This is a genomic window from Promicromonospora sp. NPDC052451, assembly GCF_044547525.1.
Taxonomy (GTDB): domain Bacteria; phylum Actinomycetota; class Actinomycetes; order Actinomycetales; family Cellulomonadaceae; genus Promicromonospora.
This window is the reverse complement of record NZ_JBIUAP010000004.1, coordinates 57672-114632: the sequence shown is the minus strand read 5'-3', so window position 1 is coordinate 114632 and position 56961 is coordinate 57672. Positions and strand designations below refer to the sequence as shown.

The window sequence follows — 56961 nt, the reverse complement described above, 5'->3', positions numbered from 1 at the left end:
GTGCGCCACATCCGCAGCTCGTGGTCCGTGCGGAGCACACCGTACGGGTCGCGGTACAGGCGGAAGGTCTCGTGCAGGGGGATGCGTGCCGCGAAGTCCCGGCCGCCGTCGCGGACGGTGACGTACGCGCCGTCCTGCCCGAACCGGCCCGGGGGCGACTCCAGGATGAGCCCGCCCTCGTCGGTGACGGCCGGGCGCAGGAAGACCTGCACGTTGCCGGACTCGAGCGGGAACGCGACGTGGACGCTCGGCCCGGCAGCGCCGGGGAGCCGGCGCGCCGAGTAGCAGCCGCTGAACACGTAGCGGCCCGACGGCCGCAGCGTGCGGAGCCACGCGGCCCCGACCTGCGCGCCGTGCCGGTCGCGGATCACGCGCACCCTGCTGTCCATGCCGTGTGCCACGTCGAGCGGGCGCATCGGGAGGGAGAGCTGCTCGACCCGGCGGCCGAAGAACCGCGCGACCAGCTCGCCGGCCGGCCAGAACAGCGGGGACCAGCCGGACCACACCTCCATGCGCCAGGCGGCGGTGTGCTCGTAGAAGTCGCGGATCCGGGGGTCGAGCCCTGCGGCGTCGAAGCCTGGCCCGTCGAGGACCGCCATCGTCGGCAGGAGGCCGGGGGCGGGGACCGCCGCGGTCGCGTCGTCGTCGACCGTGCCGCCGTGGTGCGTGGCCTCGGCGGCGAGCCAGCCGTCCGCGACCGTGGCGGACCGGCTCGTCGGGGCGCGCAACCAGGAGTGGTCGCCCGCTAGGTCGACCGGCCTGCCGGTCAGCCGCCAGAACTTCCGGGACCCGAGGTCCAGCAGGTGGTTCACGAGGACGCATTCTCGCAGGGGCTTCGTCGGTTACGGTCGGGGCGTGCTGCTCCCTGACTCGTCGGTGCCCGGGGCGGACCTGCCGGTCCGGGCGGTCCTGTCCGCCACGGTCGACGCCGTGCGGTCGCGCGGCGCCGCGGTGCTAGTCGCGCCGCCCGGGTCGGGCAAGACCTCGCTGCTGCCGCTCGCGCTGGCGGACGCCCTCGGTGGCACGGTCGTCGTGGCCGAACCGCGCAGGATGGCGACCCGAGCGGCCGCCGCCCGGCTCGCGGACCTCGTCGGCGAACCGCTCGGGCAGCGGATCGGCCACGCGATGCGCGGCGAGCGCAGCGGCGGCACGGGGCTGCGCGTCGAGGTGGTGACCACGGGCCTCCTGGTCCGGCGCCTGCAGCAGGACCCGGAGCTGCCGGGTGTCTCCGCGATCGTGATCGACGAGTGCCACGAGCGGCACCTCGACGCCGATCTGCTGCTGGCGCTCGCCCTCGACGTCCGGACGAACCTCCGGGACGACCTGGCGATCGTCGCGACCTCCGCCACGGCGGACACGGTGCGGCTGAGCCGTGCGCTGGGTGCGGAGGAGCCGGCGCCCGTGGTCACCGCGTCCGCCGCGCTGTTCGACGTGGCCGTCGAGTGGGCCCCGCCGCCGGTCACCACCCCGCTGCTCCCCGGCGGGCGGGTCGACCCTCGCCTGCTGGACCACGTCGCCGCCGTCGTCCGGCGGGCGCTGGCCGAGAACGAGGGCGACGTGCTCGTGTTCGTACCGGGGGAGGCCGAGATCCACGGGGTGACGCGCCGGCTGGCCGACCAGAACGTGCTGCCCCTGTTCGGCCGCCAGTCCCGCGCCGAGCAGGACCGGGCGCTCGCGCCGTCCGCCGTGCGCCGGATCGTGGTGACGACGTCGGTCGCGGAGAGCTCGCTGACCGTGCCCGGGGTCCGGGTCGTGGTCGACTCGGGTCTGGCCCGGGAGCCGCGCACCGACCAGTCCCGTGGCCTCGGTGCGCTGGTCACCTGCCGGGTCTCGCGGTCCTCGGCCGAGCAGCGGGCGGGTCGTGCCGGGCGTGAGGCGCCCGGGCGGGTCTACCGGTGCTGGTCCGCGACGGATCATGCCCGGCTCGACGACCATCCGGCGCCGGAGATCGCGATCGCGGACCTGGCGTCCTTCGCTCTCGACCTCGCGGCCTGGGGTGCGCCCGGGGGCGCCGGCCTGACGCTGCTCGACCCGCCGCCGCCGGCGGCGATGACCGCGGCCGGTGAGCTGCTGCGCCGCATCGACGCCGTGGACGAGGAGGGCCGGATCACCGGGCGGGGCCGGCGGATGGCGGCGGTGGGGGCGCACCCCCGGCTGGCCCGCGCGCTGCTGGACGGGGCAGCGCGGGTCGGTGCCGACCGGGCGCGCGAGGTCGTCGCGCTGCTCTCGGACGACTCCGGCCGGGGCTCCGGCGACGACCTGCCCGCTCGGTGGCGGGCCCTGCGTCGCGGCGACGACCGTGCGGCCACGGCGCGGTGGCGGGAGGAGGTGAGGCGGCTCGGCCGGGGTACGCCGGGTGGCTCCCCGGTGGGCGGCGAGGCGGGGTCCGGCCGCGAGGAGCATCGCGTCCCGGACGATCTCGCGGCCGGGATCGTGGTGGGCCTGGCGTACCCGGACCGGATCGCGCGCGCCCGGGGGAGCGACTCGGCCACCTACCAGATGTCGGGCGGCACGGGCGCCGCGCTGGACCCGCAGTCGCCGCTGCGGACCACGCCCTGGCTGGCGATCGCGGTCGCGGACCGGGCGCCGGGCCGCGCCGACGCCCGGATCCGCGCCGCGGCGCCGATCGACGAGGCCACGGCGCGGGACGTCGCCGCCGAGCTGGTCTCGAGGGCCGACCAGGTCCGCTGGGCCGACGGGCGGATCGTGACGCGGCGGGTCGAGACGCTCGGGGCGATCGTCCTCAACGACGCACCGCTGGCGCAGCCGGACCCGCTGCAGGTGCAGGCGGCCGTCCGTGACGGTATCCGGCGCAGCGGCCTGTCCGTGCTGCGCTGGTCGGAGGCCGCGGTCGCGCTGCGCGACCGGCTGGCGTTCTGCCACGCGCACCTCGGCGCCCCGTGGCCGGCCGTCGACGACGACGCGCTGCTGGCCGGCCTCGACGACTGGCTGGGTACCGAGCTCGCGTCGGTGCGGGCCGCGCGCGACCTGTCCCGCATCGACGTCACCTCGGCCCTGCGGCGCCTGCTGCCCTGGCCCGAGGCCGTCCGGCTCGACGAGCTCGCGCCCGAACGGCTCCGGGTCCCGTCCGGCTCCGAGGTGCGGCTCGCGTACGACGGCGCCGGGCCGCCGGTCCTCGCCGTGAAGCTGCAGGAGGTGTTCGGCTGGACCGTCACCCCGGCCGTCGCGGACGGCCGCGTCCCGGTGGTGCTGCACCTGCTGTCGCCCGCGCAGCGCCCGGTGGCGATCACGAGCGACCTCGCGTCGTTCTGGAAGCAGGGCTATCCGCAGGTCCGGGCCGACATGCGGGCTCGTTACCCGCGGCATCCGTGGCCGGAGGATCCGCTGACGGCGGTGCCGACGAGGAGGGCGAAGCCGCGGCGGTGAGCCGGGTGCCTGCAGTGGCCGGCGGGAGCACCGGGGGCGAGCGCCCCCGGCGTCCTGCCGGGCGGGAGGCCCTTACGCGATGGTGATGATCGTCTTGCCCGCGACTCGCGCCGTCGGGTTCAGTGCCTCGACCGCCTCGGCGAGCGGCCGCACGGCCGCGACGTTCGTCCGCAGGCGCCCGTCGCGGACCCGGCGGACGATCTCGACGAGCTGGGCGCGGTCGACCTCGACGACGAAGAACACGGACCGCCCGCCCTCCGGCTGCCGGGCGGGCGGCTCGGCGATCGACACGAGGGTGCCACCCGGCCGGACGAGGTCGATGGACCGGTCGGCGATCTCGCCGCCGATGACGTCGAGGACGAGGTCGACGTGCCCCACGGCGGCGAGGTCGTCGGTGCCGAGGTCCACGAAGTCGTGCGCGCCGAAGTCGGTCGCCGTTGCCCGGTCGGCCGTGCGTCCGGTCCCGATCACGTACGCGCCCGTCTCGCGGGCGAGCTGGGTGACGACCGACCCGACGCCGCCGGCGGCGCCGTGCACGAGCACGGTCTGCCCCGCCTCGAGCCGTCCGTGGTCGAACAGGGCCTGCCACGCGGTGAGCCCGGAGATCGGCAGGCTCGCGCCGGTGACGAAGTCCACGTCGGCCGGCAGCGGTGCGAGGTTGCGGGCCTCGACCGCCACGTACTCGGCGAGCGTGCCGTCGCGCGTCCAGTCCGCGAGGCCGAGCACGCGCTGTCCCACGCTGATCCCGGTGGTCCCGTACCCGAGCCCGGTGACCACGCCGGCGAGCTCGTGGCCCGGGATGCTCGGCGTGCGGTCGTGGCCGGCGCGGTCGGTCCACGTGGCCGGCCAGGTCAGCTCGCCCGGCGTGAAGCCGGAGGCGTGCACGCGCACGACGACGTCGTTCTCCGCCGCGCTCGGTTCCGGCTGGTCCGTGAGCCGCATCCCGGCGGTGCCGGCGTCCCGGTCGGTGACGGTGATGGCTTTCATCTGATGTTCTCCCGTTCGGTCGTCTCGTCCTGTGGGCGAGGTGTGCTTCACCGGGTAGACGAGATGCGGGGCCCTGGCGTCAGGTTCCGGTGGAGTCCCGCCAGAGCGTGAGCTTGTGCGGGTTCCACTGGATCAGCACGTCGACCACGGCACCGTCACGGACGACGAGCTCCAGCACGCCGCTGACCGAACCATCGTGCTCGAAGGTCAGGACCGGGCCGGCGTCCGTCGTCCGGCTCACGAGCCGCACGGGGCTCTGCCGCGCGAGCACGCCCACGACGAAGCGCGCCACCTTGTCCGGGCCGTGCACGGGGTTGAGGGCGGCCCGGACGATCCCGCCGCCGTCGGACCGCAGGGTGACGCCCGGGTGCAGGAGCCGCACGAGCGTCGCGACGTCGCCGGTGTTGGCCGCATGTCGGAACGCCGCCGTCAGCGGGGCGCTCGCCTCGCCGGCCGACGGCTCCGGCCCGTGCGCGGCCACGCGGGCACGCGCGGACGACGCGAGCTGCCGCACGGCGCCCGGGGAACGGTCCAGGATGTCCGCGACGTCGGCCACCGGGTAGTCGAACACGTCCCGGAGCACGAAGGCGACACGTTCGGCCGGCGTCATGCTCTCCATCACGCTCAGCAGCGCCATGCCCACCGACTCGGCCGCCAGGGCCCGCTCCGCAGGGTCGCCGCCGGACGGTGCCGGCCCCTGGAACCGGCCGCCGGGGACGGGTTCGGGGAGCCAGGGGCCGGTGTAGAGCTCGTGGCGCCGACGCGCGCTCTTCAGCACGTCCAGGCACACGCGGCTCGTCGTCCGGGCGAACCAGCCGACCGTGTTGCCGACGTCCGCCCGGGCGCCCTCGTCCAGCCGGTACCAGCGCACGAACGCCTCCTGGACGGCGTCCTCGGCGTCCGCGACCGTGCCGAGCATCCGGTAGGCGAGCCCCACCAGACGGTCACGATCCAGGCCCGTGACCGGCCACACCTGCGTCATGCGCCCATCATGACCCCGGACCGCTGCGGTTATCCTGGCCCGCATGTCCCTCACCTCCGCGCTCGGCGACGACTGGGTCCCGGCGCCGGACGGCGTCCGCGAGCGCTCCGCGGCCCGCGTCATCCTCGTCGACGGCGCCGGCCGGGTGCTCGTGGTGCGCGGCCACGACGTGAACCAGCCGGAACGGTCCTGGTGGTTCACGGTGGGCGGCGGCATCGACGCGGGAGAGACTCCCGTGCAGGCGGCGCTGCGCGAGACCCGTGAGGAGGCAGGCGTCGTGCTGGCCGCCGAGGACCTGGTGGGCCCGGTGCTGACCCGGACGGGCATCTTCGACTTCTTCGCGGAGACCTGCCGTCAGCACGAGGTGTTCTACCTGGCCCGGGTGGCGGACGCCGTCGCGGTGTCGACCGACGGCTGGACGGCGGCCGAGCAGGAGCTGCTGGACGAGATGGCCTGGCTCACCCCCGCGGAGCTGCGGGAGCAGCCGCTGGAGGTCTTCCCGCCGGAGCTGCCCGACGTCGTCGACCACCTGCTGGCCGGCTGGGACGGCGAGGTGCGGCACCTGGGCGTGCAGCTCGACGACTGAGCGCCCCCGGTGTGCGCGAGCGTGCTTGGAATGGTGTTCGGCGCATTTTCTCTGTGATTTATCATGCATTGTTGGAGCGTCTTATATGCCGATGCATGGGCGTCCGAACTGCACAAATGCAACGCCTGCCGTGCAATCCGGACGCCGAAGAAAAGTACTGCGGGTGAAAACCAGGAATGCGCGCTGATATGCCGCGCGCATCGCAATGAAGCCTGTTTAGCGTGGTGGCGCAGGGGCACCCACCACGGAAGGTTCCAGTCATGGAGAGACTCACCAAGGCCGCGCTCGCGACGGGTGGCGCCGCCGCACTGCTGCTCGGTGGTGCCGGCACCCTCGCGTTCTGGACGGACGACGGCCTCGCGACCGGCACGGACGTCACCTCGGGCACCCTGACCATGACCGACGGTGCGTGCGGCGACTGGACGCTCGACGGCGGCGGTGCCGTCACCGAGGGCATCGTGCCGGGCGACACCGTGACCACCGACTGCGCCCTGACCGTGGGTGGCACGGGTGACCACCTCGCGCTGGGTGACATCACGGTGACCGCCCCCACCTGGGCGGAGGACAACGCGCTGACCGCCGTGCTGGACGTCGCCGTCTCCGGGGCCACGCTGGACGGTGCCCCCGTCACCCTTCCGCTGGCCGAGCCGGTACCCGTCGAGGCGGCCTCCGACCTCGTGGTCACGGTCGCGGCCACCTTCCCGGACGACGCCGGCAACGAGACCCAGGCGCTCACCGCAGCCCTGGAGGACGTCACGGTCCAGGTGACACAGGCCCACCTCGTCCCCGCACCCTGACCGGTGGTGCCGAGACCGTGCGGACAGCAGCTCGTCTGACGGGGCGTGCGCTCGCGGCCGTGGTCGTGGTCGTGGCGGGCGCCGCGCTCGTGCTGGGGGTGATCGTGCCCCGGGCGGCCGGCGCCACCCCCTTCGTGGTGCTCACCGACTCCATGGAGCCCACGCTCCCCGTCGGCACCCTGGTCGTGTCGCGCCCGGTCGACGCCGGGCGGATCGGCACCGGCACCGTCATCACCTACCAGCTCCGGTCGGGTCGGGAACGGATGGTGACGCACCGCGTCGTCGGCGTCGGTTCGACGGTCGGTGGCGAGCGCACCTACGTCACTCAGGGCGACGCGAACGATGTGCCCGACGTGGTGCCCGTCCGGGACGTCCAGGTGCGTGGCGCGGTCTGGTACCACGTGCCCTACCTCGGGTACGTGGCCGGGGTGTTCACCGGGCAGCGTGCGGCGGTCGGTGCCGTCGTGGCCGTGCTGCTGCTCGGCTACGCGGGGTGGCAGGTGTTCCGTGCCGTGCGCGAACGGTCCGCGCGGGTGCCCGTAGGCCCCGCCGCCGTCGGCCCTGGGGTGGCCGACGGCGGCGGTCCCCGCGAGGGGCCGGGGCGTTCCGAGGAGGGGCCGGTGGTGCGCGAGCACACCGCCGCGGGCGGGGCCGGGGGAGAGCCATGAGGTGGGCGGCGTCGGTGCTCGTCGCCGGGCTCGTGGCCGGGTCGGCCCTCGGGGGACCGGCCGGGTCGGCGTCCGCGGTGCCGGACGGCGATGCGGAGCGGCTGTTCCTGAGCGTGGACGGGAACACCTGGGCGCCCGTCGTCACGGCGCCGCTGCTCGATCCCGGCCTGGTGTGGGTGCCGGGCGACGTCGCGACCGGCACGCTGTACGCCCGCAACGGGTCCGGCGAGGCCGCGGACGTGGCGGTGACGGTACGCCTGGACGGTGGGCCGGCCGGCGCGGGCCTGCCCCTGGCGGACGCGCTCGACGTGCGCACGCGCCTGGGGGACGGCGCGTGGACGGACGGCCCGGTCTCGGCGGTCACGAGCCTCGCACCTGGCGAGGAGCTGCCGATCGGGATCGAGGTGGGGTTCGATCCCGCGGCCGGCAGCTCGACACAGGACCGGACGGTGCACCTCGACCTCGTCGTGACACTCTGGGGCGTCGGGCCGGGCGCGGGCGACGGCGGTGCGGGCGGTGGCGCCGTGCCCGGGGCGGGCGGCCCGGGGACGCTGCCGCGGACGGGCGCGAACCTGCTGTTGCCGACCCTGCTGGCGGCCGCCGCGGTCGTCCTGGGTGTGCTGCTGCGCAGGGGAGCGCGCCGTGGGTGACCGGGGCGGGGCTGTACCCCGCGCGCTGTCGCGGCGACGGCGCATCACGGTGGCCGTGCTCGTGGCCCTGGCGCTGTGCACGGGCACAGGGGTCGCGTGGGGAGCCTGGGCGGCCGGGGGCACCACCACGGGCCCGGCGGACGCCGTCACGGCCTGGACCCTGCCGGCCACCGCGACCACCTGCACCGACACCGACGGGCAGGTCTTCGAGACGGCAGCGGTCACCTGGCCGGAGACCAGTACCCCGCATGCCCTCGACTACACGGCCACGATCAACGACGTGGCGGCGCCGGTGACGGACGACGGCGCCACCCGCACCGTGGTGATCGACCAGGCCGTGCTGCAGCAGCTCTTCGGCGGGCTGTTCGGCGGCACGCTGACGGTCCGCGTGACCGCATCGCTGCCCGGCACGTCGTGGACCGCGCCGGTGGCCACCGAGACGGTCCAGGCGGGGGTGATCGTGGTACCGCCCGGGCTGACGCTGGAGTGCACCTCCTGAACGCCGGGAGCCCTGCGGGCCGCGCCGTAGGATGGACGGCTGTGAGCATCCCGACCATCGGCGTCCTCGCCCTGCAGGGCGACGTCCGCGAGCACCTGGTAGCCCTCGAGTCCGTGGGCGCGTGCGCCGTGACCGTGCGCCGGCCCGCCGAGCTGACCGCCGTGGACGGTCTCGTGCTGCCCGGCGGCGAGTCGACGACGATCGACAAGCTGCTGCGGATCTTCGAGCTGCGCGACCTGTTGCAGACCCGCATCAAGGAAGGCCTGCCGGTGTACGGCTCGTGCGCGGGGATGATCCTGCTCGCCGACCGGATCCTGGACGGCACCGCGGACCAGCAGACGGTCGGCGGGATGGACGTGGTGGTGCGGCGCAACGCGTTCGGCCGGCAGGTCGACTCGTTCGAGACGGACCTCGAGTTCACGGGAATCTCGGACGCCGGGGACGGCGGACCGGTGCGCACCGCGTTCATCCGCGCCCCCTGGATCGAGGAGGCCGGAAGCGACGTCGAGGTGCTCGCGCGGATCCCGGCTGTGGATACGCAGGGCCGTCCGGTGGCGGCCGCCGGTAGAATCGTCGCAGCACGGCAGGGGCCGCTGCTCGCCACCGCGTTCCACCCCGAGATCACGGGGGACACGCGCGTGCACGGGTTGTTCGCCGGCATGGTTGCGGGCGGCTGAGCGGTCGTCCCGCTACCGTTCGACGCCACTGCACCAGTCACCGCACACGAGTCACCGCAAACGCAAGGAGTCAGGTAAAGGCATGTCAGGTCACTCCAAGTGGGCCACGACCAAGCACAAGAAGGCCGCGATCGACGCCAAGCGCGGCAAGCTCTTCGCCAAGCTGATCAAGAACATCGAGGTCGCGGCGCGCACGGGCGGCGGCGATCTCGCCGGTAACCCGACGCTGTTCGACGCGGTCCAGAAGGCGAAGAAGTCGTCGGTCCCCAACGACAACATCGACCGTGCGGTCAAGCGCGGCTCCGGCGAGGGCGCCGACGCCGTCGACTACCAGACGATCATGTACGAGGGCTACGGCACCAACGGCATCGCCGTCCTCGTCGAGTGCCTCACCGACAACAAGAACCGCGCCGCCTCCGAGGTGCGCCTGGCGTTCTCCCGCAACGGCGGCAACCTCGCCGACCCGGGCTCGGTGTCGTACCTGTTCTCCCGCAAGGGCCTGGTCGTGGTGCCCAAGGCCGACGGCGTCACGGAGGACGACGTGATGCTGGCCGCCCTCGACGCGGGCGCCGAGGAGGTCACGGACCAGGGCGAGGTCATCGAGGTGCTCAGCGAGGCCACCGACCTGGTGCAGGTGCGCACGGCCATCCAGGAGGCGGGCATCGAGTACGACTCCGCCGACGTGATCTTCCACCCCTCCATGCAGGTCGAGGTGGACGTCGAGGGTGCCCGCAAGATCATGCGCCTCATCGACGCGCTCGAGGACAGCGACGACGTGCAGAACGTCTACGCCAACTTCGACGCGAGCGACGAGGTCATGGCGGCCCTCGACGACGAGGAGTAGGCGAGCCTGCAGGGCCCCCGGGGGCGCGCGTGAGAGGGTTCCTCCGTGCGCGTTCTCGGTGTTGATCCCGGTCTGACCAGGTGCGGCGTCGGCGTCGTCGACTCGCTGCCGGGTCGCCGGGCCAGGATGGTCGCGGTCGGGGTGATCCGCTCCGACGCGGACCTGTCCACCGATCTGCGGCTGCTGAAGGTGGCCGAGGGCCTGGACGCGTGGCTCGACGAGCACGTCCCCGACGTCGTGGCCGTCGAGCGGGTCTTCGCCCAGCACAACGTCGGCACGGTGATGGGGACCGCCCAGGCGGCGGGCCTGGCCATGGTGGCCGCGGCCCGCCGCGGCGTGCCCGTCGCGCTGCACACGCCGTCCGAGGTGAAGGCCGCGGTGACCGGCTCGGGCCGCGCCGACAAGGCGCAGGTGACGACGATGATCACCCGCATCCTCGACCTGGAGGAGGCGCCCCGCCCGGCCGACGCCGCCGACGCCCTCGCGCTCGCCGTCTGCCACCTCTGGCGGCCGTCCGGTGCCCTCCAGGGCGGCGACCGGCACGAGCTCACACCGGCCCAGCGGGCCTGGGCCGCCGCCGAGCAGGCCGCCCGGCAGCGTCCGCGGCGCTGACCCGGCGTGCCTCCCCGAGGAGGCACACCCGCGCTTGTTAGGCTCCTCGCACGAACGTTCGATCGTGAAAGGGGAGCCCGTGATCGCCTCGCTGACGGGGACCGTGGCCCACGTGGGCCTGGACCGCGTGGTGGTGGACGTCGGCGGCGTCGGCTACCTGGTGCACGCCACGCCCACCACGCTCGCCGGGCTCCGCGTCGGCGAGACGGCGGGTGTCGCCACGAGCATGGTGGTCCGCGAGGACTCGATGACCCTCTACGGGTTCGGCGACGCCGACGAGCGTGACGTGTTCGAGGCGGTGCAGACGGTCTCCGGCGTCGGGCCGCGCCTGGCGCTCGCGATGCTCGCCGTGCACACCCCGGACGCGCTGCGCCGCGCCGTCGCCACCGAGGACCTCGCCGCGCTGACCCGCGTGCCCGGCATCGGCAGGAAGGGCGCCCAGCGCATCGTGCTGGAGCTCGGAGACCGCCTGGGCCCCGCCTCCGGCAGCGCTCCGGCCGAGGCCGCGACCGCTGCGGCGACCGTCGCCGGCGACCACACCGAGCGGGTCGTCGAGGCACTGACGGGCCTCGGCTGGCCGGCCAAGCAGGCGGACGACGCCGTCGCGAAGGTGCTCGCCGAGGCGGGCGCCGAGGTCGTGGCCGCCGACGAGGTCGCCACCACGCTCCGCGCCGCGCTGCGCCTGCTGGGAGGCCACCGTGGCTGACGTCTCCACCGAGACGGAGGGCCCCGGCGGCCGCATCGTCGCACCCAGCGCCGACGAGGTGGAGCGGGCCGCCGAGGCCGCGCTGCGCCCCAAGCGGCTCGACGACTTCGTGGGCCAGCAGGTGGTGCGCGACCAGCTCTCCCTCGTGCTCCAGGCCGCCCTGGCCCGCGGCAACCCGCCCGACCACGTGCTCCTGTCCGGCCCGCCCGGCCTCGGCAAGACCACCCTGGCCATGATCATCGCGGGCGAGCTGGAGTCCCACCTGCGGCTCACCAGCGGGCCGGCCATCCAGCACGCCGGCGACCTCGCCGCCGTCCTGTCCTCCCTGGAGGAGGGCGACGTGCTGTTCATCGACGAGATCCACCGCCTCGCCCGGCCCGCCGAGGAGCTCCTGTACGTCGCCATGGAGGACTTCCGGGTCGACGTCGTGGTCGGCAAGGGCGCCGGTGCCTCCGCGATCCCGCTGGCACTGCCGCGGTTCACCGTGGTCGGCGCCACCACCCGGTCCGGCCTGCTGCCCGCCCCGCTGCGTGACCGCTTCGGGTTCACCGGCCACATGGACTACTACTCGCCCGCGGAGCTGGAGCGCGTGATCCTGCGCTCCTCCGGCCTGCTCGGCGTCCACCTCGAGCACGCGGCCGCCCACGAGATCGCCGGCCGCTCCCGCGGCACGCCCCGCATCGCCAACCGGCTCTTGCGCCGGGTGCGCGACTGGGCGCAGGTGCGCGGCGACGGTCGCCTCGACCTGCACGCCGCGAGGTCCGCCCTGGAGGTCTACGAGGTCGACCCCATCGGCCTGGACCGCCTCGACCGCGCCGTCCTGACCGCGCTGTGCACCCGGTTCGGCGGCGGACCCGTCGGCCTGTCCACGCTCGCCATGACCGTGGGCGAGGAGGCGGAGACGGTCGAGACCGTCGCCGAGCCGTACCTCGTGCGCGAGGGACTCGTGGGGCGCACGCCGCGCGGCCGCGTGGCCACGCTCGCGGCCTGGGAGCACCTGGGGCTGAAGCCGCCCGCGCAGCCCGGCGCCGCCGCGGCAGGGGGCACCGCGCCCGAGGACCAGGGAACTTTGCTGGATCCCTGACGTTGTCCCTGTGGCGCCGTCCGCCGCGATCCGAGGATCAGCCCACCGCGCACTACACTGGGTTGGATCCTCGTCGTACCTGTGCGTGACGTGCGTGCGTGGCACACCCGACCCAGCAATCGAACAGGACCATCCACTGTGGACCCCTCATTCCTCATCCTCATCGCGATCCTCCTCGTGGTGATGTTCTTCATGTCCTCCCGTACCCGCAAGCAGCAGCGCGAGGCCGCGGAGTTCCGGAACAACCTCACCGTCGGGACCAAGGTCATGACCGCCTCCGGCATGATCGGCACCGTCATCGACGTCGACGAGTCCACCGACCAGGTGACCATCGAGTCCTTCCCGGGCAGCCCCACCACGTGGCTCCGTGCCGCCATCGCGAAGAAGATCGACGAGCCCGTCGCCGACGACGCGGCCGACGACGACGCGGCCGATGAGGCCGACGTCACATCGAACGGCGAAACGGGAAGTACCATCAGCCCGGACGCGAACGACGTTCCCGACGACCTGTCCGGCCTGGACACCGCTCAGCGCGAGTACCGGGAGCAGCAGCGACGGGACGCCGACGCGGACGGCAAGTGACGGCCGCGCCGTCCGGTGACCCCGGACGGCGCCGAACCCGCGCCGGACGTACCCCGGCGCGCACACGAGAAGAGACAGACGTTGGCGACTGACACCCGGCGCTCGCGGCCGGTTCGCACGATCGTGCTCCTCACGATCCTGACGATCCTGCTGCCCTTCGGCGCCCTCTTGGCTGGTTGGCAGCTCGACGGCAAGTCGAGCGACAATCCGGACGGCGCGAGCCTCGCACCTGGTCTGGCCCTCGACCTCCAGGGCGGCACCCAGGTCATCCTCAAGGCGGTGACCTCGGACGGCTCCGAGATCACCCCGGAGGCGATGGAAGAGGCCATCGGAGTGATCCGGCAGCGGGTGGACGCCAACGGCGTCACCGAGGCCGAGATCTCCAGCCAGGGCACCGACCAGATCGTGGTCGAGATCCCGGGCGAGGTCGACGACGAGACCGTCGCGCTGATCTCCAAGGCCGCGCAGATGAAGTTCCGGCCCGTGCTGACGATCGGCAACCCGACCCCCACGGCGCAGCCCTCGGCGAGCCCGTCCGCGTCCGGCGACGCCGCCGACGAGGAGGCCGCTGACGGCGAGACCGCTCCGGGCGGGTACACCGAGGAGGAGATCGCCGAGCAGGAGGCGGCCGTCGAGGCCGCCACGGACCCGTCGGACCTGGCCCAGATCACGCCGTCGGTGCAGACCGCGTTCGACGAGCTCGACTGCACGGACCCGAAGAACCTGCAGGGCGGCGGCGGTGACCGGCCGGACCTCCCGCTGGTGACCTGCGACCAGACGGGTGTCGCCAAGTACGTCCTCGGCCCCGTCGAGGTGGACGGCACAGACCTCAGCTCGGCGACCTCCGGGCTGATCCCGAACGCGAACGGCACCGTCTCGAACGTGTGGGGCGTCAGCCTCGACCTCAACTCCGAGGGCGCACGGGCGTTCCGGACCACCACGGAGCGGCTCGTCTCCCTGGAGCAGCCGCGCAACCAGTTCGCCATCGTGCTGGACAGCCTGGTCGTCTCGGCGCCGAGCATCAACGAGCCGATCACCAACGGGCAGGCGAGCATCTCGGGCTCCTTCACGCAGAGCTCGGCGGCGACGCTGGCCAACCAGCTCAGCTTCGGCTCGCTGCCGCTGACGTTCGAGGTCGAGGGCCAGAACCAGATCTCGGCCACCCTGGGCTCCGAGCAGCTCCAGCGCGGCCTGTTCGCCGGCCTCATCGGCCTGGCGCTCGTGGTCGTGTACTCGCTGTTCCAGTACCGCACGCTCGGCCTGCTCACCGTCGCCTCGCTGGTCGTGGCGGCCGCCATGACCTACGTGGTGATCGCCCTGCTGAGCTGGGGCATCGGCTACCGCCTGTCCCTGCCGGGTGTCGCGGGTCTGATCGTGGCCATCGGCTTCACCGCGGACTCGTTCATCGTGTACTTCGAACGTATCCGTGACGAGCTACGTGACGGCAGGTCGCTGCGCCTGGCGGTCCAGCGCGGCTGGCTCCGTGCCCGCCGGACGATCTACGCGGCCAAGGCCGTGAACCTGCTGTCCGCCGTGATCCTGTACTTCATGACGGTCGGCGGCGTGCGTGGCTTCGCGTTCACGCTCGGCCTGACCACGATCATCGACGTCATGGTGGTCATCTGGTTCACGCACCCGGTCATGGAGCTGCTCGCCAAGGTGCCGTTCTTCCGGGACGGGCACAAGGCCTCGGGCCTGTCGCCCGACCGGATCGAGGTTACGCCGCGGTACCGGGGCGCCGGCCGGTTCTCCGGCCCCGACGCCGCTCCGGCCGGCGGCGCCGACGCCGAGGTGCCGGAGCGGGAGCTGGTCACGGCGCAGTCCGTGTCGCCCGCACCCCGGATGACCGAGGACGGCCGCAGGATGACGATCGCGGAGCGGCGTGCCGCCGAGCGCAAGGCTGCCGCGGGGTCGGTCGAGTCGACCCAGCAGGCTCAGAACGAGGAGAAGCACTGATGGCTGCAGGCGGCTTCGCTCAGTGGGGCAACGACCTCTACACGGGACGCCGGTCGTACCCGATCATCCAGAAGCGCGGCATCTGGTTCTCGATCGTCGGGCTGTTCTCGGTGGCCTCGATCCTCGTGCTGGTCTTCCAGGGCCTGAACCTGGGCATCGACTTCCGCGGCGGGTCCGAGTTCACCGTCTCGGGCGCGTCGACGACGGACGAGGACGTGGCGATCGACGCGGTCGCGACCGTGGCCCCGGGGGAGGAGCCGCACGTCTCCACCGTCGGCGCCTCCGCGGTGCGCGTCCAGGTCTCCGAGCTGGACAGCGAGCAGACCGACCGCGTGGCCGAGGCGCTGGCCGACGCGTACGGCGTCCAGGTGGGTGAGGTCACCTCGAACTTCATCGGCCCCACCTGGGGGCAGTCCGTGAGCCTGCGGGCGCTGTGGGGCACCGTGGCGTTCGTGGCCGCGGCCGCGATCTTCATGGCGCTCTACTTCCGGGCGTGGCGCATGTCGGTGGCCGCGATCGTGGCGATGCTCGCCGACGTGCTGGTCTCGGCCGGCGTGTACGCCGCGATCGGCTGGGAGGTCACCCCGTCCACGATCATCGGCTTCCTGACGATCCTCGGCTTCTCGCTGTACGACAAGATGGTCGTCTTCGACAAGGTCCGCGAGAACACGGACCACGTCCTGGAGCAGACCCGCAGCACGTACGGCGAGCGCGCCAACCTCGCGGTGAACCAGACCCTGGTGCGGTCCATCAACACCTCGGTGGTGGCGCTGCTGCCCGTCGCGGGCATCCTCTTCGTCGGCGGGTTCCTGCTGGGGGCCGGCACGCTGAAGGACATCTCGCTGTCGCTGTTCGTCGGTATCGCCGCGGGTGCCCTGTCGTCGCTGTTCCTGGCGACGCCGCTGGACGTGGCGCTCCGCGAGCGTGAGCCCAAGATCGCCGCCCACACCAAGAAGGTCATGGACCTGCGGGCCGGCCTGATCGCCGAGGGCGCGGACGAGAGCGTGCTGGCCGCCGCGGCGTCCGGCTCGGCGCAGCTCGTGCCGGGGCATCACCAGGGGCAGGCCGCCCAGCCCAGGCGGCGCCGGTAGGCTCACGCCTCGTGACAGATGACATGACCGACGTCGCCCTCTCCGGACTGCTGCCGGAGAGGGCGACGCGCGTCCGCGAGCTGATCGCGGACGTCCCTGACTTCCCGTCCCCGGGCATCCTCTTCAAGGACATCACGCCCCTCCTGGCCGACGCCGAGGGGCTGGCCGACGTCGTGGAGGCGTTCACGCGGCTGGCGCTGGCCGACGGCGTCGACGTCGTGGCCGGCATGGAGGCCCGCGGGTTCCTGCTCGGCGCCCCCGTGGCCCATGCGCTCGGCCTCGGCTTCCTGCCCCTGCGCAAGGCCGGCAAGCTCCCGCCGCCCACCCACAGCGTCTCGTACGACCTGGAGTACGGGTCGGCGTCGATCGAGCTGCGGTCGGGAACACTCGACCCCGGTGCGCGTGTTCTCATCATTGACGACGTCCTGGCCACCGGTGGGACCGCGGCGGCCGCGGCACAGCTGGTCGAGAAGTGCGGGGGAGTGGTCGCGGGGCTCGCCTTCCTGCTGGAGCTGGACGCACTCCACGGCCGGGACAGGCTGACCGGGCACAACGTCGATACCCTCCTGCGAGTGGGCACGCCGTCCGACGGATGACCGTGCCGGACGGGGAATAGAGGTCCAGGGCTAGACTGGCGACTCCGGGGTCGGACCCGGGGAAGGAGGCGCGTACATGGCTGAGAACACGGTGTCACGCGCTCCGGTGCCCGAGAAGAACCCGCCGACACCGCCCGGCGGCAACCGGATGCGCAACCGGCTCGCGCGCCTCGGCGTGCGCAACGTCGGGGGCGGGACGCCCGCCGCCATCGAGCCGCTGCTCCAGGCGATCCGCAGCAACCACCCCAAGTCCGACGTCGCGCTCATCGAGCGGGCCTACGTGGTGGCCGAGAAGGCTCACCGCGGGCAGATGCGCAAGAGCGGCGACCCGTACATCACGCACCCGGTCGCCGTCTCCACGATCCTCGCGGAGCTCGGCTTCGAGGGCACGACGATCGCGGCGGCGCTGCTGCACGACACGGTGGAGGACACCGACTACGCCCTGGAGACGCTGCGGGCCGACTTCGGGGACGACGTCGCGCTGCTGGTGGACGGCGTCACGAAGCTCGACAAGGTCAAGTACGGCGACGCGGCGCAGGCGGAGACCGTGCGCAAGATGGTCGTGGCGATGGCCAAGGACATCCGCGTGCTGGTCATCAAGCTGGCCGACCGGCTGCACAACGCCCGTACCTGGAAGTACGTGCCGTCCAAGTCGGCCGAGCGCAAGGCGCGCGAGACCGTCGAGATCTACGCGCCCCTGGCCCACCGGCTGGGCATGAACACGATCAAGTGGGAGCTGGAGGACCTCTCCTTCCAGACCCTGTACCCCAAGGTGTACGACGAGATCGTGCACTTGGTGGCCGAGCGGGCCCCGGCGCGCGAGGAGTACCTCGGCGTGGTCAAGGGCCAGATCGAGTCCGACCTGCGCAGCGCGAAGATCAAGGCCACCGTGACGGGCCGGCCGAAGCACTACTACTCGATCTACCAGAAGATGATCGTGCGCGGGCACGACTTCGCGGAGATCTACGACCTGGTCGGCACGCGCGTCCTCGTGGACACCGTGCGCGACTGCTACGCGGCGCTCGGCGCCATGCACGCGCGGTGGAACCCGGTCCCGGGCCGGTTCAAGGACTACATCGCGATGCCGAAGTTCAACATGTACCAGTCGCTGCACACGACGGTGATCGGCCCGGGCGGCAAGCCCGTCGAGATCCAGATCCGCACGCACGACATGCACCGCCGCGCCGAGTACGGCGTCGCCGCGCACTGGAAGTACAAGGAGAAGACGCCGGCGGGCGGCGCCGACCCGAAGAACCAGGACATGGCCTGGCTGCGCCAGCTCGTGGACTGGCAGCGCGAGACCGCCGACCCGGCGGAGTTCCTCGACTCGCTGCGCTTCGAGATCGGTGGCGACGAGGTCTACGTCTTCACGCCCAAGGGCCAGGCGATGGCCCTGCCGGGCGGCGCGACGCCGGTCGACTTCGCCTACGCGGTGCACACCGAGGTGGGCCACCGCACCATGGGCGCCCGCGTGAACGGCCGCCTGGTGCCGCTGGACTCGCCGCTGGAGAACGGCGACGTCGTCGACATCCTCACCTCCAAGTCCGAGACGGCGGGGCCCAGCCGCGACTGGCTCGGGTTCGTGAAGTCGCCGCGTGCCCGCAACAAGATCCGGCAGTGGTTCACCAAGGAGCGCCGCGAGGAGGCCGTCGAGACCGGCAAGGACTCGATCGCCAAGGCGATGCGCAAGCAGGGCCTGCCGATCCAGCGCCTCATGTCGCACGAGGCCCTGGTCGGGGTCGCGAACGAGATGAACTACCAGGACGTGTCCGCGCTGTACGCGGCCGTCGGCGAGGGCCAGATCTCGTCCGCCCACGTGGTGGAGAAGCTGGTCCGGGCGCTCGGTGGCGCGGACGGCGCGGAGGAGGACGTCGCCGAGGCCGCGCGGCCGGGCGGACTCACGGCGCGCCGCGTGCGCTCGGGCGACCCGGGCGTCGTGCTCAAGGGGTCCGAGTCCTCGGACGTCTGGGTCAAGCTCGCCAAGTGCTGCACCCCGGTGCCGGGTGACGACATCGTCGGGTTCGTCACCCGCGGCCAGGGCGTGAGCGTGCACCGCACCGACTGCGTCAACCTGGACGGCTTGCGCAAGCAGCCGGAGCGCCTCGTCGAGGTGGAGTGGACGCAGGGCGCCAACACGATGTTCCTGGTGCAGATCCAGGTCGAGGCGCTGGACCGCTCGCGGCTCCTCTCGGACGTCACGCGCGTCCTGTCCGAGAACCACGTCAACATCCTGTCGGCGTTCGTCTCGACGTCGGACGACCGGCTGGCGGTCTCGCGGTTCATCTTCGAGATGGCCGAGCCGGCCCACCTGGCCACGGTCCTGTCGGCGGTCCGCAAGGTCGAGGGAGTGTTCGACGTGCACCGCATCACGGGCACGAAGCCGGTGGAACGCCCCCAGCTCCCGGTCTAGTCCCGCACTCAACGAGCGGTGGGGCGGCCGAACCAGTGGGTCAGGGTTGTCTCCAGGGACGGCCTCGCCGTGCCGGTCCAGACGACATGGCCGTCCGGTCGCAGCAGCGCGGCCGGGACGTCCGGCCCGGCCGCGCCGGGGTCGGCGACGTGGTCCACACGGCCGGCCCAGCCTGCCACGGAGAGCTCGCCGGTCCGGTCGAGCAGCAGCCCGCGGCCGGCGTGCATCCGGTCGTAGAGGCGGCCGGTCGTCAGGTCGACGTCGCGCAGGCGGCGTCCGAGCAGGTCGGGCCCCTCCCCGACGTCGTACCGGATCCCGGTCGCGGTGATCTTCTCGATCAGGAAGCGGTTCACGTCGTCGAGATCCATGAGCTGCGCCAGCAGCCGGCGGACCGCCTGCGGGCCAGGCGCCAGTGACAGGAGCTCGGCCTGGGCGCGGGTCGTGTCGAGCACGTCTGCCGCCACCGGGTGCCGTTCGGCGTGGTAGGTGTCCAGCAGGTGGTCCGGGGCCCAGCCGTTCACCTGGGCGGCCAGCTTCCAGCCGAGGTTGAAGGCGTCCTGGATGCCCAGGTTGAGGCCCTGGCCGCCGAGCGGCGGGTGCACGTGCGCGGCGTCCCCGGCGAGCAGCACCCGTCCGGTCCGGTACCGCTCGGCCTGTCGCGTGGCGTTGCCGAAGCGCGAGAGCCAACGTGGCGAGTGGACGCCGAAGTCCGTGCCACCGTGCGTCCGGAGCTGGCGTGCGAGCTCGTCGAGGGTCGGGGGCACGGTCCGGTCCGGGGCCAGGCCGTCGGCCGGCACGACCACACGGAACAGCCCGTCACCGACGGGACCGGCGCCGAAGCCGCGCTGCGTCGTGCGGACCCGTGCGGTCACCTCGGCGACCTCCTCGGGTGATGCGGTCATCCGGACCTCGCCCAGCAGCCACTCCACGTCGGCCGGCTCGCCCGGGAAACCGACGCCGAGCAGCGTGCGCACGGTGCTGCGGCCACCGTCGCAGCCCACCAGGTACCGGGCGTGCAGCCGGGTGCCGTCGGTCAGCTCGGCGGTGACCCCGGCGTCGTCCTGGTGCAGGCCGGACAGCTCGGCGCCGCGTCGGACCTGGGTGCCCAGCTCCACCGCCCGGTCCGTCAGCAGCCGGTGCACGGCCGGCTGCGGGATGCCGAGGACGAACGGGTAGGTGGTGTCCAGGTCGCCGGGGGCGGGTCGCGTGATACCCGCGAAGTACCCGCTCAGCGGATGCCTGGTGCCCAGAGCGAGGAACCGGTCCAGCAGGCCGCGCTGGTCCATCACCTCGATGCTGCGTGCGTGCAGGCCCAGCGCGCGCACCACCTCGGTGGGGGCGGTGTCGCGCTCCAGCACGAGCACGTCCGCCCCGTGCAGGCGCAGCTCCGCCGCCAGCATCATGCCGGTGGGCCCGCCGCCCACCACGATCACGTCGGTCATCGAGCTCCCCCGGTCAGCCTCGTCCCGGCGGGCTGCGGCCCGCCGGCCGACGATTCTGCGGCATGCCCGGGCCCTTGCCGCAAGCCCCCCATGGCGCTATATCTTGAAAGTGGAGGGTCTCAGGCGGTGCCGGGCGCTCCGGGCAGAAGCTCTCCGAGATCGAACCGGACCGGCTCCTCGAGCTGCTCGTAGGTGCACGACGCCGGCTCCCGGTCCGGCCGCCACCGCTTGAACTGGGCGGTGTGCCGGAACCGGCTGCCCTCCATGTGGTCGTAGCCCACCTCGAGCACCCGCTCGGGCCGCAGCGGCGTGAACGACAGGTCCTTGCCCGCGCTCCAGCGGGACTGCGCGCCGGGCAGCCGGTCGTTCGGCTCGCCCGCGGCCGGGTCCGCCCAGCCGTGCCACGGGTGCGCGTCCGCCTCCGGGGTCCCGGGTTCGACGACCAGCGGTGCGAGCTCGGCGACCAGCTCCGCGCGCCGGCCGGCGGAGAACGACGCCGCGACACCGACGAACTGCAGGCGTGGCGCGGGCGCGGCGTCGTCCCACAGGCCGAGCAGGAGCGAGCCCAGCAGCGGCTGCTCCGGCGTCGAGGTCTTGTGCAGCCGGTACCCCGCCAGCACGACGTCGGCCGTGCGCGCGTGCTTGATCTTCAGCATGGCGCGCTTGTTGGGCGCGTACGGTCCGTCCGCGGGCTTGGCGACGACGCCGTCCAGGCCGGCGCCCTCGAACGACGCGAACCACTCGGCCGCCACGGTGGCGTCCAGCGTGCGGGGCGTGGCGAACACCAGCGGGCCGGTCAGCCCCAGCCCGTCCAGGGCCTCGAGCCGCTCGGTCAGCGGCCGCTCCATGAGCGAGTCGCCGCCGAGCGCCAGGACGTCGAAGACCACGAGCGCGGCCGGCGTCGTCTCCGCGAGCATCGTCACGCGTGACGCCGCCGGGTGGATCCGCTGCGACAACAGGTCGAAGTCGAGGTGCGCCGCGCCACCCTCGGGGGCCCGGGCGATGACGATCTCACCGTCGACCACGCACCGCTCCGGCAGCGCCTCGCGCACCGCCGCGACCACGTCCGGGAAGTACCGGTCCATCGGCTTGGCGTTGCGCGAGTCGATCCGCACCTCGTCGCCGTCGCGGTACACGATCGCGCGGAAGCCGTCCCACTTCGGCTCGTAGACGTAGGCGGGTGCGTCGTCGGACCCGGACTGGGCGGGCACCGATGCCACGCTCTTGGCGAGCATCGGCCGGACCGGGGGCTGCACGGGCAGGTGGTCAGTGGTCACGAGGACGAGCCTGCCTCAGCGCGGCGCATACCGCAGGTAGACGCACCCGTCGGAGAACGCCCGGATGTCCGTCAGGCGCAGGCCGAGGCGGGCTCCGGGCGGCAGCGCGGGCCGGCCACCACCCACCACCTCGGGGAACACGATGAGGCGGAAGTCGTCGACCAGGCCCTGGCGGATCGCCTCTGCGGCCAGGGTCGGCCCGCCCACGGAGGTGACGCCGGGCCGCTCGTCCGCGATGCGCCGCAGGTCGGCGGGCCGCAGGTCGCGGACGATCCGGGTGCGCTGGGACGTGACGGCCTTCTGCGGCAGCGTCGAGGAGGCCACGAACTTGTCCGCCCGCCGCCAGAGGTCCGCGAACTGTGCGTACACGGGGCTGGCGCCCTGCTGGTCCTGGTACGTCTCCCAGAACACCATGGTGCGGTACATGTCGCGGCCCAGGACGTAGGTGGTGACGTCGGCCTCCATCTCGTTGATGAAGGCGTGCACCTCGTCGGAGGGCATGGCCCAGTCGAACTTTCCCTCGGTGTCGACCGTGTAGCCGTCGGCGGACATGTTCGCCGAGTAGCGCAGAGTTCCCATGGCCCTATCCGACCACGGAGCGGGCCGGAACTCATCGATCCGCGCGGGTGCGAGTCAGCGTGACCTGGGCCATCGTGGAAAGTGAGCAATCGTCCCGAGCGGGAGGAGCAACCATGCCGAAGCGTGATCCCGGACCCAGCGTCAAGGACAAGGAGCTGTACGAGAAGCTCCGCGACGAGGGCAGCTCGAAGGAGAAGTCGGCACGCATCGCGAACGCCGCGGCGGCCTCGTCCCGCAAGAGCGTCGGGCGCAAGGGCGGCAAGGCCGGCGACTACGACGACTGGACGGTCGAGCACCTGCGCAAGAGGGCCGCCGAGATCGGCATCCCCGGCCGCTCGTCGATGCGCAAGGGGGAGCTCATCAAGGCGCTGCGGTCCCACTGAGACCGGGCGATGAGACCGGGCGGTGCACCGGGCGAACCGAGATCGGCGCGGGACCGGTCCGCGAGGCTCAGTCCGCGGACCGGTCCCGGTCCTTGTCGCGGCTGGGCTGGACCCGCTTGGGCTCGCCCGGCATCTTCGGGTACTCGGGCGGGTAGGGCAGGTCGCCGAGGCCGTCGGCCTCGTCGCGGGCCGCGAGCTCCAGCGCCGCGTCCAGCGAGCAGTCCAGGGCCGGGTCCCGGTCGGCACGGAGCGCCGCGAACAGGTCGCCCCGCTCGGCGAGCCGGCCCGGCGCCGTCAGCACGTCGAAGTCGTCCGGGTGCACGTCCGGCACCTCGTCCCAGTCGAGCGGCATCGAGACCGTGGCCCGGGCGTTGGCGCGGATCGAGTACGCCGAGGCGATCGTGCGGTCACGGGCCATCTGGTTGTAGTCCACGAAGATCGCCTCGCCCCGCTCCTCCTTCCACCAGCGCGTGGTCACCCGTCCCGGCAGGCGTCGCTCCAGCTCCCGCCCGACGGCGATCGTGGCGCGCCGGGCCTGCGTGAACGTCCACCGCGGCTCCAGCGGCACGAACACGTGCAGGCCCCGCCCGCCGGAGGTCTTGGGGTACCCCACCAGGTCCAGCTCACCCAGCAGCTCCCGCAGGTGCGGGGCCACCGCGGCGGCATCGTCGAAGTCCGTGCCCGGCTGGGGGTCCAGGTCGATCCGGAGCTGGTCCACCGCCTCGACGTCGTCCCGCCGCACGGGCCAGGGGTGGAACGTGAGCGTGCCCATGTTGGCCGCCCAGGCCACCACCGCGGGTTCCGTGGGGCACACCTCGTCCGCCGTCCGGCCCGAGGGGAACGCGATCGTCGCGGTCTCCACGTAGTCCGGGGCGCCCTGCGGGATGCGCTTCTGGTAGAAGCCGTCCCCCTTCGGGTCGTTCGGCTTGGGCGTGCGGGTGGCCAGGTGCGCGCCCTCGTGCCAGCCCTTGGGCCAGCGCTCCAGCGTGGTGGGCCGGTGCAGCAGCGCACCCGTGATGCCGTCCGCGACGGCGACGAAGTACTCCACGACCTGGAGCTTGGTGATGCCCCGGGGGAAGACGACACGGTCCGGGCTCGTGACGCGCACCGTGCGGCCTGCGACATCGAGCTCCACTGCGGGTGACTTGGATGCGGCCATGACCCGAAACTAGCGCTCCAGCAGCGCGCGCGCCGCCGCGAGCGCCCGGTGCGCCGCCGGCCGGCCCACCACCCGGGCGCGCCGGTCGAGCAACCGCGCCGCACGTCCGAGGTCCGCGCCGTGGCCCGCCAGCGCGACGAGGACGGGCACGGCGGCCTCCGCCGGCACCGTGCGCGCCACGTCGACGGCGGTCCGGTCCGGGCTCGTGACCGGCACGCCCGCAGGCCGCACGGTGTCCGCGGCCAGGCCCGGCGCCCGGCGGGCAACCCTGCCGGGCCGCGGCACGGGGCAGCGCCGGCCGGGGGAGTACGCCACCTCCACCGGGGCGCCCGCGGGCCAGGCCTGCGCGGCTCCGCCGTCGTACACCCCCGTGTGCACCCAGGCGGCGGTCGCGGCGGCCAGCACGCAGGAGGCCGGCACCTCGGGCGCGAGCGCCAGGGCGCGGTGCCGCGCGTCGACGGCCGACGCCGGGCCGACCGCCGCGCCGTCGTACAGCTCCGTCAGGGCGCCCGACCGCATCAGGTCGGACCAGGCCACCGGTCCGCCCACGTGCGCGGGCGTGACCACCAGCGGCACGGGAGCCGGCCGGGGGTCGAGGAGCGCGGCGAGCGAGGACGACACCCCGAGAACCTACGACAGCGGGCCCGGCCGCGCAGAGCGCGACCGGGCCCGCTGTGGACGACCGAGGATCAGCCCCGCGAGTCCTCGGCGGCCTTGACGACCTGCTCCAGCCAGGACCGGCGCGCGGTCACGGCGGCCTCCAGCTCGGAGACCTTGCGCTTGTCGCCCTTGGCCTGAGCGTCCGCGAGGTCCGCCTCCAGGCCGGCGATCGCGGCCTCCAGCTGCGCGGCGGCACCCTCGGCACGGGCGCGCGTCTCCGGGTTGGTCCGCCGCCACTGCGCCTGGTCGGCGTCGCGGATCGCGGTCTCGACCGCACGCAGGCGACCCTCGACGCGCTGGATGTCACCGCGCGGGACCTTGCCCGCCTCCTCCCAGCGCTCCTGGATGCCGCGCAGGGCGGCCTTGGCCTTGTTCAGGTCCTTGACCGGGACCAGGGCCTCCGCCTCCGCGAGCAGCTCCTCCTTGACCTTCAGGTTCTCGCCGTACTCCGCGTCGATCACGGCGTTCTCGGCGTCTCGGGCCTGGAAGAACCGGTCCTGGGCCGCCCGGAAGCGGGCCCAGAGCGCGTCGTCGTCCTTGCGGGACGCCCGGCCCGCGGCCTTCCAGCGCGCCATGAGGTCGCGGTACGCGCCCGCGGTGTAGCCCCAGTCCGTGCTCGTGGACAGCGCCTCGGCCTCCGAGACCAGCTTCTCCTTCTCGATCTTGGCGGCGTTGTTGCGCTGCTCCAGGTCGGCGAAGAAGTGCCGGCGCTCGCGGTCGAACGCGGTGCGGGCGTGGCTGAACCGCTTCCAGAGGGACTCCTCCGTGGGGCGGTCGATGCGCGGCCCGGAGCGCTGCGCGTCCTTCCAGCGGTCCAGCAGGGCACGCAGCTCCTCGCCGGCGGGGCGCCACTGCATCTTGGCGGGGTCGGTCGCGGCGATCTTCTCCGCGGCCTCCACGATGACGGTGCGCGCGGCGACGGCCTCCGCCTTCGCGGCGGCGCGTGCAGCCTCCAGGGCCGCCCGGCGCTCGGCGGCGCGTCCGCGCAGGGCCTCGACACGGGCACGCAGACCGTCCAGGTCGCCGACGGCGGCCGGCTCGGCCGTCTCCTCACCGAGCTTCTGGAGGGTCTGGTCGATCTCGCGCACCGACAGGTCGGCGCTGTCCAGACGGGCCTCGAACAGCCCGACCTTCGCGTTCAGGTCCAGGTAGCGGCGCACGTACAGCGCCAGCGCCTCCGAGGTGGTGACCCCGGGGAACTGACCGACGACGCGCTCACCGGCGGCCTCACGGACGTACACGGTGCCCTCGTCGTCCACGCGGCCGAAGGTCTCGGCCTCGGCGTGCGCGGCGGCGTCGGCGGCAGCCGGGACCACCGGGGCGGGTGCGACCGGCGCGGACTGCGCGGCGGGAGCCGCCGGCGCGCCCGGCTTGGGCGGCCGGGGACGGGCCAGAGCGGCCGGCGACGGGATCGCCGACGGCTTCGGGGCCGCGGGTGCCGGGGCCGGCGTGGTGGCGGCGGGCGCCTCGGCGGCGGGGGCTTCTGCGACGGGTGCTTCCTCGGCGGGTGCCTCGGCTGCTTCCTCGGCGGCGGGTGCCTCCGCGGCGGGTGCCTCCTCGGCGGGAGCCTCGACCACGGCCTCGTCGGTGCCAGCCTCGTCAGCGGCAGCCTCCGGCACGGCGGCGTCGTCGGCAGAGGTCGCTTCCGCGGCTGCCTCCTCGGCGGCGGTCTCCGCGGGCGCGGTCGCTTCCGCGGCTGCCTCCTCGGTGGCGGTCTCCGCGGGCGCGGTCGCCTCAGGAGCCTCCTCGGCGGGTGCCTCCTCGGTCTCGGCCTCAGGAGCATCCGGCGCAGCGGTCTCCGCCTCGGGTGCCTCGGCCGCCTCGTTCACCGCCTCGGCGGGTGCCTCTGCTGCGGTCGGAGTCTCGGCCACGGGCTCGGCGGGCGCGTCCTGCTGGACGGGCTCGGACGAGCGTGAAGTGGGTTCGCTCACTGGGTCTCAACTCCTTCGATGGTGACCGGGGTGGCGGGCGCGCCGTCAGAAGCGGCACCGCCCGTCACTCCCGCGTCAGCGACTGCCTGGACGAAGTCCAGGCCGGATGTGATCGTGCCGAAGACCGTGTACCCGCCGGCTGCGTCGGACGGGATGGTCGATTCCTCGTAGACGAGGAAGAACTGGGAGCCCATGGACTCCGCGTCGCCACCGCGGCGCGCCATGGCGACGGTGCCGGCCGGGTAGACGTCGTCGTCCGGGGCGTTCTCGATCGGGCCGAAGCTGTAGCCCGGGCTGCCGGAGCCGGTGAACGTCGGGTCGCCGCACTGGAGCACGAAGATGCCCTCGGTGGTCAGCCGGTGGCAGCCGGTGCCGTCGAAGTAGCCGTCCTGGGCGAGCGTGACGAAGCTCGCGACGGCCTGCGGGGCCTCGTGGCCGTCGAGCTCCAGGACGATGTCGGCCTCGGTGTCGCCCGAGCACGCCTGCAGGGTGACGGTCCAGGTGCGGTCCTCGGCGACGGACGGGTCGGCGAGCTCGTAGCCCTCGCGCGCCTCCTCGACGCCGGCGGGGCAGGCGCCGGCGTCGTCCGGCGCGTTGCCGTCGATGAGGGCCGCCACGGCGAAGGCACCCACGAGCGCGAGCACCGTGAACAGGGCGATCAGGGTCCACAACCGCTGCCTGCGGGCGCGCCTGGCCGCCTGCCGCTGCTCGCGCTTGCGGTCCTGCTTGGCCTGCTGCGCGCGCTGCCGCTGCTTGGTGGACGCCACCGCGTTCCCTTCTCCGTGCTCTCTCGGACCCGCCTCGACCCGGACGCGGCCCCGCTGGACCGATTCACCGCCGGATCCGGGGCGAATCACCCCGTGCGGGGACAGTGTAGGCATCGGATGCCAGCTCATACCGTCCGAGCGGTTCCGCCGGCGGGTGAACAGGGCCCCGCGAGCGGCCCACGGGCCGGGATAGCGTGGGTCCGTGGAGATTCGTGTCGTGGTCGCACCGGTGTTCGGCACCAACTGCTGCGTGGTGTCCTCGGGCGGCGACTGCGTGGTGGTGGACGCGGGCGCGGGCGTCGCGGACGCCGTCGCGCGGCTGGTCGACGACGCCGGGCTGACGCCGCGCGCCGTCCTGGCCACCCACGGCCACGCCGACCACACCTGGGACGCCGGGGCGCTCTGCGCCCGCTACGACATCCCGATGGTGCTGCACGAGGCCGACGCCTACCGCCTCGCCGACCCCTTCGGCACGCTCAGCCCCGCCCTGGAGTCCGCACTCGGCCTGCACCGCGCGGACTACCGCGAGCCCGCACGCATCGAGCCGTTCGGCACGCCGGAGGGCTCGGCCCTGCTCACGTTCGGCCAGGTCACGCTGCACGGCCTGCACGCACCCGGCCACACCGAGGGCTCCACCCTCTACCGCCTCGACGACACCGTCCTGGCCGGCGACGTCCTGTTCGCCGGCTCGATCGGCCGGACCGACCTGCCCGGCGGCTCGCCGGCCGTGATGACCCGGACCCTGCACGACGTGGTACGCGGCCTCGACCCGGCGCTCGCCGTCGTGCCGGGGCACGGGCCGGCCACCACGGTGGGGCACGAGCTCGAGACCAACCCGTTCCTGGCAGCCTGAGCGCCTAGAATCGAGGCCGGTCCGCGGTGGCGTGAGCAGTCGCTGCCGTCGCCGGTCCCGCGGGCCCCGAGAAGCGGGTCCATCCACAGCACACGAGGAGCACCTCAGCATGGCCGAACAGCTCGTCCGCCCCGACCCGATCAGCGGCTTCCCCGAGTGGCTGCCCGAGGTCCGGTTGGTCGAGCTGCATTGGCTCGACGAGATCCGGCGCATCTTCGAGAGCTACGGCTTCAGCTCGATCGAGACGCCGTCGGTCGAGCGCCTGGACGTGCTCCAGTCGAAGGGCGAGACCTCGCAGGAGGTCTACACGCTCCGCAGGCTCCAGGCGGACTCGAAGGACCAGTCGGACGCGAGCATCGGTCTCCACTTCGACCTCACCGTGCCGTTCGCGCGGTACGTCGCGGCCAACGCGGGCAAGCTGGTCTTCCCGTTCAAGCGGTACCAGATCCAGCGCGTGTGGCGTGGCGAGCGCCCGCAGGAGGGTCGCTACCGCGAGTTCACGCAGTGCGACATCGACGTGATCGGCATCGACACCGTGCCGCTGCACTTCGACGCGGAGCTGCTGCGCATCGTCGTGGAGGTCCTCACCGCGCTCGACCTGCCGGCCTGGACCGTCAACGTCAACAACCGCAAGGTGCTGCAGGGGTTCTACGAGGGCCTCGGCATCGACGACACCATGGCGGTCATCCGGGTGACCGACAAGATCGACAAGATCGGTCCGGACGCGGTCGCCGAGCTGCTCTCCACCCAGGTCGGTCTCACCGCCGACCAGGTGGCCGCCTGCCGTGACCTCGCCCTGATCCGCGGGACGGACGTCTCCGTGATCGAGAAGATCCGGGCGCTGGGCGTCAAGTCCGACCTGCTGGAGGAGGGGCTGGGTGAGCTGGGCCGGCTCCTGGAGTCGCTCGCCGACCTGCCCGCCGGCACCGTCACGGCGGACCTGTCCGTCGCGCGTGGCCTCGACTACTACACGGGCACCGTGTACGAGGCGAAGTTCCTCGACTTCCCTGGCTACGGAAGCATCGCCGCGGGTGGCCGGTACGAGAACCTGACGGGCAGCTTCACGCGGCAGAGCCTCCCCGGCGTCGGGCTGTCCATCGGCCTGACGCGCATCTTCGCGAAGCTGGTGGCGGAGGGGAAGCTGGAGACCGGCCCGAGCAGCCCGACGGACGTGCTGGTGGTCATCCCCAGCGACGAGCGCCGGGGGGACGCGCTCGCGACGTCCGCGGCGCTGCGCGGGCGCGGGCTGAACGTGGAGACCTACCACCAGGCGGACAAGGTCGGCAAGCAGCTGAAGTACGCCTCGCGCAAGGGCATCCCGTTCGTGTGGTTCCCGCCCTTCGAGGACGGCCGCGACCACGAGGTGAAGAACATGGTGACCGGTGACCAGGAGGTCGCGGACCCGGCCACCTGGACGCGCGGCTGACCTCTGGGACGGGTGAACTGGACTTGCCTGCCTGGTTTGCCCGAAAAGTATCCGTCTGCATCGACTAGCCTCGCTGCGGGACCGATCAGGGCCCCGTTCGACGTCGCTGGCCGGTCATCGGCCACGGTCTGGCCGAGGGGGCCGGTTGATGGCAGGTTCGGGACGGCTGCACGACAGAGCTCTCGGCGACCGCTGGGAGCAGTCGCTCGTCGGAGTGACGGGTGCGGCGCGGCGCCGTCGTGCACGAGGGGTCCGGATGCGCACCCCGTACCTCGCGGTGCGCGAGCGTGCGGCCGCCGACAGCAACCGCCTGCGGACGGGTCGCCGCACCCGTCGTCGGCTCGCCGGGTCCGCCATCGTGCTCGGTGCCGGGCTCATGGGGTGCACCGCCGTGCTCGTGCTGTCCCCGGCGGCGGTCGAGCGGTCCGTGCTCGGCTGCCCGGCGGGGAGCGTCGTGACCGTGGCCTGGGTGGACCAGTACCGCGACGTCCTGGGTGTGCGGGTTCCTGATCCGCGGGATCACCTCGAGGTCGCGGCGCCTGCGGGCTCGACGGTCGAGGTCGTCTTCACGGACGCCGCCGGCGCCACCTACCCGGCCGTGCGCGGTGAGGTGTCCGGCGGCGGCCTGCTCGCGGTCGAGCCGCCGCGCCCTGTGCCCGCGCAGGAGCGAGGGCTGTGGCGGGTCGAGACGGTCGTGGCGGCCGGGGGAGCCGTCGTGGCGACCTGTGCGGGGACCCTGCCCTGACGGTGCGGGGAGGGGTGCGTCCGGCGACTTGACGATTGTTCGAACGAATGTTCGAATCGTGTCATGCGTTGGCACGGTCAGGCGATCTCGAACGACGACGGCGCGCTGCCCGGGCTCGAGCTGCCCGGGCTGCGCACCGCGGGGCTGCTGCGCACCGTCCGGTCGCCGGAGTTCGCGGGTGTGACCTTCCACGAGGTGCTCGCCAAGAGTGCGCTCTCGAAGGTCCCGGCCGCCTCGCAGATGCCGTTCCGCTGGACGGTGAACCCGTACCGCGGATGCAGTCATGCGTGCACCTACTGCGTGGATCCGTCGACCCTCGTTCTCATGGCCGACGGAAGGCAGAAGCCGATCCGGCACGTGGTGGCAGGTGACCGGATCGTCGGGACCCGTCGTGAGGGCGCGCACCGGCGCTTCGTGGAGACAGAGGTGCTGGCGCGCCGGGCTTCGACCAAGGACGCCTATCGGATCACGCTCGAGGACGGCACGGAGATAGTGGCCAGCGGCGACCATCGGTTCCTCACCGAGCGCGGCTGGAAGTACGTCGCACCGCTGCCCAAGGGTGAGGGACAACGGCCATACCTCACGACCACCAACCGGCTGCAAGGATTCGGGCTGGGAATGGTTGCCGCCGCATACACGGCTCCGCCGGAGACCACCGACTACCGGCAGGGATATCTCACGGGGATGATCCGTGGCGACGGGATGCTCTTCGAGAAGACGTATCCGAACGGCCGGATCACGATGTTCCGCCTCGCACTGGTAGACCAGGAGGCGCTGACTCGTTCGCAGTCCTATCTCGCGGCTGCGGGCGTTGCGACGAACCGCCGTCCCTTCTCGGCCGCCACGTCGACGCGGCAGGCGATCGACGGGATCTTCACGTCCAGGAGGGCGGACGTGGCAGCGATCCGCGCCATGATCGAATGGCCGAGCGAGCCGACCCGGGAGTGGCACGCAGGGTTTCTTGCCGGGATCTTTGATGCGGAGGGCAGCTGCGACGGCCGGATCTTGCGGATCTCCAACTCGGACGAACGGATGCTCACCATGACGACGGACTCCCTGGGCGTGCTGGGTGTTCCGTCCGTCCGGGAGCCTGCCAACGGCATCGGAGTGGCCACCGTTCGTGTCGTCGGCGGTCCGTCCGGCCGCCGTCGTTTCTTCGCACTGACGAACCCGGTGATCACGCGAAAGCTCAGAATCATCGGCAGTGCGGTCAAGGCTTCCGCGCCGCTGCGGATAGTTGCTGTGGAGAACCTCGGGTCGAAGACCGAGATGGTTGACATCACCACCGGGACCGGCGACTTCATCGCCAACGGCGTGATCAGTCACAACTGCTTCGCTCGGCCCACCCACGAATACCTCGACCTGGACGCCGGCCACGACTTCGACTCCCAGGTCGTGGTCAAGGTCAACGCCGACGAGGTGCTCCGCGCCGAGCTCACCAAGCGGTCCTGGACCCACGAGGCCGTCGCGCTCGGCACCAACACCGACCCCTACCAGCGCGCCGAGGGCCGCTACCGGCTCATGCCCGGCATCATCCAGGCGCTCGCGGACTCCGGCACCCCGTTCTCGATCCTGACCAAGGGCACGCTCCTGCGCAGGGACCTCCCGCTGCTGGTGCGGGCCGCCGAGCGGGTGGACATCGGGCTGGGGGTGTCGCTGGCCTTCGCCGACACCCCGGCGGGCAAGGAGCTCCAGCAGGCGGTCGAGCCAGGGACGCCGACGCCGCGCGCCCGGCTCGACCTCATCCGGGCGATCCGGGCCGCGGGGCTGCCCTGCGGCGTCATGGTCGCCCCCGTGCTGCCCTGGCTCACCGACTCGCTCGCGCACCTGGAACGGCTGCTCGACGACCTGGTCGACGCCGGAGCGACCGGCGTCACCGTGCTCCCGCTGCACCTGCGCCCGGGTGCCCGCGAGTGGTACCTGGACTGGCTGGGCCGCACGCACCCGCACCTCGTGGAGGGATACGGCCGGGTCTACGCGCGTGGTGCGTACGCCCACCGCGGCTACCGGGACTGGCTGTGGGAGCGGGTGCGGCCGCTGATCGCGGAACGTGGGCTCGGCGGGGCCGCGATGCACCGGGCCCGGGCCGCGGGGGCACGTGCGGACGCCGCCGACCAGCACACCGAGGGCGACTACCCGCGGGGCGCGTTCACGGGTGTGCGTGCGGACGGGGTCGGCGCGGCGTCGCTGGGCGACGACGTCGGGAGCGAGACCCTGTTCTGATGCGCCACTCACCGCACGAGGACCCGCGCCTGGCGGGTCGCACGCTGGAGCCGCTGGCCGGAGGCTGGTCGGGGGAGACGTTCCTCGCCGTGCCGGCAGCGGCGGGCGGCGAACCGCTCGTCGCCCGGTACCTCGCTGCGGCGCACCATGCCCCGCAGGCGGCGGGCATCCAGGCGGCGCTCCTGCGCCAGGTCCGTGGCCTCCTGCCGGTCCCGGAGGTGCACGGGGCGTACGACGGCGACGGGCCCGTCCCTGGTCTGCTCCTCACGGAGCTGCTGCCGGGCGAGCGCGGGGACCTGGTCCTGGGGCGACTGGTCACCGCGGCCCGGTACGACGACCTGAGGACGCTCGGGCGGGCGCTGGGCGGCGTCGCCGGGACGCTCGCCGGCGTCCGGATGCCCGAGGTGGGGCTCTTCGCGGACGCGACGCTGCGGATCGAGCCGTTCCGCCTGCGGCTGCCCGGCTGGGTGGACGACCACGCGCGCGGGCTTGCGGCCGCCGGATGGTTCGCGGCGGAGACCGCGGCCCTGCGCGCCGTGGCCGAGCGCGTGGGCCCTGCCCTGGAGGGCGCGCCGCCGTGCCTGGTGCACAGCGACCTCAACCCCAAGAACCTGCTGGTCGACCCCGTCGCGCTGCGCGTCACCGGCGTGCTCGACTGGGAGTACGCGCACGCCGGCCACCCGGCGACAGACCTCGGCAACCTCCTGCGCTTCGACCGGGAGCCCGCCTACGTCGAGGGCGTCCTGGAGGGCTGGTGCGCCGCCGTCGGGCGGGCCACCGGGTCGCGGCCCGACCCCGCTGCGGCGACGGACCTGGCCCGTGCCGCCGACCTGGTCGCCCTCGTCGAGCTCGCGGCCCGCCCGGTGACCACGCCGGTGGTCCGCCGCGCGCGCGAGCACCTGCGTGCGATCGCCCGCACGGAAGACGTGCACGCCGTGCCCTGACCTCGCCGCGCGCCGTCCGGCGTCAGCTACGTGCGGAGCGTCTCGAGGTGCTCCGCGATGCGGCCGATCGCCTCCGTGAGCACATCGACGTCGGGCAGCGTCACCAGACGGAAGTGGTCCGGCTCGGGCCAGTTGAACCCGCTGCCGTGCGTGACCAGGATCTTCTTGTCCCGCAGCAGCCCGATGACGAACGCCTCGTCGTCCTCGATCCCGTAGACCTCGGGGTCCAGGCGGGGGAAGCAGTACAGGGCACCGCGCGGGCGCACGGAGGTGACGCCGGGGATGTCGTTGAGCAGCTTGTCCGCGAGCATGGCCTGCTCGTAGAACCGGCCGCCCGGCACGATCAGCGCCTCGATCGACTGGTATCCGCCCAGCGCCGTCTGGATGGCGTGCTGCGCCGGCACGTTGGCGCACATGCGCATGTTCGACACGAGGGTGAGCCCCTCGAGGAAGTCCCTGGCCCGGTGCTTCGGCCCGGAGATCATGGCCCAGCCCGACCGGTAGCCGCAGATCCGGTACGCCTTGGACAGGCCGCTGAAGGTGACGCACAGGACGTCGTCGCCGGCGTAGGTCGCGGTGTGGTGGTGCGTGGCGTCGTCGAACAGGATCTTCTCGTAGATCTCGTCGCTCAGGAGCACCAGGTCGTGCTCGCGCGCCAGGTCCGCCATGCCCTTCACGATCGCCTCGCTGTAGACGGCGCCCGTCGGGTTGTTCGGGTTGATGACGACCAGCGCCTTGGTCGCGGGCGTGATGAGCGACTCGATGTGCTCCAGGTCGGGGTTCCACCCGTTGGACTCGTCGCAGCGGTAGTGCACCGGCTTGCCGCCCTGCAGGCTCACCGCACCGGTCCACAGCGGGTAGTCGGGAGCGGGCACCAGGATCTCGTCGCCGTCGTCGACCAGTGCCTGCAGCACCATGCCGATCATCTCGGAGACGCCGTTGCCGATGTAGACGTCGTCCACCCGGGTGTCGAGGCCGTGCGTCTGGTAGTAGTTCGCCACGGCCGTGCGCGCCGAGTAGATGCCACGGCTGTCGCTGTAGCCCTGGGCCTCCGGGAGGTGGTGGATCATGTCGGCGAGGATCGCCTCGGGCGCCTCGAAGCCGAAGGGCGCCGGGTTGCCGATGTTCAGCTTGAGGATCTTGTGACCCTCCGCCTCCAGCCGGTACGCCTCCTCCAGGATGGGGCCCCGGACGTCGTACCGGACGGACTTCAGCTTGCGGCTCTGTCTGATCTCTCGCACCGGCTCATGGTCGCAGGTTCGCACGGATCGGTGCGCGCGACGGTCCGGGAGCGAGACGACCTGAGAGGCCCGTTTCGTGAAGTTCACCCCGTGAACGGGCCGTTCGGGAGCTGATCCGGGCTGCCGCGCCAGTAGGGTCCGGTCGGGCACCGACGCCCCCAAGTACTCGAACACCCGGACAGGTCACACAGATGGCATCGACGCGCGACGCGGCACCGCAGGACACCTTCTTCGATCCCTGGGCGCACCTGCCCGACGGCGCGGCCCTGCGCGCCGCGTGCGACAGGGACGACCTCGCGGCGGTGCTGGCGGGCCTGCGCGGCCTGACCGTGGCCGACGACCTCGCCGCCGCGCTGTGGGCGGTCGCCTCGGAGAAGCTGGCCGGGGACGACCGCGCCACGTTCACCGTTGCGATCGAGGCCGTCGACGACGGCACGCCGCTCGCTCGCACCCTGCGAGCGGTCCGGTACGTGACGGTGGGCTGGTCGATCCGCACACGACTGCGCGCCGAGCACGTCTCGGCGGCACAGTTCGAGCAGTTCTTCGACTGGCTGCGGCGCGCCGAGCGCGTCCTGTTCGAGGTGTGCTCGGAACACCCGCACTTCGTCCCTGCCTGGGAGGCGCGCATCACGACGGCCCGTGGCCTGCAGCTCGGCCACGGCGAGGCCCGCCGCCGGTACGACCGGCTGGCCGCGCTCGACCCCGCCGTCTTCGCCGCGCAGCGGGCCTACCTGCAGCAGATCCTGCCGAAGTGGAGCGGCTCGTGGGAGGACGCGTCGAGGTTCGTCGAGGAGTGCGCGGCGGGTGCGGCCCCTGGCGCGCTCGCCTCCGCGCTCGTCGCCGACTACGCCGTCGAGCGTGCCTTCGACGACGACGGGCCGGTCCCGTCCGCGATGGTCGAGCGGGTCCGTACCGCGGCAGCCGCCACCGTGCTCCACCCGGACCACGTCCGCACGGCGGCCACGGCGACTGCTCATTCGACGTTCGCCCTGTTCTTCACGCTCGCCAAGCTGCCCGCCGAGGCCTGGCCGCACTTCGAGGCGCTCGGCGACGCGCCCGTCGAAGGACTGTGGGGCGGCCTGCACCCCTTCCGGAAGGCCCGCGCCGCGGCTGCCCGGGCCGCGGGCCGGCGGGTGGTGCCCGCATGAGGGCGCCGGAGCTCGGCGAGCTGACGGCCTTTCCCGGGGTCGCTGTCGACGAGGTCGACGGCGTGCCCGTGCTGCTGGCCCCGCGCGAGGGCAACATGTCGGGAGGCATCGTCTTCCGCGTCGGCTCGGCGCACGAGACCCTCGCCACCTCGGGCATCACCCACCTGGTAGAGCACCTCGCCTTGCGCGAGCAGGTGCTCAGCGAAGCCCACCTCAACGGTCAGACGCACGCGGGCGTGACACTGTTCCACGTCACCGGGTCGGCCTCCGACGTCGTCGGCTACCTCAACGACGTGTGCGCCGCGCTGCGGGACCTGCCGCTCGACCGGATCGAGACCGAGAAGGACATCCTCCGGTCGGAGGCCGGGACCCGGAGCCCCGGCTTCACCGGCCGGCTGCGCCTCAACCGCCACGGTGCGCGTGGCCTGGGCCTCGTCCGCAACGGCGAGCGCGGCCTCGACCGCCTCACGGCCGACGAGGTACGGGACTGGGCGGCCACGTGGTTCACCCGGGGCAACGCCGTCGCCTGGTTCACCGGTGACGCCCTCCCGGACGGCCTGGACCTGCGCCTGCCCGAGGGCAGCCACATGCCGGCCCCGCCGCTCACCGACGTGCTCGGTGCCACGCCCGCCTACCTCACCGGCCTGCGGGACGGCGTCGCGCTCGATGCGATCCTGCCGCGGGGCGACGCCGCTTCCGTCACCGCGCTCGTGCTGCGCGAGGTGCTGCACCGCGACCTGCGCGCCGACGCCGACCTGGCCGGCTCGGTAGACGTGACCTACGAAGGGCTCGACGACGAGCATGCCCGCATCGACGTCGCCGTGCAGGCCGTCGAGGGCAGGCAGGACGCCGTCGTGGGAGGCGTCCTGGACGCCCTAGGCGGGCTCCGGTACCACGTCGCCGACGCAGATCTCGCCGCGGCGCGCGCGCTGGCGGCAGAGGACCTCGCCGCGTTCGCCGCCGCCCCGGCGGCGGACCACCTACCCGGCCTGGCCTTCCAGATGGTGACCGGGCGCCCGCTCAAGAGCGCCGACGAGATGCGTGCCGCGGTAGACCGTGTGACCGCGGACGACGTACGCGCCATGACCCGTCGGCTGTGGGACGGCGCGCTCTGGTTCGCCCCCGAGCCCCTGGACAGGGTGGGCGTCGTCGAGGCGCCACGATGGTCGGCGCAGCCGGCCGTCGGGCGTGCCTTCCCGCGCATCGACGCCCCGGACGTGTCCGTGGTCCTCGCGTCGGACGGCGTCGGGCTCGTCGCGCCCGACGGCGGCGTCACCGTCCGCTTCGCCGACTGCGTGCTCCTGGAGGTCTGGCCCGACGGCGCCCGCGCGCTCACCGGCACCGACGGTTTCCGGGTGGTCGTCGAACCCACGCTGTACGACGGCCTTACGGCAGTGGACGTCGCCTGGCACGTCGACGCACACGTGCCGGCCGACGTCGTGGTGCAGATGCCCGAGCGTGCGGCCGGGGACATCCCGGTGCCGACCCCCGCCCCGGCGCCCGCCCGGCGTCGCCGGCGCACGACGACGCGGCGCGCGCCGGACCCCGCCGAGGTGGAGCTCGAGCTGCCGTCCGTCGAGGAACCGCGCTCGGTCCCCGCGACGGTCGGCCTCGTCGTGGCCCTGTGGGTCGGCGGCCTGCTCCTGCTCGGCGGAGGGCAGCTCCTGCTGGAGCGCGCACTCGACACCGAGCTCCGGCTCGGCATCCTGCCCGTGCTCGCCCTCGTGTGGGCGACGTTCGGGCTCATCAACCGGCGACACCCGAGGCAGAAGCGATGACGACCACGACTCCCACCGCACCCCGCGAGCTGTCCGCGCACTGGCCGGGACCGACCGAGGGCTGCCTGGCCTTCCGCGTCGGGTACGCCGACGAGACGCTGCCCACCAGCGGGATCACCGCCCTCGTCGTCGCTCTCGCGCTCCGCGCCGTCGAACGCCCCGGGCTGGAGGTGGCCGCTACCGTGGGCCCTACCGTCACGGAATTCCGGGTCACCGGCACCGGTGAACGGGTGCGCACCACCCTGCACGCCCTCGCGAGCGCCCTCGCGGACCTGCCGGTGCGGCACCGTGCGTCCGAGACGCAGGCGCTCGCCGACCGCACGCCCGACGTGCCCCCGGTGCAGAGCTGGCGGTTCGGCCACCGGGGCTACGGGCTGGGAACCGATGTCCGCGTCGGCCTGTACCGCGTGACGGACGAGGACCTGCGGTCCTGGGCACGCGCACGCTTCAGCGCGACGGACGCCCTCGTGTGGTGCCGCGGCGCCGAGACGCCCGACCTCGACGTGCCGCTTCCCGCGCCGGCCGTGGCGCCGCATCGCGCGCCCGAGGTGGGTGAGGCGGCGTGGACGTTGCCCGCGGAGGCGCTCACCGGCGGCACCAGCGTGCTGTGGGAGGGCATCGTGCCCGACGTGCCCGCGGCCCACGTGCTCGCAGAGGTCGCGCGGCGTGCGCTGTTCCAGAACCTGCGTCACGACAGGGGCTGGACGTACGACCCGGCGGCATCGGTCGGCGCGCTCGACGGCCGGTACGCCGCGCTGCGCCTGTCGGCAGGCCTGCGGGAGGAGACTGCCTCGGAGGCGATCGGCGAGTTCCTGGACACGTGGGGCCGCCTGCGGCACGCGGTACCGGCCGACGATCTCGCCACCGCCAAGGCTCACCTCCTGCTCGCGTTCGACGAACCGCACCAGGAGGCGATCTGGCTGCCGGACGACGCCGTGCGGACGCTGCTGGGGCGGCCCGTGCCGACGCCCGCGGAGCGCCGCGCCGAGATCGAGGCCGTGACCGCGGACGACGTCATGGCGCTCGCGCGTCAGGCGTGGGACTCGGGTCTGCTGGTCGCGCCGGTCGCGGAGGGCTGGGCGGGGACGGCGGTCGTGCCCCGTGGTGCCGGCCCCGCGCTCGACGGACAGGCCTTCGAGCGGATCGACACCGACGCGACGGTGGTGGTGGGGGAGGAGGGCGCGACGCTGCGGGCCGGCCGTTCCCGGCAGACCGTCCGGTTCGCCGACACGGCGGCGCTGCTCGCGTACCCGGACGGTGGGCGGCTGCTGGTGGGGCTCGACGGCGCGGAGATTCCGTTCGAGCCCACGCTGCACGACGATCTCACCGCGGCCCGGGTCTCTGCGCTGGTGGATGCGCACGTGCCCGCCGACCGCGTGGTGCCGGTCCCCCGCTCGGGCGCGCCCGAGCGGCCGGCACGGCAGCAGACGAACGCGGCTGCGGCGGCCCGGGCGGCTCGGGAGACCCAGGAGAAGAGCATGATGCAGACGGCGGGCGCCATCGCGACGGACACCGGTCGGATGGTGTTCGAGCTCGGCAAGATCGCGCTCGTCGGCCTGCTGGTGCTCCTGATGCTGGCGGGCGTCGTCGGCGTGGTGTTCGCCGTGGTGACCGTGCTGGTCTGGGTGGCGAGCTGGTTCGACGAGGGGCCCCAGGACTGGGTCGTGCCGGCGGTGGTCGTACCGGTCGGGGCGCTCTGCGCCGTCCTGACCCGGTTCGCCTACCGGATGATCCTCCGGATGGGTGGGGAGGTCAGACCTGGGCGAGCCGAGCAGGGAACCCGCCCGTAGCCACCGGCCCCCAGCGCTCGATCGTGATACGCACCAGCGACTTGCCCTGCTCGACCATCGCCGCGCGGTACTCGTCCCAGTCGGGGTGCTCCTTGCCGGCCGCGGCGCGGAAGTAGTCGACGAGCGGTTCCACGGACTCGGGGATGTCCAGCACCTCCGCCGTGCCGTCCACCTGGACCCAGGCCTCGTTGAAGCCCTCGCCGAGCGCCAGGAACGACGCCGCCGGCCGCTTGCGCAGGTTCCGCACCTTGGCGCGCTCGGGATAGGTCGAGACGACGACCCGCCCCTCCGGGTCCACGCCGTAGGTCACGGGGCTGAGCTGCGGGGCGCCGTCGGCCCGGCTGGTCACGAGGATGCCGTTGTGGCGCGAGCGGAGGAACTCCAGCAGCTCGTCGCGGGTCACGGTGGTGTTGGTGGCGATCGTCCTGGGCATGGGCGCCAGCGTACGCGGCACCACCCACACCCGGGCCGGTGGTGCCCGGCCGCCACCTCGCGGGTGGCGGCCGGGCGGACCGCGTCAGACGACCGCGGGGCTGGGTGATGCCGGGGCGACCGGGGCAGGTGCGCCGTCGGAGTCCGGCGCCGCCGGGGCGTCCTCGGTCGGCTGGCCCAGGATCCACTCCGTGGAGAACAGCACCTTGTCCGTCAGCCGCAGCATCTCGTCGCGGATGCCGACGTGCGGGGTGGAGAACGACAGCCGCGCCACGGACTGCCGGCCGGGGGCCTCTGCCCAGTAGTCGACCAGGAGCAGGGGCAGGTTCTGACCGCCGACCTCCTCGGACCCCTGGCCCAGGCGGACATGGCGCAGGAACGGTCCGGACAGCGTCTCGGTGCGCGTCAGGGCGTCGTCCGGGCCGAGGTCGGCGCCGATCCTGTCCTGCACACGCTGCAGGTGCGACGACGAGCCGGCCTCGGGGCCGAGGTCGTGCCAGTAGAGGGTCAGGTTGAGTGCGAGGGTCGCCTCCTGGCCGGGCAGCAGCAGGTAGGCCATGACCTTGCCGCCCGCCGCCTCGGCCTTGTCCGCGACCTCGATGAGCTTCTCGCGCAGGTCCCGGCGCAGGGGAGCGGAGCGGTCGCCCAGCTTGGCCGTCTGCTGCTTGACGATGTCGCGGATCTGCCGCTCGCGCCGTTCCGGCTCGTCGAGCTCGATGACGGCCCAGTGCTCGGGCAGGTTCAGCTCGATACCGAGCCCGCGGAAGCCGCCCGGTTCCTCGACCGTGCCCAGGGCGTGCAGGGCCTCGCCGCTGATGCCCGTGCCGGTCTCGTCGAAGAGGCCGGTGGGGTCGTCGGCGGGGGGCTGCGGGTCGAGGGCGGTGAGGAAGTCGGTGACGCCGAAGGTCATGGGGCTGGGCCCGGCCGGGTCGATCACCACCTGTTCGAGTGCGGCCCCGTGGCGTGTGACGAACGGTGCCATCGAGTCGCGCCGTCGCATGCTGAAGGCTCGCTCGGGTGCGTCCTGGAGGAACGTCGCCAGCGTCTGGGTCGTCGAGAACAGGCACAGCTGGTACGGCCGGACCGAGCCCTCCGGAGCGGGGAAGACCTGCACCTGCGGCGTACCGTCCTCGCGGTCCAGGATCGGTACCACGACGACGTCGTCGCGCAGGGCCCGGCCGACAGCGGCCCGGTCACCCGCCGCGAGAGCCCGCGCCAGCGCCACCGATCCGGCGTCGGACCGGGGGGCCACGGAGGCAGGGGGCTGTTGCGCGTCGGGTCGCGGCGCGCCGCCCGAGTGCGGGACGTCCGTCATGTCTTACCTCCTGGTGGTCGTCGTACGGTGCGGGTGGTCAGCCATTGGGCCGGGCAGCCTTGAACAGCGCGGCCAGCTCACCGTGGAGCTCGTCGACGATGGCGTAGCCGGCCTGGCCGGGTGTCGGGAGCTGGAAGAGGAACGAGGTACCGATCACGGTGCGGACCTCCGGGTCCCCCGCATGCAGTTTCTCCTCGAGGAAGGCAAGCACGGCACGCCAGTCGAGCTGGTCGGCCGTCCGCTCGCCCGTGACGTCGGCGACATAGGCCTGCACGACCTTCGGGGTGACATCCACGCCGAAGTACACGTGCGCCAGGAACGTCTCCGGGTCGTCGTAGTAGAAGTCGATGTTCTTGGCGAGAGAGGGGAAGGTCTCGGCCAGCTCGACGGCAAAGGCCTCGTCGGACCGCGTCACTTGCAACCACCAATTCCGTAGGCGCTCAGTTTTCCCTTGTACTGCCCCGCATGGGCGTCGTCGATCGCGGAGATCATCCCGTCGACGGCGGGCCGGTCGACCTCGGTGAGCGGGATCACCTGGGCCGTTCGTCTGGTCTTGCCGATCGGTACGCCGTCACGCATCTTGACCAGCCGGTTGCGGTACTGCGTGGTGCTGGCGACGTGGTCGACTCCGTTCGTCAGCTGGCCGGTCAGCACCTCGTTGTTCGCTGCCGCGAGTGCCGTGCCGTCTCCGATCGGGTTCGCGCTGTTCACCCCGTGCGACAGCGCGTCCAGGATGTTCTGGACCGGCTCGCTGTAGCCACCTGAGTTGTGCACCAGCACGGCGACGTCGTCGGCGAGCACATAGTAGGTGTGGTCGGTCGCGACGCTGAAGTTGTAGACGGTCTCCGCGCGTGCCTCGATCCGGATCCCGTCGACGGGTACCGGACCGTTGGCGGTGACCAGCAGGTCACCGGGACGAAGATCGGCGGCGGCGGTCCAGCCGCGCTCGTGGACCATGAACGGGTGCTCGGCGGTCGTGGTCAGAAGTGCGCCGGCGACCGTGAGGTGATGGAGCGCCGTCGTACGCCGGACGTAGGTCTCGGTGACGATCCGGAGCTCGTCCTGGCCCGTCGTGACGTTCCGCGCCCAGACCTTGTCCTCGACCTGGATGTCCTCGATCGGCTTCTCGCCGTCGGCGGTGCGGATCATCGTGCCCGCGGTGAAGCAGGCGCCGAACCGGAACTTGCACCAGGCGTCCTTCATGCCTTGTTTGAAGCCGCCCTTGAACGCCCCCTTGGCGATGCTCTTGGACAACCCCATCGCAGCCTTCGCCGCACCACCCAGACCGATCAACGACAACGCCGCACCCGCGATCGCGATCCCCGCCTCCGCCCACGACCGCTCACCCGTGGCAGCCAACGTGATATTCGCAACCGCCGACACGATCGCCGCCACGGCGGCGATCACGATCAACACCCCCGCCAACGCCTGACCCACCACCGGGATGAACGCCACCACGATCGCCAGAATCCCCGCGATCGTGGAGATCATGTCCGCGATATCAGCAATCGCCGCGACCAGCTTCGAACCCCAGTCATCCCACCACCCATCATTGAGATCATCGCTGGAGGTGATCTCCTCGATCCGGTCCACCGCCGCGTTCGCCGCACGATCCCGATCCGACACCGCCGACTCGATCGTGCTCTTGGCCGCACTGATCGCCCCAGCAGCCTGGTCGGCATCATTGCCGGCCTGATCCGCCTTCGACTGGAACTCCTGCTTCTCGGTCTCGTCCTTCGCCGAATCAGCCAGCTCCTGCCACCGGTCCTGCGACCCCGACGCAGACTGCGCCTGATCCTGCGCGTCCCGCGCCCGGTCCAACGCCGCCAGCGTCTCGCCCTGCACCCGCTCCAACGCCGAGGCATACCCCACCAGAGCGTCCCCCGCCGCGACATACCGCGCATGCGCCCGACGGATCTCACCAATGGTGTCCTCCTTGGCACCCATCAGAGAATCCACCGCCTGCGACACCGTCCCCGCCACATCCAGACGCGACATCGCCCCCGCCGCATCATCGATCGACCGAGCAACCTCCAGATACTCCTGCCCACCCGCAAGCACCAACACCGGATCACCCGGCGTGGGATCCACATCCAAACCCACCGGCGACCAATCCGACGGCCTCACAGCGCACCACCCGGGCCACCACCCGACGAAGGAGCAGCCTCATCGCCCTCCATCGCCCTGGCCAGATCCCTATCAATATCCGTGAACGCCTGCGCCACCTGCGTCGAGGCCTCCGCCAGCTTGCGCAAGTTCTCCGTCATCTTGCCCCGCGTGTCATCCCACTTGTGCGCGAAATCCCGCACCACCCCCGCCAACCCCTCATGACCCACCGCACCCGCAATCCGATCACTGTTCGCATTCGCGTTCTCGAACTCACCCGCCACCACCGACAAACTCGACCCCAACTCACGCACCGCATCCAGATCAACCCGCAGATCCACCATCGCGACCTCCTACGGCTCCCGACGTCCCTGTCCCTGTCCCGACCTGGGAGAATACTGACGCCGCAGCAGCAACGCCACGAAAAAGTTCACCCGCGACACCGGTCCGGGCGCCGGTTCACGCAGACGTCCGGGCGCGTGCACCGCCAACGACCGTTGTCCACAGGGCGGAGCCCGCGCGCAGGTCTCAACGACTAGACTCGCTGAGCGCCGTCAGGCGCCCGTGCCCCGGCGTGCGGCCCGTCCAGGGCGCCACGTGGCCGGACCCACCTTCCGTACGAAAGGAACCTCCCCGTGCTCCGCACCCACACGGCCGGCTCATTGCGGGCCGAGCACATCGGCCAGACCGTCACCCTCACGGGCTGGGTCGATCGCCGCCGTGATCACGGGGGAGTGGCGTTCATCGACCTGCGTGACGCGTCCGGCATCGCCCAGGTCGTCATCCGCGACGAGGAGATCGCCCACCCGCTGCGCGCCGAGTTCGTGCTGCAGGTGACCGGCGAGGTGGGCCGTCGCCCTGAGGGCAACGCCAACCCGAACCTCGCCACCGGCGAGATCGAGGTGGTGGCGACCGAGGTCGTCACGCTCAACGAGTCGGCCCCGCTGCCCTTCCAGGTGTCCACCGCGCTGGCCGACACCGAGGTGATCGGTGAGGAGGCGCGCCTCAAGCACCGCTACCTCGACCTGCGTCGTCCCGCCCCCGCCCACGCGCTGCGTCTGCGGGCCAAGGCGAACCAGGCCGCGCGCCGCGTGCTCGACGAGCACGAGTTCGTCGAGATCGAGACGCCGACGCTGACCCGGTCCACCCCGGAGGGTGCCCGCGACTTCCTGGTGCCCGCGCGTCTCGCGCCCGGTTCCTGGTACGCCCTGCCGCAGTCGCCGCAGCTCTTCAAGCAGCTCCTGATGGTCAGCGGCATGGAGCGCTACTACCAGATCGCCCGCTGCTACCGCGACGAGGACTTCCGCGCGGACCGGCAGCCGGAGTTCACGCAGCTCGACGTCGAGATGAGCTTCGTCGACCAGGACGACGTGATCGCCCTGGCCGAGAAGATCCTCACGGCGCTCTGGGACCTGATCGGCCACAAGATCACCACGCCGATCCCGCGCATGACGTTCCACGAGGCCATGCGCCTGTACGGCACCGACAAGCCGGACCTGCGCTTCGGCAACCCGATCGTCGAGCTCACCGACTACTTCAAGGACACGCCGTTCCGCGTGTTCCAGGCGGAGTACGTGGGCGCCGTCGTCATGCAGGGCGGCGCGTCGCAGCCGCGCCGGCAGTTCGACGCCTGGCAGGAGTGGGCCAAGCAGCGCGGGGCGCGTGGCCTCGCCTACGTCACCTTCTCGGAGGACGGCGAGCTGGGTGGTCCCGTCGCCAAGAACCTCTCCGACGAGGAGCGCGCCGGCCTCGCGGCCGCGACCGGCGCGGCCCCCGGTGACGCCGTGTTCTTCGCCGCCGGCAAGACGGGGGAGGCCCGGGCGCTGCTCGGTGCCGCCCGCCTGGAGATCGCGCACCGCACCGGCGTGATCGAGGCTGCGGAGGCCGCGGGCGAGTGGTCGTTCGTGTGGGTCGTGGACGCGCCGCTGTTCAAGCCGGCCGGCGAGGACGACGACGTCGACCTCGGCTCGTCCGCCTGGACCGCCGTGCACCACGCCTTCACGTCGCCCACGCCGGAGTGGATCGACACGTTCGAGAAGGAGCCGGGCGAGGCCCTCGCCTACGCGTACGACATCGTGTGCAACGGCAACGAGATCGGCGGCGGCTCGATCCGTATCCACCGCCGCGACGTGCAGGAGCGCGTCTTCGAGGTGATGGGCATCGGGCACGAGGAGGCGCAGGAGAAGTTCGGCTTCCTGCTCGACGCCTTCGCGTTCGGCGCCCCGCCGCACGGCGGCATCGCCTTCGGCTGGGACCGCATCGTCGCGCTGCTGACCAAGTCGCCCTCGATCCGCGACGTCATCGCGTTCCCGAAGTCGGGCGGCGGGTTCGACCCCCTCACCGCGGCCCCGGCGCCGATCACGCCGGAGCAGCGCAAGGAAGCCGGCGTGGACTTCGTCCCGGAGGCCGTTCCGGCACCCGCCCCCACGGCGTGACGCGGCTGGGCGGACACGGGCTCGACCACGTCTTCCATACCGTCCGGACCGACTTCCTCCAGGTGGTCCGTTCCTGGACGGACAGCACCGGGCCCGACGACGCCGGTGCGGCCGGCGTCGTCGAGCTCGGCGACCCGACGGGTGAACGACCCGGCCGGGTCGTCGCCGCCGTGGGGGAGCCGCGCCGGGTGGCGGACCTGCTGGCGACCGTGACGCCGCAGGACGTGGTGCGGGGCGCGACGGTCACCCGCGGTGCCGGGGTGCTGGCCGCCCCGACCCTGTCGGCGTGGGGCCTGCGCCCGGCCACGACCTGGGACCGCATGGTCACCGAGACGGCGCCCGTGGTGCCCGACCTGGGTGCGGCCGCCGTCGTCTCGCTCGACCTGGATCGCGACGCCGACGAGATCGAGGCGGTGCTCGCCGAGGCCAACCCGAGCACACGGCACGGTGTGCGAGGCCGCCATGCGCGCCGCGCCCGCTGGTACGGGGTGCGGATGCGGTCGGCGGGCGAGGGGTACCGCACGGGCGCGCTGGTCGCGGCCGGGTCCGCGACCCCGGTCCCGGGCGGCGCGGTCCACCTGGGCTCGATCGGGACGCTCCCGGCGTTCCGCGGTCGCGGGTACGCCGGAGCGCTGACGGCCCGCATGACAGCGGACGGCGTGGCCGGGCACGGGCTGGTCACGCTCGGGCTCTACGCCGACAACCTCGCGGCGCGCCGCGTCTACGAGCGGCTCGGCTTCGTGGTGGCGCACCGGGTGGAGACCTGGCAGCCCGTCTGAGCCCTCCTTCCCGCGCGGGCCTGCGCCAACACTGGTTAGGTGGATCTCAAGGGGCGCCGGTCCCGGTGCCCGGGATCCACACCTGGAGGGCGGTTCCATGACCGAGAACGACGGCGGCGCACCACGCGATCCTCAGCGGGACCCGGAGACGCCGCCCACGCAGCCGCTGCCCGAACCGGCCGCGGGCGCCGAGCAGGTGCCGCCGGGCGCCACGGAGCCAGGGCCCGCGGGTCCTGCCGGCCAAGGCCCCGGGGCGCCGTACGGACAGTCCGCCGCCGCGAGCGGGTACGAGCCGCCGGCCGAGGCGAGCGGCTCCGAGCAGCCCGCGTACCCCGAGCAGCCCGCATACTCCGAGCAGCGGACCGCAGGCACGCCCTACGAGCAGTCCGGTGCGCAGGGACCCTACGGTGGTGCACCGGCCCCGCAGTACGGGTACGCGCCGGCCCCGCCCAAGAACGACCTGGGCGTCTGGGCGTTGGTCACCGGCATCCTCAGCTACGTGATGTGCCCGCTGCTGCTCGGCATCGCCGCGATCATCACCGGAACCATGAGCCGCCGGGCCGCCGACGAGGGGCTGGCCAACAACCGCGGCATGGGCACGGCCGGGCTGATCCTCGGGTGGATCAACGTGGCGCTCTTCGTCCTCGTGGCCGCCTTCTTCATCGTCGCGCTGGCGGCCGGGCTCCTGGCCGGTGGGCTCGGCGAGTGGAACGACGTGAACGACATGCCCCGGTACCGCGACTACTGAGCCTCCCACCTGCGCCGACGTGGGGAGGCCTCCCCATGCGTTTCTGCTGCCGTGCGGGGCGTCCGGCCTGTAGGTTAGGGCCCTCCGCGCCGGTCGTCCCGGCCGCGACCAGCGATGAGCAAGCAGAGAGGTAGCACGATGACCCAGCCTGACGGCGGACAGTCGCCCTACGACCCGCCGCAGCAGCCGCAGCAGCCCGAACCGGGCGGTCAGCTGCCCGGCGCCGTCCCGGGGGAGCCGGCGCCGTACCAGCAGACGCCGTACCAGCAGGCACCCTACGAGCAGGCGCCCCACGAGCAGGCGCCGTACCAGCAGGCGCCGCAGGCTCCGGTCTACGCGCAGGGCGGGCAGCCCTACGCCTACGGTGCCGCCCCGCTGCCCAAGAACAGCCTCGGCGTGTGGTCCCTCGTGCTGGGCATCCTGGCCGTGCTGGGCTGCGGCATCCTGACCGGTATCGCGGCCATCATCGTGGGGCACAAGAGCCGGGCCGCCCAGCGCGAGGGGCAGGCCGACAACGGCGGCATGGGCCTCGCCGGCATCATCACGGGCTGGGTCGGCATCGCGTGGACCACGATCTACGTCGGCTTCCTCATCGTGATCGCGATCTTCGCCATCAACGACCCGTCGTTCCAGGACGGCTTCGAGGACGGTTTCGAGAGCGGCTACGAGCAGGAGTACGGCGACGTGCCGACGTCGGACCCCGAGCTGGACGCGCTCCTGGAGGAGCTCGAGAACAGCTAGTCCTGTCTCACCGGTCAGCCCGCCGTGCCACCGAGGTGTCGAACCCTCGGTGGCACGGCGGGCTGATCTGTCGCCGCACCCCCTCGCGCCGTCCGGCGCGGTCGAGCACGGAAGGCACCCGATGACCCACCACGACGCATCCTCGCCGGAGGAGCCGCAGAGCCCGCCCGGCCCCCCGCAGCCGGGGTTCCCGCCCGGCCCGCAGCCCCAGGACCCCTCGGGTACCGCACCGTTGTACGGCTCTGCTCCGCAGCCGCCGTACCCTCCGGCCCCGCCGTCGTCGTACGGCCAGGGCACGCCGTCGGCGTACGGGCAGGAACCCCGGTCCCCGTACGGCCCCGGCCCCCAGCCGCAGTACCCGTCGGGCCAGCAGCCGCAGTACCCCTCCGGTCAGCTCCAGCCGTTCACTCCGCAGGGCCCGCCCCCGCAGTACGGTGCTCCGCCGCAGTACGTCTACGCGCCCGCCCCGCCGAAGAACGACCTCGGCGTGTGGTCCCTCGTGACCGGCATCCTGAGCTGGGTCGTCTGCCCGTTCGTCCTCGGCGTCGTCGCCATCGTCACCGGGAACGCCAGCCGGAAGGCGGTGCAGGAGGGCCTGGCGAACAACCCTGGCTCGGCCACGGCGGGACTCGTCCTCGGCTGGATCAACGTGGCCCTGATCGGCGTCGCGGTGCTGGTGTGGGTCGCCTTCCTGGTCCTCGGCGTTCTTGGGGCGGCCCTCTCGGTGACCCAGGTCTGAGCCGGGTCCCGCGCGGTCGAGGGCTCCCGCGCCGGCGTCAGTCGGCGTCGGCGACGTAGCCGTCCGGGCGGACCAGCAGCGTGGTCGCCCCGCCGTCGGTCCGGCGGGCCTCGACGCGTTCGGCGCGGTCGACCTCGCCGAGTGCGGCGGGCAGGTCCGCGGCGGGCGCCCCCGCCGGGGCGACGAGCACGAACCGCCCGGCCCGCAGCGCCTCGGCGAGGCGCGTGCCGCCCTCCAGCGGCAGGTCCCGGGACCGGCTCCCGACCAGCGGGTGTGCCCCGCGCGGGCGGCGGTAGGCGACGCCCAGCGCCGAGACGGTCAGCGCCGCCCGGCGGCGGACGGGGGCCACGTGCGACACCGCCCCGACGACGGCACGCCGTGCGGCCGCGGCCACGGGACCCGGGATGGTGGCGATCCGCAGGATGCCGCCGCTGACACGCAGCACCTGCCGGCCGACGGGGTGCCGTTCGGCCTCGTAGGAGCCGAGGAGGGCGTCGCGCGCGCCGGCGGGCAGCCGGAGCGCCGCGGCGAGCTTCCAGCCGAGGTTCGCGGCGTCCTGCAGGCCCGTGTTCATGCCGAGGCCGCCCGCCGGGCTGTGCACGTGCGCGGCGTCCCCGGCGAGGAGCACGCGGCCGGCGCGGTAGGTGGGCGCCTGCCGCTCGTCGGCGTGGAACCGCGACAGGAAGCGCGCCTCGGTCATGCCGTAGTCGTCGTGCAGGGTGGCGCGGGCGACGGCACGGACCTCGTCGAGGTCCACCGGCACGTCCTCGCCGACGTCGCGGTTGCCGTGCCAGCCGATGAACCGGTACCAGCCGTCGCCGAAGGGGGCGAGGAAGCCCAGGGAGTCGTTCTCCGCCGCGACGGTGAGGACGTCGTCGGGCCGGCGGGCGAGCCGGACGTCCGCCAGGACCATCGAGCGGATGACGGCGTGCCCGGGGAACGGGATGCCGACGGCCTCCCGCACCGTGGACCGGGACCCGTCGGTGCCGACCAGGTACGCGCCGCGCACCGCCGACCCGTCGGCGGCCGTGACGGTGACGCCGTCGTCGTCCTGGGTCAGGCCGGTCACCGCGGTGTCGTGCCGGAAGACGGCGCCCGCGGCCTCGGCCCGTCGCCGCAGCAGCCGCTCCACCTCGTACTGGGGCGCGATGAGCACGTACCCGAACCGCGAGGGCAGATCACCCAGGTCGAGAGTGAGGCGCTGGAAGAGCCGCAGGCTCCGCACCGGGGTGCCCTGCGGAAGCAGCTCGTCGGCCAGTCCGCGCGCGTCGAGCACCTCCAGGCTGCGGGCGTGGACGGCGAACGCCCGGGTGAGGTTGCTCAGGCCCGCCGGGCGCTTCTCCAGCACGGTGACGCGGGCCCCCGCGGTGGCGAGGTCTCCGGCGAGCAGGAGGCCGGTCGGCCCGGCTCCGACGACGATGACGTCCGTGTCCATGGTGTCCTCCTCCACTCGTTGCCAACACCTGTTGGCCAACGCTTGTTGACAAAGGTAGCGAGTCCGGATGGCGAAGGTCAACAGGTGTTGGCATACAGTTGTTGGCATGACTGGGCCCGAGACTCCCCGCCGTCGCTCCGACGCCACGCGCGCCGCGATCCTCGAGGCGGCGCGGGAACGCTTCGCCTCTGACGGGTACGAGCGTGCGACGGTGCGCGCGATCGCGCACGACGCCGGGATCGATCCCTCGATGGTGATGCGCTACTACGGCTCCAAGGAGGGCCTGTTCGCCGCGGTGATCGACGTCGAGCTCGACTTCCCGGACCCGGACGGCATCGACCCGGACGCCGTCGGCGTGGTGCTGGTGACGCACTTCCTCGACCTCTGGGAGCGGGACAGCGTGCTGCGCACCCTGCTCCGGGTGGGCGTCACGAACGCCGCCGGCTCCGACCGCCTGCGTGACGTCTTCCGGACCCAGCTCGTACCCGCCGCCCGGGCGTTCGGTCACTCCGCAGCCGACGCCGACCGGCGCGCCGCCCTGGTCGCCTCGCAGGTGCTCGGGATGGCGCTGGTGCGGTACGTGCTGCGGTTCGAGCCCGCCGTGGACCTGACGCGCGACGAGATCGTCGCGTGGCTGGCCCCCACCGTGCAGCGGTATCTCACGGCCGCGGAGCCGTGAGGGCGCCCGGGCGACGCGGATCACGTTGCACGCCCGCGTGCGTCGTGGCAGGCTGTGCACGCTCCTGCGGGTGTGCCGCGTGTGTGAGGGAGCGATCCGAAGGACTGTGATGACGGGCATCTCCCGGTACGAGACCACCTCGCGCTGACGCCTGCCCTGCTGCACCACCCGCGGTACCCGGCGTCGGCTCACAGCCACCACCCGGGAGTCCTTCGATGTTGTCCACCCCTTCCGTCGTGCTGCACGACGTCACTTTCGCCTGGCCTGACGGCGCCGTCGCGCTCGATCACGTCTCGGGCGCCTTCGGCCGTGGTCGCACCGGCCTGACCGGCCTGAACGGTGCCGGCAAGTCCACGTTGCTGCGCCTGGTCGCCGGCCTCCTAACGCCCACCTCGGGCCGGGTCGTCCTGAGCGGCGCCGCCGACTACCTGCCGCAGCGCATCACGCTCGACACGCACACCACCGTCGCCGACCTGCTGGGCATCACGCCCGTCGTGCGCGCGCTGCGCGCGATCGAGTCGGGCGACGTCGACGAGGCGCACTTCGACACCGTCGGCGACGACTGGGACGTCGAGGAGCGTGCGGTCGCGCTGCTCGCCGCCACCGGGCTGCCGACCGGCCTGGACCGGTCGGTCGGCACCCTGTCCGGCGGCGAGGCGATGCTGACCGCGATCACCGGGGTGCGGCTGCGCCAGTCGAGCGGCGGCGGCACCGTCGCGCTGCTCGACGAGCCGACCAACAACCTGGACGGCGACGCCCGCGAGCGCCTGTACGAGCTGGTGCGCGGCTGGCGGGGCGCGCTCGTCGTCGTCTCGCACGACCTGGCGCTGCTGGAGCTGATGGACGACACGGCCGAGCTGCGCGCGGGGACGCTGACCACGTTCGGCGGCCCGTACTCGGAGTACCGGGCGTGGCTGGAGGTGCAGCAGGAGGCGGCCGAGCAGGCGCTGCGGTCGGCCGAGCAGACGTTGCGCCGGGAGAAGCGCCAGCGGATCGAGGCGGAGGAGCGGATCGCGCACAGCGAGCGCAAGGGCCGTAAGGACGCCGCGAACAGCAAGTACGTCAAGGCGGTCATCAACGACCGGCGCAACAGCGCGGAGAAGGCGGCCGGTTCGCGTCGCGGGATGCTGGACGACAAGGTCGATGCGGCGCGGGCCGCCGTGGACGCGGCCGAGCGCGCGGTGCGGGACGACGACCGGATCTCGGTGGACCTGCCGGACCCGGGCGTCCCCGCGGGGCGGCGGCTGGCCGTGCTGCGCGGCGCGGACGGCCGGGAGGTGGTGATCCAGGGTCCGGAACGGGTGGCCCTGACGGGCCCGAACGGCGTGGGCAAGACGACGCTGCTGGAACGCCTCCTGTTCACCCCCGGCACTCCACGGGACGGGTGGGGCGGGGCGGCCGCGTCCGGAGAGGTCGTGACCGAGCGGGTGGCCTACCTGCCGCAGCGGGTGGACGTGCTGCCGGAGGCGGCGTCGGTGCTGGACGCCGTTCGCGCGGGTGCGCCGCACGTGCCGCCGGGCGAGCTGCGCAACCGGTTGGCCCGGTTCCTGGTGCGGGGCGCCGCGGTGGACCGGCCGGTGGCGACGCTGTCGGGCGGGGAGCGGTTCCGGGTGGCGCTGGCGAGGCTGCTGCTCGCGGACCCGCCGGCGCAGCTCCTGGTGCTGGACGAGCCGACGAACAACCTCGACATCGCCAGCACGGACCAGCTCGTGGCCGCGCTCGCGGCGTACCGTGGCGCGCTGCTGGTGGTGAGCCACGACAGGGCCTTCCTGGACCGGCTGGACCTGGACGCGGAGATCCGGCTGGACGCGGAGGGCAACCTGACGCAGGTGCGGAGGTAGCGCGTCGGGTACGGGATAACCCTGATGTGCCATATTTCACCCGGGTTGTACGGTCTCCTTACTTAGTGACCGAACCTCCGGGAGATGACGATGAAGACGAACCCGAGGCGCCTCGGCGTACTCAGCGCGCTGACCGCGGCGGTCCTCGCCGCCGGTGGCATGGCGGGCGCCGCCGCCATGGAGGTCAGCGGGCCCCGGGTCGAGCCTCAGGCCGAGGTGGCCAAGATGCCCGGCGCGCCGTACCTGTACCTCGGCTGGGGTGACCCGCAGAGCGCGACGGCGGTGATGAGCGAGACCGGCGTGTCGGCGTTCACGATGGCCTTCATGCTCTCGTCCGGCGGCTGCACCCCCGCGTGGGACGGGCAGCGGCCGCTGACGGGCGGCGTCGACCAGCAGACCATCGACGCCGTCAAGGGCGCGGGCGGTCAGGTGCAGATCTCGTTCGGCGGCTGGTCGGGCAACAAGCTGGGGCCGAACTGCTCGAGCCCGGAAGCGTTCGCGGGCGCGGTGCAGCAGGTCATCGACGCGCACGGTCCCGACGTCGTGGACTTCGACATCGAGAACACGGACGAGCTGGAGGACTACGCGGTCCAGGACCGCATCCTGCAGGGCATCGCCATCGTCAAGCAGGACAACCCCGACGTGCAGGCCGTCGTGACGATCCCGACGTCGACGACCGGGCCGGCGGGAGCCGGGGCGCGCCTCATCACACGTGCCGCCGAGCTCGGCACGCCGATCGACAACTACACGATCATGACGTTCGACTTCGGCGGCACCGACATGGTCGCCGACACGATCAGCGCGGCGCAGGGCCTGCGCGACCAGCTCAAGGCCGCGCACGGCTGGTCCGACGCCGAGGCGTACGCCCACTCGGGCATCTCGGGGATGAACGGCGTGTCCGACGTCGGAGAGACCACCACACCGGCGCAGTGGACCGAGATCCGCGACTGGGCGAGCGCGCAGGGTCTGACCCGGTTCGCGTACTGGGCGGTCAACCGGGACCGTGGCTGCGAGGGTGGCGGCGTCACCTCCAACTGCAGCGGCATCGCGCAGGAGGACCTCGCGTTCACCCGGATCACCGCCGGGTTCTAGGCCTCCGGCGCTCCTGGGCCGCCGTCGGGTACCGCCCGGCGGCGGCCCCGGCATGTCCGGGTGCGTGAACCTGTGTGGTGCCTGTACGGGGAAGCCCCAATGTTGCGGGCATCAAAGAAGTCGTACGTTCTCTTCACTTACAGCCTTGAAAGTTGAAGAGGAGGACGACCATGCAAGCACGTCTACGGCGCCGTGTCCTCGGTGGCCTCGCGACGCTCTCCCTGGTGCTCGCCACGGCGCTCGCGCTGGGCGGCCCGGTGCCCGTCGCGCAGGCCGCGACCGGGGCGATCACCGGGTACGGCGGCAAGTGCGTCGACGTCGCGGCGGCGAACCCCGCCAACGGCACGCAGGTACAGCTCTACGGCTGCAACGGCACGAGCGCCCAGACCTGGGACGTGCGCTCCGACGGCACGGTCCGTGCGCTCGGCAAGTGCCTCGACGTGGCCGACGCCGGTACGGCGAACGGCACCCGCGTGCAGATCTGGGACTGCAACGGCACGGCCGCCCAGCGGTGGACCGCCGGTGCCGACGGCACGCTGCGGGCCCTGGGCAAGTGCCTCGACGCCACCGGGCCCAGCTCGGCCGACGGCACGCCGCTGCAGATCTGGGACTGCTTCGCCGGTGACAACCAGCGCTGGGCCCTCCCGACGGACGGCGGGAATCCCCAGCCGAACCCGGCGAAGATGCCGGGCGCGCCCTACCTGTACCTGGGCTGGGGCAACCCGCCGAGCGCGACGTCGGTCATGAGCCAGACGGGCGTGCGGGCCTTCACCATGGCGTTCATCCTGTCCTCCGGAGGCTGCAACCCGGCGTGGGACGGCAGCCGCCCGCTCACCGGCGGCGTCGACCAGCAGACCATCAACGCGATCAAGGCCGCGGGCGGCCAGGTGCAGATCTCGTTCGGCGGCTGGTCCGGCAACAAGCTCGGCCCCAACTGCTCGACGCCGGCCGCCTACGCCGGAGCCGTGCAGCGGGTCATCGACGCGCACCAGCCGCACGTCGTGGACTTCGACATCGAGAACTCGGACGAGTTCGAGAACACGGTCGTGCAGGACCGCATCCTCCAGGGCCTGACCATCGTCAAGCAGAACAACCCGAACGTGAAGATCGCCGTGACGATCGGCACGGGCCGCAGCGGCCCCGAGGGTGCGGGCACCCGGCTGATCAACCGGGCCGCGCAGCTCGGCGTCCCGATCGACAACTACACGATCATGCCGTTCAACTTCGGGTCCTCGAACATCGCGCAGGACACGATCAACGCGTCCGAGGGGCTCAAGAACCAGCTCAAGGCGGCCCGCGGCTGGACGGACGCCCAGGCGTACGCGCACATGGGCATCTCCGGCATGAACGGGAGCTCCGACCAGGGCGAGATCACCACCACCGCCGCGTGGACGCAGATACGGGACTACGCGCGGAACAACGGCCTCACGCGACTGGCCTTCTGGTCGGTCAACCGCGATCAGCCCGGGTTCGAGTTCACGCGCATCACGGGAGGCTTCTGATGAGGATCCGCAGCAGGAAGGCATCCGTCCTGGTCACGCTCGCGGTCGCCGTGGGCCTGGTGCTGCCCGCGGCGGCCGCAGGGGCCGCGGCCGCCACGCCCGGGCCGCGCGCCGCCGTCGGGCAGCAGGCGCCCGCACTCCCGGACGTGGTGCCGGACGTGGTGCCGGACGCCGGGTCCGGTGCCGTGGCCGCCGACGTGCCGACCACGTTCACCCACCCCGGCGTGCACGTCAGCGCGCCGCAGCTCGCGTTCGTCCGGCAGCAGGTGCAGGCCGGGGCGCAGCCCTGGCGCAGCGCGTACGACGCGATGATGGGCAGCCGGTACGCGTCGCTGTCGTACACCCCGCACCCGCGGGCCGTGGTCGAGTGCGGGTCGTACTCCAACCCGAACTACGGGTGCACCGACGAGCGCGAGGACGCCATCGCGGCGTACACGCACGCCCTGGCCTGGTCGATCACGAGGGACACCCGCTACGCGAACAAGGCGATCTCGATCATGAACGCGTGGTCGCCGGTCATCCGGGACCACACCAACTCCAACGCCCCGCTGCAGACGGCGTGGGCCGGGTCGGTGTGGCCGCGGGCCGCGGAGATCATCCGCTACACGGGCGCGGGCTGGGCGGCGGCCGACGTCGACCGGTTCGAGACCATGCTGCGCGACGTCTACCTGCCCGAGGTGATCAACGGGTCGAACAGCAACGGCAACTGGGAGCTGTCGATGATGGAGGCGGCCGTCGGCATCGCGGTCTTCCTCGACGACCGGAACGCCTACGCCTCGGCCCGGCAGCGGTTCCTGGTCCGGGTGCCTGCGTTCATCTACCTGACCTCGGACGGGTCGGTGCCGCGCACCGTGCCGGGCTCCGGCCGGGACACGCCCGAGGAGATCTTCTCCTACTGGCACGGCCAGCGGACGCTGGTCAACGGCCTGGCGCAGGAGACCTGCCGCGACTTCACGCACACCGGCTACGGCATCTCGGCCATCTCGCACGTGGCCGAGACCGCCGCGATCCAGGGCGACGACCTGTACCCGCAGGTGGGGGAGCGGCTGCGGCACGCGCTCGGGTTCCACGCGACCTACCAGCGGGGCACGGCGGTGCCGTCCTGGCTCTGCGGCGGCTCGCTGCACCTCGGCCTCGGCCCGGTCACCGAGGTCGGGTTCAACGCCCTGCACAACCGGCAGGGCTTCGCGATGAGCAACACCCAGGCCCTGACGGAGTCCACCCGCCCGGCGGGCACCAACAACCTGTTCGTCGCGTGGGAGACCCTGACCCACGCGGACAACCCGAACGTGCTGCCGTGAGGACCTGACCGGGCGGCTTCGGCCCTCGGTATCGCGGGGTCGGCAGCGTGCATCGCGAAGTCGGCAGTCTGCCTCGAGGTCGGCACAGGCCTGTGCCGACCTCGAGGCAGACTGCCGACCGGCTGGCAAGCTGCCGACCTCGGCGTTCTCTGTGGCAGGGGGACGCGGCTCAGGGGCGCCCCGTGTACCAGGTGTGCATCAGGTAGTCCTTCTCCGGCCCGGTCACGTGCCAGCGCAGCTCCCACGACGACGCCGTCCGCGCCGGCACCTCGATCCCGCCCTGGTACAGGTCCCGCCCGCACAGGTGCTCGACGGCGCCCGCGGTCCACGGGTGGAAGTCGCGGCCGTCCTCGAAG

General features: G+C 72.9%; 53 protein-coding genes (2 of these 53 running past the window's edge). 35 read left to right on the top strand and 18 right to left on the bottom strand.

All coding sequences use genetic code 11. From position 1 onward, the window contains the following. On the bottom strand, positions 1-812 hold the 5' portion of the coding sequence (locus ACIG47_RS08505; protein ID WP_397430435.1) for a hypothetical protein. Its footprint begins 43 nt before the window's first position; the window shows 812 of its 855 coding nt (coding positions 1-812); the start codon lies at positions 810-812; its stop codon lies off the left edge, out of view. 43 nt (positions 813-855) lie between these two features. Here ACIG47_RS08505 and hrpB point away from each other — a divergent pair, with 43 nt between their 5' ends. After that, a complete protein-coding gene (hrpB, locus tag ACIG47_RS08500; RefSeq protein WP_397430434.1) occupies positions 856-3387 on the top strand; it encodes an ATP-dependent helicase HrpB in 2532 nt (843 codons plus the stop codon). A 72-nt stretch (positions 3388-3459) separates the two neighbouring features. On the opposite strand, the gene ACIG47_RS08495 is transcribed toward hrpB, so the two are convergent. Then, on the bottom strand, positions 3460-4374 hold the full coding sequence (locus ACIG47_RS08495; RefSeq protein ID WP_397430433.1) for an NADP-dependent oxidoreductase: 915 nt from the start codon (positions 4372-4374) through the stop codon (positions 3460-3462). A 79-nt stretch (positions 4375-4453) separates the two neighbouring features. Next, on the bottom strand, positions 4454-5356 hold the full coding sequence (locus ACIG47_RS08490) for a sigma-70 family RNA polymerase sigma factor (RefSeq protein ID WP_397430432.1): 903 nt from the start codon (positions 5354-5356) through the stop codon (positions 4454-4456). Between the two features lie 43 nt (positions 5357-5399). Here ACIG47_RS08490 and ACIG47_RS08485 point away from each other — a divergent pair, with 43 nt between their 5' ends. From ACIG47_RS08485 to ACIG47_RS08415, 15 genes are all read left to right on the top strand, one after another. After that, positions 5400-5942: an NUDIX hydrolase gene (locus tag ACIG47_RS08485; RefSeq protein ID WP_397430431.1), complete on the top strand. Its 543-nt coding sequence runs from the start codon at positions 5400-5402 to the stop codon at positions 5940-5942. A gap of 260 nt (positions 5943-6202) precedes the next feature. Then, entirely contained in the window at positions 6203-6739 is a 537-nt protein-coding gene (locus ACIG47_RS08480; RefSeq protein WP_397413529.1) for an alternate-type signal peptide domain-containing protein, read from the top strand. A gap of 17 nt (positions 6740-6756) precedes the next feature. After that, positions 6757-7407 carry a signal peptidase I gene (locus ACIG47_RS08475; protein ID WP_397430430.1) on the top strand — a complete coding sequence of 217 codons (651 nt, stop codon included), beginning with the start codon at positions 6757-6759 and terminating at the stop codon, positions 7405-7407. After that, complete coding sequence (locus tag ACIG47_RS08470) at positions 7404-8057, top strand: hypothetical protein (RefSeq protein WP_397430429.1); 654 nt, start codon at positions 7404-7406, stop codon at positions 8055-8057. Before ACIG47_RS08475 ends, ACIG47_RS08470 begins: the two co-directional genes overlap by 4 nt. Then, a complete protein-coding gene (locus tag ACIG47_RS08465; RefSeq protein ID WP_397430428.1) occupies positions 8050-8556 on the top strand; it encodes a hypothetical protein in 507 nt (168 codons plus the stop codon). Before ACIG47_RS08470 ends, ACIG47_RS08465 begins: the two co-directional genes overlap by 8 nt. Before the next feature lie 41 nt (positions 8557-8597). After that, positions 8598-9233 (top strand): pyridoxal 5'-phosphate synthase glutaminase subunit PdxT, encoded by a 636-nt coding sequence (gene pdxT / locus ACIG47_RS08460; RefSeq protein ID WP_397430427.1) that lies wholly within the window; start codon positions 8598-8600, stop codon positions 9231-9233. Positions 9234-9315: 82 nt separating this feature from the next. Next, the gene (locus ACIG47_RS08455; RefSeq protein WP_397413524.1) at positions 9316-10077 is read left to right on the top strand and encodes a YebC/PmpR family DNA-binding transcriptional regulator; all 762 of its coding nucleotides are present in this window, start codon (positions 9316-9318) and stop codon (positions 10075-10077) included. 45 nt (positions 10078-10122) lie between these two features. Then, positions 10123-10689, top strand: a complete 567-nt coding sequence (gene ruvC, locus ACIG47_RS08450) for a crossover junction endodeoxyribonuclease RuvC (protein WP_397413523.1) — start codon at positions 10123-10125, stop codon at positions 10687-10689. Positions 10690-10768: 79 nt separating this feature from the next. After that, on the top strand, positions 10769-11395 hold the full coding sequence (gene ruvA / locus ACIG47_RS08445; RefSeq protein ID WP_397430426.1) for a Holliday junction branch migration protein RuvA: 627 nt from the start codon (positions 10769-10771) through the stop codon (positions 11393-11395). Next, positions 11388-12479, top strand: a complete 1092-nt coding sequence (ruvB, locus tag ACIG47_RS08440) for a Holliday junction branch migration DNA helicase RuvB (RefSeq protein ID WP_397430425.1) — start codon at positions 11388-11390, stop codon at positions 12477-12479. Before ruvA ends, ruvB begins: the two co-directional genes overlap by 8 nt. A gap of 138 nt (positions 12480-12617) precedes the next feature. Then, positions 12618-13061, top strand: a complete 444-nt coding sequence (gene yajC / locus ACIG47_RS08435) for a preprotein translocase subunit YajC (RefSeq protein ID WP_397430424.1) — start codon at positions 12618-12620, stop codon at positions 13059-13061. An 81-nt stretch (positions 13062-13142) separates the two neighbouring features. Further along, entirely contained in the window at positions 13143-15017 is a 1875-nt protein-coding gene (secD, locus tag ACIG47_RS08430; RefSeq protein ID WP_397430423.1) for a protein translocase subunit SecD, read from the top strand. Beyond that, entirely contained in the window at positions 15017-16108 is a 1092-nt protein-coding gene (gene secF / locus ACIG47_RS08425; protein WP_397430422.1) for a protein translocase subunit SecF, read from the top strand. Before secD ends, secF begins: the two co-directional genes overlap by 1 nt. Positions 16109-16131: 23 nt before the next feature. After that, complete coding sequence (locus tag ACIG47_RS08420; protein ID WP_397413944.1) at positions 16132-16704, top strand: adenine phosphoribosyltransferase; 573 nt, start codon at positions 16132-16134, stop codon at positions 16702-16704. Positions 16705-16780: 76 nt separating this feature from the next. Beyond that, a complete protein-coding gene (locus tag ACIG47_RS08415) occupies positions 16781-19114 on the top strand; it encodes a RelA/SpoT family protein (protein WP_397413517.1) in 2334 nt (777 codons plus the stop codon). Positions 19115-19122: 8 nt separating this feature from the next. Here ACIG47_RS08415 and rox read toward each other — a convergent pair whose 3' ends face one another. From rox to ACIG47_RS08400, 3 genes are all read right to left on the bottom strand, one after another. Continuing rightward, on the bottom strand, positions 19123-20556 hold the full coding sequence (rox, locus tag ACIG47_RS08410) for a rifampin monooxygenase (protein WP_397430421.1): 1434 nt from the start codon (positions 20554-20556) through the stop codon (positions 19123-19125). A gap of 119 nt (positions 20557-20675) precedes the next feature. Beyond that, positions 20676-21833 (bottom strand): ATP-dependent DNA ligase, encoded by a 1158-nt coding sequence (locus ACIG47_RS08405; protein WP_397430420.1) that lies wholly within the window; start codon positions 21831-21833, stop codon positions 20676-20678. A gap of 15 nt (positions 21834-21848) precedes the next feature. Beyond that, complete coding sequence (locus ACIG47_RS08400; protein ID WP_397430419.1) at positions 21849-22412, bottom strand: dihydrofolate reductase family protein; 564 nt, start codon at positions 22410-22412, stop codon at positions 21849-21851. A 113-nt stretch (positions 22413-22525) separates the two neighbouring features. On the opposite strand from ACIG47_RS08400, the gene ACIG47_RS08395 reads away from it, so the two are divergent. Continuing rightward, positions 22526-22795 carry a Rho termination factor N-terminal domain-containing protein gene (locus tag ACIG47_RS08395; RefSeq protein ID WP_397413513.1) on the top strand — a complete coding sequence of 90 codons (270 nt, stop codon included), beginning with the start codon at positions 22526-22528 and terminating at the stop codon, positions 22793-22795. Positions 22796-22862: 67 nt separating this feature from the next. Here ACIG47_RS08395 and ACIG47_RS08390 read toward each other — a convergent pair whose 3' ends face one another. The 4 genes from ACIG47_RS08390 to ACIG47_RS08375 form a co-directional block, all read right to left on the bottom strand. Continuing rightward, positions 22863-23954, bottom strand: a complete 1092-nt coding sequence (locus ACIG47_RS08390) for a DNA polymerase domain-containing protein (protein WP_397430418.1) — start codon at positions 23952-23954, stop codon at positions 22863-22865. 9 nt (positions 23955-23963) lie between these two features. Then, positions 23964-24575 (bottom strand): hypothetical protein, encoded by a 612-nt coding sequence (locus ACIG47_RS08385; RefSeq protein WP_397430417.1) that lies wholly within the window; start codon positions 24573-24575, stop codon positions 23964-23966. Positions 24576-24643: 68 nt separating this feature from the next. Beyond that, complete coding sequence (locus tag ACIG47_RS08380) at positions 24644-26545, bottom strand: DUF349 domain-containing protein (protein WP_397430416.1); 1902 nt, start codon at positions 26543-26545, stop codon at positions 24644-24646. Next, on the bottom strand, positions 26542-27312 hold the full coding sequence (locus tag ACIG47_RS08375; protein WP_397430415.1) for a peptidylprolyl isomerase: 771 nt from the start codon (positions 27310-27312) through the stop codon (positions 26542-26544). The genes ACIG47_RS08380 and ACIG47_RS08375 overlap by 4 nt, the downstream gene beginning before the upstream one ends. A 202-nt stretch (positions 27313-27514) precedes the next feature. Between ACIG47_RS08375 and ACIG47_RS08370 the strand changes: the two genes are divergently transcribed. From ACIG47_RS08370 to ACIG47_RS08350, 5 genes are all read left to right on the top strand, one after another. After that, on the top strand, positions 27515-28165 hold the full coding sequence (locus ACIG47_RS08370; RefSeq protein WP_397430414.1) for an MBL fold metallo-hydrolase: 651 nt from the start codon (positions 27515-27517) through the stop codon (positions 28163-28165). 109 nt (positions 28166-28274) lie between these two features. Next, complete coding sequence (gene hisS / locus ACIG47_RS08365; RefSeq protein WP_397430413.1) at positions 28275-29591, top strand: histidine--tRNA ligase; 1317 nt, start codon at positions 28275-28277, stop codon at positions 29589-29591. Positions 29592-29847: 256 nt separating this feature from the next. Next, entirely contained in the window at positions 29848-30336 is a 489-nt protein-coding gene (locus ACIG47_RS08360) for a hypothetical protein (protein ID WP_397430412.1), read from the top strand. Positions 30337-30399: 63 nt separating this feature from the next. Then, on the top strand, positions 30400-32559 hold the full coding sequence (locus tag ACIG47_RS08355) for an intein-containing Rv2578c family radical SAM protein (RefSeq protein ID WP_397430410.1): 2160 nt from the start codon (positions 30400-30402) through the stop codon (positions 32557-32559). Beyond that, on the top strand, positions 32559-33503 hold the full coding sequence (locus tag ACIG47_RS08350; RefSeq protein ID WP_397430409.1) for a phosphotransferase family protein: 945 nt from the start codon (positions 32559-32561) through the stop codon (positions 33501-33503). Before ACIG47_RS08355 ends, ACIG47_RS08350 begins: the two co-directional genes overlap by 1 nt. Positions 33504-33529: 26 nt before the next feature. On the opposite strand, the gene ACIG47_RS08345 is transcribed toward ACIG47_RS08350, so the two are convergent. Further along, a complete protein-coding gene (locus ACIG47_RS08345) occupies positions 33530-34744 on the bottom strand; it encodes a pyridoxal phosphate-dependent aminotransferase (protein WP_397430408.1) in 1215 nt (404 codons plus the stop codon). A 191-nt stretch (positions 34745-34935) separates the two neighbouring features. On the opposite strand from ACIG47_RS08345, the gene ACIG47_RS08340 reads away from it, so the two are divergent. The 3 genes from ACIG47_RS08340 to ACIG47_RS08330 are packed head-to-tail and all read left to right on the top strand — an operon-like array spanning position 34936 to position 39460. Next, entirely contained in the window at positions 34936-35892 is a 957-nt protein-coding gene (locus tag ACIG47_RS08340; RefSeq protein WP_397430407.1) for a hypothetical protein, read from the top strand. After that, positions 35889-37670 (top strand): hypothetical protein, encoded by a 1782-nt coding sequence (locus tag ACIG47_RS08335; RefSeq protein WP_397430406.1) that lies wholly within the window; start codon positions 35889-35891, stop codon positions 37668-37670. Before ACIG47_RS08340 ends, ACIG47_RS08335 begins: the two co-directional genes overlap by 4 nt. Further along, positions 37667-39460, top strand: a complete 1794-nt coding sequence (locus tag ACIG47_RS08330; RefSeq protein WP_397430405.1) for an insulinase family protein — start codon at positions 37667-37669, stop codon at positions 39458-39460. The genes ACIG47_RS08335 and ACIG47_RS08330 overlap by 4 nt, the downstream gene beginning before the upstream one ends. Here the strand turns inward: ACIG47_RS08330 and ACIG47_RS08325 are convergent. The 5 genes from ACIG47_RS08325 to ACIG47_RS08305 all read right to left on the bottom strand — a co-directional run bounded on the left by ACIG47_RS08325 (position 39423) and on the right by ACIG47_RS08305 (position 43657). Continuing rightward, positions 39423-39893, bottom strand: a complete 471-nt coding sequence (locus ACIG47_RS08325) for a PPOX class F420-dependent oxidoreductase (protein WP_397430404.1) — start codon at positions 39891-39893, stop codon at positions 39423-39425. The genes ACIG47_RS08330 and ACIG47_RS08325 overlap by 38 nt on opposite strands. 84 nt (positions 39894-39977) lie before the next feature. After that, on the bottom strand, positions 39978-41207 hold the full coding sequence (locus tag ACIG47_RS08320) for an SseB family protein (RefSeq protein ID WP_397430403.1): 1230 nt from the start codon (positions 41205-41207) through the stop codon (positions 39978-39980). A gap of 37 nt (positions 41208-41244) precedes the next feature. Next, positions 41245-41622: a hypothetical protein gene (locus ACIG47_RS08315; protein WP_397430402.1), complete on the bottom strand. Its 378-nt coding sequence runs from the start codon at positions 41620-41622 to the stop codon at positions 41245-41247. Beyond that, positions 41619-43298, bottom strand: a complete 1680-nt coding sequence (locus ACIG47_RS08310; RefSeq protein ID WP_397430401.1) for a polymorphic toxin-type HINT domain-containing protein — start codon at positions 43296-43298, stop codon at positions 41619-41621. Before ACIG47_RS08310 ends, ACIG47_RS08315 begins: the two co-directional genes overlap by 4 nt. Before the next feature lie 32 nt (positions 43299-43330). Next, positions 43331-43657, bottom strand: a complete 327-nt coding sequence (locus ACIG47_RS08305) for a hypothetical protein (RefSeq protein WP_397430400.1) — start codon at positions 43655-43657, stop codon at positions 43331-43333. 291 nt (positions 43658-43948) lie between these two features. Between ACIG47_RS08305 and aspS the strand changes: the two genes are divergently transcribed. From aspS to ACIG47_RS08280, 5 genes are all read left to right on the top strand, one after another. After that, positions 43949-45748, top strand: coding sequence for an aspartate--tRNA ligase (gene aspS, locus ACIG47_RS08300; protein WP_397419401.1), 1800 nt, complete (start codon positions 43949-43951; stop codon positions 45746-45748). After that, positions 45745-46527: a GNAT family N-acetyltransferase gene (locus ACIG47_RS08295; RefSeq protein WP_397430399.1), complete on the top strand. Its 783-nt coding sequence runs from the start codon at positions 45745-45747 to the stop codon at positions 46525-46527. Before aspS ends, ACIG47_RS08295 begins: the two co-directional genes overlap by 4 nt. A 97-nt stretch (positions 46528-46624) precedes the next feature. Continuing rightward, positions 46625-47275 (top strand): DUF4190 domain-containing protein, encoded by a 651-nt coding sequence (locus ACIG47_RS08290; RefSeq protein WP_397430398.1) that lies wholly within the window; start codon positions 46625-46627, stop codon positions 47273-47275. Positions 47276-47413: 138 nt separating this feature from the next. Further along, complete coding sequence (locus tag ACIG47_RS08285; protein ID WP_397419395.1) at positions 47414-48016, top strand: DUF4190 domain-containing protein; 603 nt, start codon at positions 47414-47416, stop codon at positions 48014-48016. A 121-nt stretch (positions 48017-48137) separates the two neighbouring features. Next, positions 48138-48755: a DUF4190 domain-containing protein gene (locus ACIG47_RS08280; RefSeq protein ID WP_397430397.1), complete on the top strand. Its 618-nt coding sequence runs from the start codon at positions 48138-48140 to the stop codon at positions 48753-48755. 37 nt (positions 48756-48792) lie between these two features. On the opposite strand, the gene ACIG47_RS08275 is transcribed toward ACIG47_RS08280, so the two are convergent. Then, positions 48793-50190, bottom strand: a complete 1398-nt coding sequence (locus tag ACIG47_RS08275) for an FAD-dependent monooxygenase (RefSeq protein WP_397430396.1) — start codon at positions 50188-50190, stop codon at positions 48793-48795. A 106-nt stretch (positions 50191-50296) separates the two neighbouring features. On the opposite strand from ACIG47_RS08275, the gene ACIG47_RS08270 reads away from it, so the two are divergent. The 5 genes from ACIG47_RS08270 (at position 50297) to ACIG47_RS08250 (ending at position 56605) form a co-directional block, all read left to right on the top strand. Next, the gene (locus ACIG47_RS08270) at positions 50297-50869 is read left to right on the top strand and encodes a TetR family transcriptional regulator (protein WP_397430395.1); all 573 of its coding nucleotides are present in this window, start codon (positions 50297-50299) and stop codon (positions 50867-50869) included. 215 nt (positions 50870-51084) lie between these two features. Beyond that, positions 51085-52710 (top strand): ABC-F family ATP-binding cassette domain-containing protein, encoded by a 1626-nt coding sequence (locus ACIG47_RS08265; protein ID WP_397430394.1) that lies wholly within the window; start codon positions 51085-51087, stop codon positions 52708-52710. 84 nt (positions 52711-52794) lie between these two features. Continuing rightward, positions 52795-53802, top strand: a complete 1008-nt coding sequence (locus ACIG47_RS08260) for a chitinase (protein WP_397430393.1) — start codon at positions 52795-52797, stop codon at positions 53800-53802. Positions 53803-53972: 170 nt separating this feature from the next. After that, the gene (locus tag ACIG47_RS08255; protein WP_397430392.1) at positions 53973-55304 is read left to right on the top strand and encodes a ricin-type beta-trefoil lectin domain protein; all 1332 of its coding nucleotides are present in this window, start codon (positions 53973-53975) and stop codon (positions 55302-55304) included. Further along, a complete protein-coding gene (locus tag ACIG47_RS08250) occupies positions 55304-56605 on the top strand; it encodes an alginate lyase family protein (RefSeq protein ID WP_397430391.1) in 1302 nt (433 codons plus the stop codon). The genes ACIG47_RS08255 and ACIG47_RS08250 overlap by 1 nt, the downstream gene beginning before the upstream one ends. A gap of 169 nt (positions 56606-56774) precedes the next feature. On the opposite strand, the gene ACIG47_RS08245 is transcribed toward ACIG47_RS08250, so the two are convergent. Beyond that, positions 56775-56961, bottom strand: the end of a protein-coding gene (locus ACIG47_RS08245) for a DUF6314 family protein (RefSeq protein ID WP_397430390.1). It continues 287 nt past the right edge of the window; only the last 187 of its 474 coding nucleotides appear in the window; its start codon lies beyond the right edge, outside the window; its stop codon occupies positions 56775-56777.

Bases quoted from the DNA above. Each gene is read 5' to 3' on its own strand.
- ACIG47_RS08495 (WP_397430433.1), bottom strand. From the start codon at position 4,374: ATGAAAGCCATCACCGTCACCGACCGGGACGCCGGCACCGCCGGGATG.
- ACIG47_RS08490 (WP_397430432.1), bottom strand. From the start codon at position 5,356: ATGACGCAGGTGTGGCCGGTCACGGGCCTGGATCGTGACCGTCTGGTG.
- ACIG47_RS08485 (WP_397430431.1), top strand. From the start codon at position 5,400: ATGTCCCTCACCTCCGCGCTCGGCGACGACTGGGTCCCGGCGCCGGAC.
- ACIG47_RS08480 (WP_397413529.1), top strand. From the start codon at position 6,203: ATGGAGAGACTCACCAAGGCCGCGCTCGCGACGGGTGGCGCCGCCGCA.
- ACIG47_RS08470 (WP_397430429.1), top strand. From the start codon at position 7,404: ATGAGGTGGGCGGCGTCGGTGCTCGTCGCCGGGCTCGTGGCCGGGTCG.
- ACIG47_RS08455 (WP_397413524.1), top strand. From the start codon at position 9,316: ATGTCAGGTCACTCCAAGTGGGCCACGACCAAGCACAAGAAGGCCGCG.
- secF (WP_397430422.1), top strand. From the start codon at position 15,017: ATGGCTGCAGGCGGCTTCGCTCAGTGGGGCAACGACCTCTACACGGGA.
- ACIG47_RS08420 (WP_397413944.1), top strand. From the start codon at position 16,132: ATGACCGACGTCGCCCTCTCCGGACTGCTGCCGGAGAGGGCGACGCGC.
- ACIG47_RS08415 (WP_397413517.1), top strand. From the start codon at position 16,781: ATGGCTGAGAACACGGTGTCACGCGCTCCGGTGCCCGAGAAGAACCCG.
- rox (WP_397430421.1), bottom strand. From the start codon at position 20,556: ATGACCGACGTGATCGTGGTGGGCGGCGGGCCCACCGGCATGATGCTG.
- ACIG47_RS08400 (WP_397430419.1), bottom strand. From the start codon at position 22,412: ATGGGAACTCTGCGCTACTCGGCGAACATGTCCGCCGACGGCTACACG.
- ACIG47_RS08395 (WP_397413513.1), top strand. From the start codon at position 22,526: ATGCCGAAGCGTGATCCCGGACCCAGCGTCAAGGACAAGGAGCTGTAC.
- ACIG47_RS08390 (WP_397430418.1), bottom strand. From the start codon at position 23,954: ATGGCCGCATCCAAGTCACCCGCAGTGGAGCTCGATGTCGCAGGCCGC.
- hisS (WP_397430413.1), top strand. From the start codon at position 28,275: ATGGCCGAACAGCTCGTCCGCCCCGACCCGATCAGCGGCTTCCCCGAG.
- ACIG47_RS08360 (WP_397430412.1), top strand. From the start codon at position 29,848: ATGCGCACCCCGTACCTCGCGGTGCGCGAGCGTGCGGCCGCCGACAGC.
- ACIG47_RS08355 (WP_397430410.1), top strand. From the start codon at position 30,400: ATGCGTTGGCACGGTCAGGCGATCTCGAACGACGACGGCGCGCTGCCC.
- ACIG47_RS08350 (WP_397430409.1), top strand. From the start codon at position 32,559: ATGCGCCACTCACCGCACGAGGACCCGCGCCTGGCGGGTCGCACGCTG.
- ACIG47_RS08340 (WP_397430407.1), top strand. From the start codon at position 34,936: ATGGCATCGACGCGCGACGCGGCACCGCAGGACACCTTCTTCGATCCC.
- ACIG47_RS08335 (WP_397430406.1), top strand. From the start codon at position 35,889: ATGAGGGCGCCGGAGCTCGGCGAGCTGACGGCCTTTCCCGGGGTCGCT.
- ACIG47_RS08330 (WP_397430405.1), top strand. From the start codon at position 37,667: ATGACGACCACGACTCCCACCGCACCCCGCGAGCTGTCCGCGCACTGG.
- ACIG47_RS08325 (WP_397430404.1), bottom strand. From the start codon at position 39,893: ATGCCCAGGACGATCGCCACCAACACCACCGTGACCCGCGACGAGCTG.
- ACIG47_RS08320 (WP_397430403.1), bottom strand. From the start codon at position 41,207: ATGACGGACGTCCCGCACTCGGGCGGCGCGCCGCGACCCGACGCGCAA.
- ACIG47_RS08305 (WP_397430400.1), bottom strand. From the start codon at position 43,657: ATGGTGGATCTGCGGGTTGATCTGGATGCGGTGCGTGAGTTGGGGTCG.
- ACIG47_RS08290 (WP_397430398.1), top strand. From the start codon at position 46,625: ATGACCGAGAACGACGGCGGCGCACCACGCGATCCTCAGCGGGACCCG.
- ACIG47_RS08285 (WP_397419395.1), top strand. From the start codon at position 47,414: ATGACCCAGCCTGACGGCGGACAGTCGCCCTACGACCCGCCGCAGCAG.
- ACIG47_RS08280 (WP_397430397.1), top strand. From the start codon at position 48,138: ATGACCCACCACGACGCATCCTCGCCGGAGGAGCCGCAGAGCCCGCCC.
- ACIG47_RS08275 (WP_397430396.1), bottom strand. From the start codon at position 50,190: ATGGACACGGACGTCATCGTCGTCGGAGCCGGGCCGACCGGCCTCCTG.
- ACIG47_RS08270 (WP_397430395.1), top strand. From the start codon at position 50,297: ATGACTGGGCCCGAGACTCCCCGCCGTCGCTCCGACGCCACGCGCGCC.
- ACIG47_RS08265 (WP_397430394.1), top strand. From the start codon at position 51,085: ATGTTGTCCACCCCTTCCGTCGTGCTGCACGACGTCACTTTCGCCTGG.
- ACIG47_RS08260 (WP_397430393.1), top strand. From the start codon at position 52,795: ATGACGATGAAGACGAACCCGAGGCGCCTCGGCGTACTCAGCGCGCTG.
- ACIG47_RS08255 (WP_397430392.1), top strand. From the start codon at position 53,973: ATGCAAGCACGTCTACGGCGCCGTGTCCTCGGTGGCCTCGCGACGCTC.
- ACIG47_RS08250 (WP_397430391.1), top strand. From the start codon at position 55,304: ATGAGGATCCGCAGCAGGAAGGCATCCGTCCTGGTCACGCTCGCGGTC.